This is a genomic window from Flavobacterium palustre (assembly GCF_014639535.1).
Lineage (GTDB): Bacteria > Bacteroidota > Bacteroidia > Flavobacteriales > Flavobacteriaceae > Flavobacterium > Flavobacterium palustre.
Map to the genome: position 1 here is coordinate 115,344 of NZ_BMGA01000003.1, position 57,671 is coordinate 173,014.

Sequence of the window (57,671 nt, forward strand, 5' to 3'; positions counted from 1 at the left end):
CCAGCAAACCGCCATCAACTGTTTCGAGTGCCAGTCCTCGGCAATATTCAAAAACACAATTACTGATTGTTATATTTTTAAAACCTCCATTTGATTCAGTTCCAAATTTAATTCGTCCGGTTGGTCCTTCTTTATCAGGAACTAAATGCCCTTCATTGCGCTGATAAGTTCCATTATAAAAAGTACCGCGATCAAAACCGCTAACGCTGCAATTAGTAATCGTTACATTTTCGGTTGGACGGGCAAAACCCAAAGCAAACGAACTTTTTAAACAAATTCCATCATCCCATGGAGAATTCACACTGCAATTAGAAACGCGAACATTTTTACAACAATCAATATCAATTCCGTCTCTGTTGGTATCAATTTTCAGATTATCAATTGTCAAATTATCAACTCCTGTTGCTAATATTCCAAAGTGTCCACCGTACAAAATAGTAAAATCTTTCAAAATCACATTACGACAAAGTTTTAAAGCAATCGCTTTATTTCCAATAGGTGCACGGTAAGGACCACTTCTCGACAATCCTTTTCCATGAATTATTCCCGGACCAAGGATTGAAATGTCTTCCAGATTTTCGCCCCAAATTAAACTGTTATGCCAATGGCTGTGCCCAAAATCCTGAAAAGTATCGTTAATTGCCGTTTCTGGAGCATCATAACCCACATCACCTGATGGCGTTGCTCCCAAAATAGTTGCACCCTGATCTAAATAAAGTGAAATATGACTTTTAAGTCGGATAGAAAAACTAAGATAAGTTCCCGCAGGAAAATAAACAGTGCCACCTCCTGCCTTGGCAGCCGCTTCGATAGTGTTATTAATCGCTTGGGTGTCTAGTGTAGTACTATCTCCTTTAGCCCCAAAGTTTTTAACATTAAAAGTGGTTTCGGGAGCAGCTTGAACATAAATTAAGTTCAATAATAAAAAGCACAAACACATTTGGCTCTTAAACAAAAACTGTTTGGCAAAGGGTATATTTTTTTTCATACTAGCGACAATATTTTTTAAAATAATTCTATGCAATTTACAAATTGAAGACTAATATTCATCCTGCACCATCCTGTATAAAATATTTCAAATAAAAAAACCAGTAAAGAATCATTTTTACTGGTTTCAATTTTATTAAAAAAACTAAACTTTAATACTTCACGATTTTATTTTCTCCATTTGCTAAAGAAACATTGACTGTATTTTCTTTAGGAGAAAAATCAATCTTTTTAACGGCTAACAATTCTTTATTGTTCCATTTTTCACCTGACTTTTTCCACAACATCAAAGTTGCGTAAACCTTGGATTCGTCTTTTTGAGAAACATCATTTTTCGAAAGATTAATAACCGAACTTTCATTGGCTTCAGGATGCAAACCTTTTGCCTGAACCACTTCAGATTTATCCCAGCCTAAAAGCGGAATCGTTGCCAATTGGTATTTTCCGTTATCAATAATGGTGACTTCATATCCTTTTATTTTTCGAACAGTCGTTTTTATTTCACCATCTAATTTCGGCAACGCATAATGTCCTAATCGCATCGAAATTGGCGTAACACTATTATTTTTATCAACTCTCAAAATTCCGTTTGCCAATGGAATATCTGCTAAATTAAATTTTACATTCGCATCAGTTTCTAAAACTACATCACGATAGTAAATTCCGTCTTCAAACTTTTTGAATTTATATAATCGAAAAGCTTCCCATTTGTCCGATTTATTTTTGATAACATAATTCATCGCTACTTCGCCATTTTCGCCATCAGCCTGCCAAAGAAAAGCACTGTTATAAGAAAGTCGGTTATAATTTTCTGTTGAACGGAATTTTTGCCAATCGTCTTTAACCTTTGCATGACACCAGGCTCTTACTTCCGAAGCACCAATATTTGGATAATCGGTAATCAGAATTTCAGAAACGCCCTGAAATTTATTATACACTTTATCTTTTTTGAATTCGCTTTCCCAGGCTCCGTTATTTTCTTTGGCTGTCCAAAACGGACTATCATCAGGAACTAATAATCCAAAAAAGATTTTTCCCATCCAATACACACTTCCACGACAGCTGTAAACCTGTACGGCAGGTTCGAAAGGTCCATAAACCCCAAGCGTAGGAACATTATCCCGCATAAAATCAGGATGCGTAAAAAACTGTTTGATTACTCCCGAAGCTATTCTTCGCATCCATCCATAATTAATTGAGGAATCTTTTTGAAATCCCATCAATGGAAACGGAATCACAGCCCCCACTCTGTAACTCATGCTTCTGCCCCACACAATCATTTCGCCATTTTGACTAAATAAATACGGATAATTATTGTTTAAATCGGCAAAGTTAGCTTCAAACTTGGCGGCATATTCCGGATAATTTTTCTTTCCAAAATATTCTGACCACATCATACCATACATCTGAAAAGCCCACATACTGTAATAATCATAAGCAGGACTGTCGTTGTACCAGCCATTTCCTCGATAATCTTTCAAGGATTTATCTAAATATTCGACCAATAATTTTTCGTTTACCGCATAACCCTGTTGTTTAAAGAAACTCAATACAAAAATGTTGAAGAATTTCCAGTTTGAATCCACCGTCGGTCCATCGCCATAGCTTAACATACTTTTTGCCAAAGCATCTTTTTGTTCCTGGGTTAAAGGATCCCATAACACTTCCGGATTAGTTAACAACGAAATAGATAAGGCGCCAAATTCCACTAAATTCTGACTTGGACCGCCATTTTTAGATCGCGGAACAATATAGGAAGCACTTTGAGGATTAGTTAATTGAGTTATTTGATGTCGGTAATAATCGGCAACTTTAATGTTATTAATTACCAAATTTGGATTTTCTTTTAAAAGTGGAGCGGCAACAAACAAAGTCCGGCATAAGCCTTCCAATTTTTCTGTTGGCACTTTCCCCTCATCCTGCGGATAACTTTTCCCTTCCTGTTTTGGGAATTTCATAGGATCGTTTAACGAATGAATATATCCAAAAGCACCTTTCAAAAGATACATCGCAGCATCTTTCCAATGTTGCTTTGTCATTCCTGTTTCAGGACTTAATTTAAAATCGGGATTTTTTATTTCGAAAACAGTATTAGCTGATTTTGATTTTTCGGACTGTGCAAATATTGGTAAACCCAATAAAAGTAACAAAACTAAAAGTTGGTGGTTTTTCATAAAATTTAAATAAAATTTTGGTTATAGTTGTTTCAAAGATAAAAAGTCAATTCAACAAACGGTACTACTCCCTACCAGTTTGATAATTATAATAAAAATAAATTACTTTTAAAAAAACAGAATATTTTATGACAAACACTCTCAAATTCAAAACTATTTTTCTCTAATTAAAATATTACATTAGCATAAAAAACATCTTTATGGACTTCTTAAATAATTTAATTTCAGGAATAATTGGTGGAATAGTTGTACTATTAATTCAGCAGTTCATAGAGTATCGTAAAAAGCATAAAGAGGAACAAAAAAACAGAATGATTGGAAAAACTGTTTTTAAATTTTTGGATAAGAATTTTTTGTACAATTATGAACCTGGCAAAATTTCAATTGAAAAAATTTTCACAGATTTTGGAGCACCCTATCAAAAAAATAAAGGAACCGATGATAATGAAAGAACTTTATGTTTTTATAAATATATTTTTGAAAATGCTAAAGTTGAATTTACTACTTACGAAAATGAATCGGAAATATTATCTGTAACATTGTTTGCTTATTATGACAAGAAAAATCCCCTCATCTGTTTATTTTTTCCAAGCGAAGAAGAAGAATATTTAGGTAAAGCAAAAATTAATGATTCTATTATAGAGAATGAAGTTTCATTTGAAAATTTCTCATCACCTCGTGACTCTTTTGCAATAATAAAAAGTAGAAATGTTAGTTACCCAACTATTAAACATTTATTTTTCTGCTACCAAATAGAAGGCAATTTTGAAACAATTCATGATGCTAAAGATCAATTAATACAACAAGTTTGTATCACTCAGTTAAGTTCAATATGTCCGACATTTTCAATTTGGGAAACTTTTCACGGATAAAAATAAAAGCCACTCCCAAAAGAGAGTGACTTTAAAATTAAACTAATAATTAAATCATTTAACAGGATTAATTCCTTTGTGAGTAGGAACAACTTGTTTAATAGTTCCGTCTGCATTGAATTCTAAATTATCAATACATACTTCACGGTGAAAACCAGCTGCGTCACCCATATTGATTCCGGTTGGGTATGAAAAACGATGATAAACAATTTTCCATTCGTCTCTGTTAGGCACTTTTATAACCGAATTGTGTCCGGTTGCATAAATTCCTTCTGCTTTATTTCCCTGAATAACAACATTGTCTTTTGGCATTTCAAGCGGTCCAACTGGCGATTTAGAAATGGCATATCTTACTTTATAATTCGGACTTCTGGTATCGTCTTCACTCCAGAAAAAGTAATACAATCCGTTTCTGTAAATCACATAAGTTCCTTCACGGTAACTATCATTTACATCAATAATTTTGGTAGTTCCCGGTTTTAAAGAAACCATGTCCGAATTCAATTCGGCTACAGCCATGTACATATTCCCCCAATACAGATAACTTTTACCCGTTTTAGGATCAGTAAAAACGTCCGGATCAATTTCCTGTCCGTCTTTTCTGCTTTCTGGTCTGGTCGCGACAATTGGTTTTCCACTGTCTTTAAAAGGACCTGTAGGATTATCCGAAACCGCAACTCCTACTTTTTGCGCTCCTGTGTAATAATATAAATATTGGTACTTCCCTTTTATCTTTTTCTCCACGATACAAGGTGCCCAAGCATTTCTTCCTGCCCATGGAACGTCTTTTTTAAGATCTAAAATTGTTCCTTCTTCTTTCCAATCTACTAAATTATCAGACGAAAAAGCTTTGAAATAATAACCGCCCCAACCATCAAATCCATCAGTTGTAGGATAGATGTAATATTTTCCCGTTTTTTCGGCATATAAAATTTCAGGATCGGCGTGATAACCTTCTAAAACCGGATTTTTATTGATTTGAGGATAAGCTGCCGGTTTTCCCCATTTGGCAATCAATCGTTTTAATTCGGTTCTTGTAATTGGTAAAATTGTTCCGTGACGCGGATGAAAATCCATTGAAATTTCGCTGTCAATTACGGTGAAATTTTCTAAATCTTTGGTTTTAGTAAACTGATATTTTCCTTTTGTATAAACATCATACATTAGAATATATTCATCCGAATTATTCAATTTAAAAACACTAGAACCTTCAACTCCGTCTTTCGTTTTTTGTAAATAATTATCATTTTCTGTCCAATTTCCAGATGTCAAATCAGTAGTTGTTGCCACTTTAATTCCCGGCGTATTGGTTTCTGTTTTATAAAAAAGATGATAAACACCGTCTTTTTCGATAATATCTCCATCAATACAGGCATTTTTAGACTTTGGAACAAATAGCACTTTTGGCTCAGATTCTAAAGCTGTAAAATCTTTATTGGAGTAAGCGTAATAAATTTTATCCGGACTACCTTCATGCATCAAACTAAAGTAAACCAAATATTTCCCCGCTTTGGCATCATAAATGGTTTGCGGTGCCCAAACTCTTTTTAAGTTTTCGTTTCCTGAAAATGTTTTCTGAAAATTGATTTTACTGCTTTGCCAGTTTACCAAATCGGTACTTTTTAGCAATATCATACCACGATTGCTGCTCCATCCTTTTGACGAAGTCATATCAGTCAAAACCATATAAAAGGTTTTACCATCTTCGCCACGTAATATATGCGGATCGCGAACACCGCCCGTTTCACTGATAATTTTACTGTCAATTACAGGTTGGTTATTATTCAAATGGTAATAATGATATCCATCGGCACTGATAGCATAACGCACGGCTTCTTCTTCAACCGAATTTCCTGTGAAATACACAAACAAATAAGCGGTTAAATCTTTTTCGGCAAGTACCGGTGGAACGCCAGCTTTGTTTTGAGCTTTTGAAAAACTAGTTAATACTAAAAATAGAATTAAACTGAATTGTAATTTGCGCATTATTTTTTCGCTTTTAATTTATAAAGAATAGAACTATGAGCCCCTAAAGAAGCTGCTATTTCATTGGAAACTGAACCTACTTTTTTTCCTGTCCACATATTGGTAACCTCAGCGTTTTTAATACCCAAATCAGCTAAACTTACTACTACTTTTTCAGAAGATTTGTCTGAAATATTGAACAACGCTAAGTAAATACTTCCGTCTTTTGGGTTTTTAGAAGTAACAGCCACTTTTCCATCTTTTTGAAAAAGTTGTTTTACATCAGTACTTTCACGATGCATTTTTAAAACTTCCTGATTTGTCAATAATGATAAAGTAAAAGCATCATTACTTGGCATATCCCCACCAAAAAACAATGGTGATTTAAAGATGTTAAAGAAAGTCATTAAAGTGTATTGTTCGTCTTTTGTTAAACGGGACATTCTGTCTTCGCCACGTTCTCCTCTTAACGAAATTCTTCCTAACGGAATCATATCGCAATCAGGCCATGTTCCCGGAGCGATATACGGATACCATTTTTGAGCCACATCCATTAAATGCGTAATGTGTGGCCAGGTATCCCAAACATCATCCACCATACGCCACATATTTGCGTGAGAACTTACGTGAGCAGCTGCCGAAATTGGCGTTTCTCCAGGCGAAGTACTTAAAACTATTTTGCGTCCGCATTTGTCGATTGCTTTTCTAATCAAATTGATTTCTCCTTCGTGATACGGTCTGGATAAATCGTCAATTTTGATAAAATCTACTCCCCATTGAGCATACAATTCGAACAAAGAATCATAATATTCCTGAGCTCCCGGTTTGTCAGCCAAAATAGTATAATTGTCTTTCAACCATTCGCATTGTAATGCCGTAGTGTAAATTTGGTCAGCAGTGATTCCGTTTGCTCCTTTAATTGGTAGCTTTTCTTGCACTGCTTTTTTAGGAATTCCGCGCATGATGTGGATTCCAAATTTCAATCCTTTGCTATGAATATAATCTGCTAATGGTTTGAATCCTTGTCCGTCTTTTGCCGAAGGAAATCTGTTTAATGCAGGTAAATATCTCCCGTATTGATCCATTACATAACGTGGATCTTTTTGATTGTAGCCTCCCGCTTTATCATTTTCCACAAACCATCTGATATCTACCACAATGTACTCCCAACCTGATTTTTTTAAATTTTTAACCATATAATCAGCATTGGCTTTCACCTCATGTTCTTCAACCGTTGAGCCGTAACAATCCCAGCTATTCCATCCCATTGGCGGTGTTTGAGCCCATTGTTTAAATTCATCTTTTTTAAACACTGTGTTTTGAGCATTGGTAGTGACCGCTACCAATACAACTCCCAGTGCCAGAGCAATTTTATTCTTAATTCTCATTTTTTGGTTTTATATGTGTTAATATTACACTTCAAATATAGTAAACATTTTTTTCATAAGAAATAAGCTGTCTGCCAAAAAAACAAACAGCTTAATCTATAGAACTATTTTTATTTTAAAATGCTAAATTATTGTAGAAAAGCCGCTTATTTTACGTTGATAGTAACTTCAACAGCTTTTAACCATGGGCTGGAAAACTGAACTTTAATAGGTTCGTTTGTTCCATTTGCCTGAATGTAAGCTAAAATACGTCCGTGGAAAACACGTTGCGCATTATCTGTATAATCCGTCATATCCGAATTATTTCCTGCTTCTAATCCTAATAAATTGGCTGAACCACCAACGATTTTATAAGTAATTTCGTTATCCGCAATTTGTACCGGAATTCCGTTTTCATCTACAATTTGCAACAAAATTTCAGCTACACCTTTATCTTTATTGATAACTGCATCAGCACTTTTTACAACAATTGTATGTGGTTGTTTTGAAGAAGTAATCGCATAACGACTTACTTCTTTGTTGTTCTTATCCAATCCTACTGCTTCCAGTTTTCCTGATTGAAACGGAACATCCCATGAAATAATTCCCACTTCTGAATCATAGTTTTTGACTTCACCCACCACTTTACCGTCTAATTCCAAACGTGCTTTGGCAGCATTGGTATAACAAACCACTTTTACCGTTTGGTCTTCTTTGTAATTCCAAATTGGCCAGGCATCCATAGAAAGGTCTTTTTTATTAGGATTTCTCGAAAGATAAGTTCCAATATAAATCATTGGTGTATCTGACCAAAGCGATTGACGGAAGTATCCTCTAGGCTTAATATTACCCGCAAAATCAACTAATCCTGAATAAAATCCTCTTGATGGCCATCTTCCTGATTCACCTAAATAATCAATTCCTGTCCACAAGAATTGTCCAAAAATATGCTCGTTGTTTTTAACCGCTAACCAAGCTTCATAATCATGACGGTTTTCGCTACCAAAAATGACTCTTTTAGGATATTTTTTATGATCTGACTGGTATTTACTTTCAGTATAATTGTATCCTGTAATATCCAATGCTCCCGGATATTCCGTTTCATTAGACATCGCAACACCGGCCAAACCAGCAGTTGTAGGACGCGACTTGTCGTATTTTTTAACTGCTGCAACCAATCGTTTTGCAATGGCTCCCAAACGCATTGCATCCGGAGCGTCTTTTTTGTAACCTCCGTAAGCAGCCTGCGAGAATCCTGTATCGCCACCTCCTGCTAATACCGGATGAGAATAAGGATCATTTGGATAATCTACTTCATTACCAATACTCCATGCAAAAACAGAAAGGTGATTTCGATCACGACGTACAAAATCTTCTAAATCTTTTTCAGCCCAATCAGCAAAAATATCAAACGAACCTTCAAATCCAGGTGTTCCCTGATTCCATCCTTCTAACCATTTGCGTTTTGGGAATTCCCATTCGTCATAAGCTTCGTTTAAAACCAATAAACCTAACTCATCACAAAGTTCATAGAAATCAGGAGCTTGTGGATTATGACTCGTACGCACTGCATTTACACCAATTTCTTTTAAAGTTTTCAATCTTGCTTCCCAAACTTCACGAGGAACAGCCGAACCTAATACTCCCGCATCATGATGTAAACAAACTCCTTTTATTTTCATCCATTTGCCATTTAAAGCAAATCCTTTATTAGCATCGAATGTAAAATTGCGAAAACCTGTTTGAGTTGTAGAATGATCGATAACTTTCCCGTCCTGCAATACAGTCGTTTTCAAACTGTACAAATTAGGATTTTCCAAATCCCATATTTTAGGATTATTTACATTAATTTTTGTTGCAATTTTACCCGATTGATTAGCTGCAATCGCTACAGCATTAGTACTCTTAGCAACTGTTTTTCCATCATTTGCAATTAATTCGTTAACAACAGTCAAATTTGCTTTGGCAATAGAACCATTTTCAACAGCTACTTCAACATTTAAAGTTCCTTTGTTTTTACTCACTTCCGGATATGCATAAACGCCCCATTGCTCAATATGAACCGGATTAGCATATACTACCCAAACATCTCTGTAAATTCCTGAACCAGTGTACCAGCGAGAATCGGCACTTTTGCTGTGATCTACACGAACTGAAATCGTATTTTCAGCTCCGTATTTAACGTATGGAGTAGCATCATAAGCAAAAGAGATATAACCATTTGGACGTTTTCCTAAAGAATGTCCGTTGATAAAAACTTCACTTCTATTATAAACTCCTTCAAAATACAAATATACTTTTTGACCTTTTTTTGCCGAAGGTACATCCATCGTTTTTCTGTACCAGGCAATTCCTCCCGGTAAAAATCCTGTAGCACTGGCTAAAGTAGGACTCAATTGTCCTTTAATACTCCAGTCATGAGGAAGCGAAACAGATTGCCATTTGCTATCATCATAATTTGCTTTTTGGAAATCCTGATTATCCTGTAGAATAAACTTCCATTGATTGTTGATTTTTTGGGAATCTCCAAATGCAATCTGACTAAAAACAGATGCGTAAGAAAGCATAAGAAATGCCAGTGCGATTTTTTTTGTTGTTAACATAATTCTATTTTTTTTATAAATAAGCAGCTACTCTACCATTGAAAAGTTCTATATGGACAAGTCGAAAAAGCAAAGAAATGATTAAATAACTATAAGTAAGAGGGGTAAATTCGCAAATAATGAGGATATATTCGTCAAAAGTTCTTTTTTTTATCCATCATTCAATAAAAAACTTATTTATAACTACCTACATAAGTAACTACAGCTTTTGAAGGAATTTCAAAACTACTTGCTTTTACATTAGTTCCTTTTTTTAAACTCATTGTTTCAGAAGTAGTGTAAGGAGTCAATGTTTTTTTCACCAATGTGTTTCCGGAAAGATTTAAATTACACGTTTTTATTGAATTGCTATTATTAATTGCCACAATGACTAATTTTTTATTAGCGACATCTTTATAGGCAGTCAACATTATGTCTTCTTCCTTTTTTTGATTTTCAATTTGCAAACGAATCATTCCGGGACGTACAAAGCGAGAATAATTACCAAACGCCCATAATAATTTTGATTCACGGTAAAAGCCATCATTTTTACAATAGCCGTCAGTCATACTTCCGTTGTTAGTGCCATCGTCCAAATAAATCAAGCCATCTTTAAAATTAGCTCTGCTCAGAGCCGTCCACCATTGCCATGAAGAAGCATTGGCCACAGCAATATCATTATGAATAATAGTTGCTGCAAAAAGTGCTGTTTTCATTCCAAGATCCCTTTGATGACCGGAACTACCTGGAATTACTTCTTTATCTAATTGTTCCAGAATACTATATTCTGTTTGCCAATATTTTAAATTTTCAGTTTGTTTTAAACGTGAACTTAACTTTTCACGATAACTAATTTGATCCTTTAGAGGCCAAACCGAGAAATAACTGTGGCCTGTAATTACCTTTTTCACATTAGGCAATTGTGAAATATTGGTTGAAGAAGGACCAAAAAAAGCATTTATTTGATCGTCTCTATTTTCATCATTTACATTTTCATACAAATAATTAATTATAGCTGCTTCACCCATTACAATCTCGGTTTTTAGCGATTTTGATTGTATTCGTTCTGATAAAAGCTTCGTAAAATCAAACATTTCCTGATTTGTTGCCGGTGTTCCTTCCTGACTGGCCTGCCCGTTTTTTCCCGCCATCCAATCCCATTGTGGCTCGTTTATTGGACTTAAATAATCAAAAGTAATTCCTTCCCTGCGCTGTAAATTATCGATAGTTTCTACCAAAAAGTCTGCATACTCAGGAAGCTTTCCTTTTTTGATGTTCATATTTAATTTCTGTGGAGAAAAAGCTTTTCCGTTTAAGGTCATTTGTACGGGCGGACTAATGGTGAAAGCCAGAAATTTTTCTACACCACGACTTTTAGCTGCCTGTAAAAACCATCTTTGACCCGCTTGCTTTGTCCAATCATAAGTTCCGTCAGGATTTTGAAAACATTCGCTTCGACGCCACTCATCAGAAATTTCACTTTCCAATCCTTGTTCGGCACTTCCTGCACCTAAGTAAAACCTCCAGACAGACAAGCCTATTCCTTTTGGATTTCCATCTTTATCCACTTCTTTAGTAAAAAGTAAATCGGCAATTGCATTTCTTTTTTCTAATGGCCAATTTTTACCAACCATCTGACATCGCCAGGCATCTGATGCTCCAAAACCATCCATAGTTTGTAACTCCTTACTTAAATCAATTTTAATTTCACTACTATTCGAAGATATTAGTGCTGATTTCACATTCATTTTTGATGAACAGGATACCATTAATAACAAAACTGGAAAAAAATATTTTATTGGAATTGCTTTTAATATTCTCATAATTAATACTTGTTCTTTTTTTCAAAATCATCAATAGTAATTGTAAAAAAACCTATTCACACAATCAAATTACAGTGAATAGGTTTTCTCAATAAGTTTAGCATTTAATTTAATAAATACTTGTAGCTCCCTCCTTGCCTTTTTCTTCCTGCTCTTTCAAAATGGATTTTAAGATTTCAGGATTCTTAATCTCTTCCGGATTAAATGATGGACTATTCATATAATTTAATACCGAAATCAACATTTGTTTCGCAACGGGACGTTTATCTAAATCCGTGCTTAAATCAAAAGAAGCAATTACTAGTTTTCCAGATCCTACACTTCCTTCGAAAAGCGAAGCCAGTTTGCGGTTATTAGCAAAATTATCTACCATTTCTACAATAGGATTTCCTCCCACAACACTATCCATAATAAGCGTTGTTGAGTTTACGTTCAAATCCCACCATTGCCAGTCGGTATTCATATCTGTCGGGAAATTAGCCAAAGCCTTATGCGAGGGATTGCACAGTACTCCCATAGTTCCTGCCTGTTTAGGAAAATGAACCGGACTCCAAAATACAGGAACAAATTTTCCTTCGATTCCTTTTATCTTTTTCCAATCCGGATTTAATAATACTTTTTTACCGGCGTTTAGCAATTTGTATGCTTCTTCCAGGTTTCTGGTATAGACTACTTTTCCGTAATCAATAGTTTGTTTTTGAGGATAAACCCAAATATTCCATTGGTTTTTATAATTTGTTCCTTTGAGATTTACTTTGATTGTTAATTGGGATGCCTTTGTAATTTTCTGAAGACTTTCGTTTACGTCCAGAATTTTATGATTGTATCCTACTCCAATTGTTGCTTTAGTACTTCCTGAAGCTATTACAACATCAGCATCGCTGATACTCCATTCAATTTCCTGATTTTTTAAATCGCTTTCAGCATAATTACTCACATCTAAAGAAGCGGTAAAAGATTCATCATTAGTATAAGTTGCTTTAGCAAAACGCATAAGCGGTACAACCGGAGCTGAAAATTCTCTAAACTCTTCTGTCGAAATCAATCCTTTACTATCCCAAAAAGCATCTAGTAAGCCCACTAAAGCCGTTCCCTGTCCCGGAAAATCATGCAGATCAAGTAATTGAAAACCACTGATTCCTGCTGTTTTTAACGCTCTTTCTATTTCTTCTTTATAAAGTATGACAGCTAATTTCCCTGAAGCTTTAGTATAATCAGCAGCTTTATTAATTAGGCCTTTTCGCTCTAAATCTTCTTTAACCGATTTAAAATTAATAGGATCTAAAACCCCTGTATATTTAGAAATTTCATCAATTTTAGGATAAACAGCATACTGTCCTATTTCATGTGTAACTAATGGAACCGTCATTCCTTCAACAGAAGCTACATAATCTTTGTTGAATGTTGGAGATTCACTGTTAAAAACACCTTGTCCTCTAACCCATCCTTGCTTAGTCCATTGTGTAATAAAGAAATCATCATCAGATTCAGGCCATTTTCCATGTCCATTTTCGAAAGTAAAAGAAGTTGTAGTATATAAATGTCGGTCATCTTTTGCTTTCAGACTGTTCATCAATTTGGTCAAAATAGTCATATCACCTTGCAATTCATTCCCCATCGACCACATACAAAAAGAAGGATGATTTCCGTATTCATTAATCATTCGTTGTGCTTCGGCATATAAAAAATCTGTTGTTTTTGGATCTTCTCCTATTTTTAGCGTCCAAACCGGTAATTCAACCTGAAGGTAAAAACCCATTTCGTCTGCCACTTCAAAGGCCGCTTTAGGCGGACACCAAGAGTGAAAACGTAAATGATTTAATCCCCAGTTTTTAGCTGTACCAAATACTTTTTTCCAACCTTCTTTGTCCATTGGCGCATGCCCGGTAAGTGGAAAAATATCACATTCTAATGTTCCTCTTAAAAATACAGGCTGACCGTTAATAGTTAGAACCGATCCTTTTTTAGAAAAACTGCGCATTCCAAAATCTACAGCAACTTGCGATTGACTCTTTCCGGCTTTTAATTCGGCTTTTAATTCGTATAACTCCGGCGAAAATTCATTCCACAGTTTTACGTCTTTCCCCATATCATAATCAATGGCAACAACAGTTTGTCCTGTATTAATTTGGATATCTTTTTGAAGTGCCTCAACAGCAATTTTACTTTTTTTATTTACGGCAGTAATAGTTACAACTCCTTTTACTGTTTTTTTAGTATTGCTGTTAAAAGTGAATTCTAACTTGGCTTTTCTTGTATTGATGTCTGGTTTCACTTGTAAATTAGCAATTCGAACAGCATCAAAAGCTTCGATTTCCATTTTTCCAATAACACCATTCCAAATAATTTGCGTATGATTAGTATAAGCATGCGCCATATTATCTACACTAATATCAAATAATTTACGGTTATCAACACGAATGGTTATCCGATGTGTTTTTCCAGCTGTAAGGTATTTGGTAAGATCATAATAATGCGGTGCAATCAGGCTGTTTTGTTCTGTTCCCAATTCTTTACCATCAATCCAAACATTTGTTTTCCAAATGACACGTTCTAATTTTAAAATCAGTTCTTTTGCTTTCCAATTTTTCGGAACTGTAATTTCACGTGTGTACCAAGCAGCACCCAAATAACTGTTTTTTCGGGTTAAATGGGTCATTTGTAGTTTTTCTAAACTTGGTTTTAATTTGTTAGGCACTCCAAGACCAGCATCATCCGTAGTTCCCGGCAATTTGATTAACTGCTTAAAACTCATATTCTGCCAGCCGTTTTTCAGTCCAATATCAGTACTGTCCAGCGCAACAGTCCAATCGCCGGCAATATTGATTATACTCTTTTCTCCGGAACTCCATGAAGTGAGAAAGAACAACAGAAAAACTGATGTAATTATAGATCTGATTTGTATTCTTCTATTTTTCATTATTAACATTCTTTTTGAGTATTAGATAATTTTGAAATAAACGAACTTTTTTAAAAAAGCATTGCTTATTATTGGTATTTATTCCTTTAGTTATTTAGCACGCATCTCACTATATAAAAAATCTACCTGTCTGTAAACCACAAACAGACAGGTAGATTGAGAAACTAACCTAACTAACACTTATTTTACATTGATAGTAACTTCAACCGGTTTCAACCATTGGCTTGTAAAAGTCACTTTTATAGGTTGTGCCTCTCCGGTAGTCTGAATATAGGCAGCAATCTGACCATGAAATGCTCTGTGTACATTATCAGTATAATCAGTCATATCACTGTTATTTCCAGCTTCAAGTCCTAATAAAACTCCAGGTCCGCTAATAGTACATGTAACTTCATTATCTGAAAGCATTACCGGTAATCCGTTTTGATCTTTTAACTGAACCATAATTTTAGCCACTCCTTTATCTTTAGCAATCGTAATGTTTTTATCAGCAATTGTTAATTCAACGGGTTGTTCAGTAGATTTAATCGCATATCGGCTTACTTCTTTGTTGTCATTACTTAAACCAATTGCTTCTAATTTCCCGGAAGCAAATGGAATATCCCAGTAAATAATTCCCGTTTTTTCATCGTAAGCTTTAGTATCACCTACAACTTTTCCGTTTAATTCTAATCGTGCTTTAGCAGCATTGGTATAACAAACCACACGAATCTTTTCACCAGAAGTGTAATTCCAAATTGCCCAGGCATCTTTAGAAACTTCTTTTTGGTCTTTTAATGGATAAGTTCCAATGTAAGTCATTGGTTTATCAGACCACAATGACTGACGGAAATAACCTCTTGGCTTAATAACTCCTGCAAAATCAACTAATCCTGAATAAAATCCTCTTGAAGGCCAACTTCCAGATTCTCCTAAATAATCAATTCCAGTCCATAAAAACTGTCCAAAAATATGTTTGTTGTTCTTAACAGCTAACCAAGGATCCATATCGTGCACATTTTCGCTACCAAAAATGACTCTTTTTGGATATTTTTGATGATCCGAAAGGTATTTACTTTCGGTATAATTATACCCTGTAATATCTAAAGCTCCCGGATATTCGGTTTCGTTAGACATGGCAACTCCAGCTAATCCAGCTGTTGTTGGGCGAGATTTATCGTATTTCTTAACCACTGCCACCAAACGTTTTGCAATTGCGCCTAAACGCATCGCATCTGGTGCGTCTTTTTTGTAACCACCGTAAGCTGCCTGTCCAAATCCGTCTTTTCCTTTATCCAAAACGGGATGAGAATACGGATCATTAGGATAATCTACTTCGTTACCAATACTCCATCCAAAAACGGATAAATGATTTCTGTCACGACGAACAAAATCTTCTAAATCTTTCTCTGCCCAGTCTGCAAAAATGTCAAAACTTCCCTGAAATTCCGGAGTACCTACATTCCATCCTGTCATCCACTTACGTTTTGGGAATTCCCATTCATCATAAGCTTCGTTTAAAACTAATAATCCTAATTCATCACACAATTCATAAAAATCAGGTGCCTGTGGATTATGACTGGTACGTATTGCATTTACACCTATTTCTTTCAATGTTTTTAATCTGGATTCCCAAACTTCACGAGGAACTGCTGAACCTAAAACACCGGCATCATGATGCAAACAAACGCCTTTCATTTTCATCCATTTATCATTTAATGCAAAACCATTATTAGCATCGAATGTAAATTTTCTAAAACCTGTTTTTGTAACTGTCTGGTCTATTTCCTTACCATCTTGAAAAACAGTTGTTTTCAATTGGTATAAATTTGGATTTTCTAAATCCCATAATTTTGGATTTTTAACTTGTAATTTGGTTGTGATTTTACCGTTTGCATTGGCTACAACCTCAACCTTATTGGAAGTTTTTGCAACAGATTTTCCCTCTTTCGAAATCAATTCATTAACTACTGTAAGAGTAGATTTTGATGCAGCAGCATTTTCAACCTCAACTTCAACATTTAAAGTTCCTGTTCCTTTTTTCACTTCCGGATACGCATAAACGCCCCATTGTGCAATATGCACCGGATTAGCATACACTACCCAAACATCTCTGTAAATCCCAGAACCCGAATACCATCTTGAATCGGCACTTTGACTGTGATCCACACGAACAGCAATTGTATTTTCTGCTCCAAATTTCACAAACGCAGTAGCATCATAAGCAAAAGAGATATAACCATTTGGTCGTTTTCCTAAAGAATGTCCGTTAATAAAAACTTCACTTCTGTTGTAAACACCTTCAAAATACAAATACACTTTTTCGCTGCTTTTACTTTTCGGAATAGTGATTGATTTTCTATACCAGGCAATTCCGCCGGGAAGATAACCTGTACAACTAGCCAATGTAGGGCTTAATTGCCCTTTAACACTCCAGTCATGCGGCACATTTACAGTTTGCCATTTACTATCGTCAAATGCTGCGTTTTTAGCATCTGATACATCCTGAAGATTGAATTTCCAGTTATCATTAATTTTTTTCGAATCCCCAAATGACAGCTGACTGAAAGCAGAACAACACGAGAAGAAAAAAACAGCTGCTAAGATTTTTTTTGTAAACACTATTTCTATTTTTTATTTATTATCAATGAAAATAAGAGTTCGCTGTTTTTACACAGCGAACTCCTATTACTAAAATGAGAAATATTCATTCTCATTTTTAAATTTTATTAAATTCTTTAGTTATAAGTTCCTACATAAGTCACAATAGACTTAGCCGGAATATCAAAACCAGAAGCATCAACAGCTGCTCCTTTTTTCAAACTCATTGTTTCAGAAGTAATATAAGGTGTGAATTTATTATCTACTAAAGTACCACCAGCCAGATTTAATTTGTATGTTTTTGCCGAACCAGAAACATTAACCGCTACAATAATTAGTTTTTTAGCTACTTCATCTTTATATGCTGTTAGCATCACATTAGTAGTGGCAGCAGCATTATCAAAATTAGGTATTTGAACTCTTTTCATACCCGGCTTTATAAAGAAAGAGAAGTTTCCTAAAGCCCAAAGAATTTTAGTTTCTCTAATATTACCATCGTACTTACAATAATTAGCATCACCTGCACCATTTGATAATCCGTCATCAACATGAAGTAAACCATCTTTGTAATCTCCGCGGCTAATAGCCGTCCACCACTGCCATGAAGTAACTCCTCCAACAGCAATATCAGTGCTTATAATACGGGCAACCCAAAGTGCAGTTCTAATTCCTAAATCTCTGCCAGGACCAGCTCCTCCCGGAAGTTCAGATGTTCCCGGATTTTCAAGAATACAATATTCAGATGCCCAAACACTCAGTCCCGGAACTGTAGCTGCTCTGGATGCAACAGCTTGTCTTGATGAAACTAATTCTCTCAATGGCCAGGCTTGCCAATAACTATGTCCGGAAATTGTTTTCTTTACATTACTTAATCCGGCTATATTTTTAGTCGAATTAACCCCAAAGAAATAATCAATCTGATTCGAACGATTTTCTTTTCCGCTCAACGTTTTATACAATGGTTCGAAAGAACCTGCCTCACCTACAACAATTTGCGAATTCAATCCTTTTGCCTGTAATTTTGGAGCCAGTGTATTTACAAAACTGTAAATATTAGCATTAGAAGCCGGAGAACCTTCCTGTCCGGAACCATCCCATTCGTATTGTGGTTCGTTAAACGGACTTAAATAGTCAATTGTTAAGTCATGTTCTGTCTTCAATTTATCAATAGCATTAACCCAAAAATCAGCTAATTCAGGCATTTTGCCATCTTTCAAATTATAAAAAGTATTAATACTAGCGTGTGCTTTTCCGTTTTGAGTCAAATAAACAGGAGCACTATTGGTAAAAGCCAATAACTTATCTACACCACGTTGTTTAGCCGCTTTCATAAACCAAACCTGACCCGCTTGTTTATTCATGTTATAACTTACACCATCAGCAGTAAAACACTCACTGCGTCTCCATTCATCGGTAATACCACTTGCTTCACCTTGTTCAGCACTTCCTGCTCCAAGGTTAAAACGCCATAATGACAAACCAATTCCTTTAGGATTTCCTTCGTTGTCTAATTCTTTACTGAACAACAAATCAGCCATTTTATTTTTTTTATCAATAGGCCAGTTTTTTCCAATATTATTAGACTGCCAGGCATCAGAAGCTCCAAAACTTTCCATTGTTTGAAGGTTCATGTCTAAGTTAACGTTTAAATCAGTAATAGCTGAATCCTCAGAACCTGAGCTATCATTGTTATCCGACTCACAACTCACTAAAGAAGAGTTGATGAAAAGTAAGCCTACAAATAGCAGACCTACTCTATATTTTCTTAATATATTCATTTTAATAATTTGGGTTTTGAGTAATTACACCATCACTTAAGTCTCTTTCTAACTGAGGTATTGGCCAAAGTAAATGCTTAGTAGGATCAAAATTAATTCCTTTGTCCTGAGATTCTCTTGTATTAGTTGTTTCAAAAGGATCACTCGAATTCAAATTGTACTGCACAAAAGTCCCGTTAGGTCCCATCAAAGTTTCAATTACTTTTTTACCTGTTCCCGGATCCTTTTGTCTTCTGATATCAAACAATCTCAATCCTTCAAAGGCTAATTCTAAACGGCGTTCTTTATAGATTTTTCTTAAAAGATTAGGTCCGGCCATTCCTTCTACTATAGGTAAATCTACACGTTCTCTAATTACATTAATATCGTCCATCGCTCCAGAAGCATCATTCAAATGATAATTAGCTTCAGCTCTTGTAAGGTACATTTCGGCCAAACGAATTAATGGAATATTCAATGGTAAGTGACCGTCTTTTTTATCTAATGCTCTACGGGTTGCGATAGGAATGTAATATTTACGACAAATACGTCCTGATTTATTATCATTCAAACTGAATTTATGAGTTGGATTCAAAACTTCGTCTCCATAAGCCGCTTCACCCCATTTAGTAATAGTACTTCTGCGACGAATTACATCACCTTCTGAAATATAAGCGTTTTCTAAATCACTTGTTGGCATACACCATCCCCATCCGTCAATAACATCTCTGGTATCTTTACTTGGAAAGTTTTCTTTGTCTTCTCCTCTTGCTCCGGAGAAAGTAGGAAGAGCAGCTCCTAAATTTCTGTCTTGTACTGATGAAGACTGTGCTTCTAAAATTGACTCAATTCCGTTATGGTTATCTACACTCCAAATATCTAAGAAATTTTCTTCCAATTGGAAAGGTCCTTCTGCAATTACTTTAGTGGCATATAATTTGGCATCTGACCATTTTTCCTGAAACAAAGACACACGTGCTAATAAAGCATAAGCTGCCCATTTATTGATTCGACCATCTCTTGCTGCAGGAATATTTTCTAATTTTTCTGCCGATTCTTTTAAGTCAGCTTCTATTTGTGCATATACCTCAGCTGCTGAACTACGAGCTAAAGTCAAATCACCTGTACCAAGTGATTTAGTGTACAATGGAACACCTCCAAAAAGATTTACCAATTCATAATAACAATAAGCGCGAACAAACAAAGATTCTCCCATATACTGATTTTTTTGAGCATCAGTAATTGGCGCTACAGCCATTCTTTCTAAACCAATATTAGCTGATTGAATAGTATAATAGTGTGCTGTATAGATACTATTCATAGCTCCCATATTTTCAGGAGTTACCACGTATTGTGCACAAGGTCTGAAAGCACCATTATCCTGTCCTGTATTTCCCATCCAGGCATCATCGGTTGCGGTTTCGTTAATTAATCTTGGTGCAAGCAAAGTGTACCAATCTTTAGCCAACAATAATCGCTGGGTTAATTCATTGGTATAATTTTCACATTCCTGTGCTGTTTGAAAATAATTCTCCAAAGTTTGAGTTCCTCTTGCTTCTTTTTCGATAAAATCGCTACAAGAAACTGCAACAGCAGCAAAAGTTAGTATTGATACTAGTATTTTTTTCATATTCGTTTATTATTAAAATGCTACATTAAGCCCCATTAGAATTGTTGGTTGTACCGGATAATTCCAGCCTCCAAAACCTGATCCTAAAACACTTCCGCCTACCTCAGGATCTACACCTGTATATTTTGTCCATGTCCATAAATTTTGACCTGACAATGAGATTCTCAGTTTATCCAATCCAAATTTATTGTAAAGAGAATATCCTAACTGAAGGTTTTTCATACGTACAAAAGAACCATCTTCAACATAGAATGAAGAGAATTTTGTAAAATTCTCATTATTATCATCTCTTGATAAACGAGGGATATAATTAGAAGTTCCCTCTCCATGCCAAGCCTTTTGATCTAATCCACTTACTTTGTTTGTTAAACTGGTACCGTTGTATAAGTCTGAAATATTAGTATTTACTAAATCATTACCAATACTTGAATAGAAATTAGCCACTAAATCGAAATTTTTGTAAGCAAAATTCAAATTCAAACCAACATTATAATCAGCCCAAGGAGAACCAATTTTTGTTCGGTCTTTATCATCCAGTTTTCCATCTCCGTTAACATCTTTGAAACGGATATCCCCAAGTTGAGCATATGGTTGTAATTTAGTTCCGTGATCATCAGTATGTGAATTCAATTGGGTTTGATTTTGAAATAAACCATCTGCTACATAACCGTAAAAATAACCTGGTTCATTACCTTCAACTGTAATGGTTCTGTTACTTGCTCCATATAATTTTTCTCCTTTTGTAGATAATGATAACATCTCTACATCCACAGTAGTAAAAGTTAAATCTACACCATAAGAAAAATCGCCTTTAGTATCTTTATATGACAATAATAAATCGATACCGCTGGATTGCATTGAACCTACATTAGTCCAAATGGTAGAATATCCCGGAAAACCACTGTATGTAGGGAATTGTTTAAGGAACAACATATCGTTAGTTTTCTTTTGATAATATTCCAATGATCCTGAAATTTTATTTTGGAACAATCCAAAATCAAGTCCAAAACTAATATCCTCTACTGTTTCCCAACGAATGTCTCTGTTAGCCATCGTTGAAGGATATGAAGTATCTACAACCTGACCATCGATAACATAGTATCCCTGACCAATATTAGATTGATAAACCGAAGCAGGTAAATTTTGATTTCCTACTTTACCCCAACCTGCTCTGAAAGTTAAATTATTAAATACCGAATTAGCATTCGTCATGAAATCTTCATTCGAAATTCTCCAGGAAACAGAAGCAGCAGGGAAATTAGCCCATTTGTTATTAGCCATAAATTTAGAAGAACCATCACGTCTAAATGAAGCTGTCAAATAATACTTACTGTCAAAATTATATGAGAAACGCGAAATATATGACAATAAAGAATTAGACCATCTGTTTCCGCCACTGTTACGGTTTTTGGTTGCTGCATTCAGCTCTCTCATAGAATCAGAGTTGTTAGGAACTCCTTCTCCATAACCCCATACATCATTTCCGTTGTATTCCTCCATAGTACTACCTACCATTAAAGAGGTATTGTGTTTCTCAGCAAATGCTCTGGAATAAGTTGCAGTTGTCTGCCATGTCCAGTCAGCGTTAGTAGTAGCTTTTCTTTCAATACTGTTAATTTCAGCTTTTTCGTGAGCTGCATCAATAACAAAATCAGGTCTAAAGATACTTTGCACTCTATTACCAACTTCAATAGATCCTTGTGTACGGATTATTAATCCTTTAATAGGTTCGTATTGTAAATAACCGTTTGTATTCAAGTTGTATTGATCTGTATTATCGTCAAATCTTTTTACTGATGCTACAGGATTCCAAACATACGAAGGAGATCGTGCATAGATACTATACTCATTTTCAGTTCCGTTTAATTGATCTGCAGGTTTGTAGATTGGTGTAATTGGATCAATCTTAACAAAATCAGCCCAGTTTCCCGGTGATCCCCAAGTTTCATAACGAGGATTTAAAGTAATTCCTGCCGAAAACTTATCCGTAAATTTAAAATCATTAGCAATTCTGGCAGTAACTCTTTCCCATCCTCCAACATCATAAAATGAATCTGAATTGTAATAGTTCAAACTTATTGCATAAGTATTTTTTTCTGAACCTCCTGTTACTCCAATAGAAGTATTTGTTACTGATGATGCTCTATTAATTCCTGCTTTCCACCAATCGGTAGTTTTTCCTCTGTATTGTTCCGGATTAGGTAAATAATCCGAATAACCCGAATTAGTATAGGCATCATTCATGATAGTAGCATAATTTTCAGCATTAGCCATATCATACGGTTTATTCATAATTTGGTAACCTGTACTCATGTCAACAGTAAACTTAGTTTTACCGGCTTTACCTTTTTTAGTAGTAATCAAAATAACCCCGTTAGATGCACGAGAACCATAAATTGCACTTGCCGAAGCGTCTTTAAGTACATCCATCGATTCGATTTCGTTATTACTCAGGAAATTGATGCTGGTTCCCATAGGAATACCATCTACCACATAAAGCGGATCAGTACTTAAATTTACAGTAGAAATTCCGCGAATCAATACTCTGGGCTGAGCACCCGGACCACCAGCTCCGGTAATTTGTACCCCGGATACTTTTCCTTGTAATGATTCCGTCACGTTTCCTACTGTCATAGTTTGAAGCTCTTTACCTTTTACGGATGAAATCGAACTGGTAACATCTTTCTTTTTTACAGTAGCATACCCTACAACAACCACTTCTTCTAATGACTGATTGTCTTCGAGCAATACAATGTCAAATGATGTTTTTTGATCTACTTTAATTGTTTGTGTAGCAAAACCAATAAAAGAAAACTCAATTTGTGCTTCCTTATTTGGAACTACAATGGCAAATTTCCCATCAAAATCAGTAGCAACTGAAGTTTGAGTTCCTTTTACAAAAACATTCACACCCGGAATAGGAACAGCAGTTTTGTCTTTGACAGTACCTTTTACTGTAATTTGTGCAAAGGCTGCCGAGCTACATAAAATAGCAATAAGTAAGCCTATAAATTTATATTTCATATCAAGATAATTTATTAATTAATGTTATATCAGCTATAACAAACTATTTTTTAGTGATAAATGCTCTTTCTAATTCTGTATCCAAAATCACTTTATAAACACCCGGAGCAGCAGGATATTTAGCATTTCCGTTTGAACCCGGTGACATGGTAGCAATACCATTTTTTATTAATCTCCAGGATGGACTCCACCATTGACCTGTAAAAGTTCCTTCCATTGTACCTGTAAGTGTATATTCACCTACTAACTGATATGGATTATTAGGATTATTAGCTAAGTGTAAACTGGTTTGAACCCAGGCATTCCATGTGTCCCAGTTAGCTCCTTGAATTCCTCCACCGGCAATACTTACAAATGGTCTTCTTTGCGTTTCATCATCATGCCATAAACCGTTTGCTATATCAGCCCAAACTTTAGATGTTGGAGTATATTTAGTTACTGTATAAACTAATGTACTTGGATTAACTTTTATTTTATAGTATCCTTTTGTAGGCAATACAATCGGTGAAGATGTTACGTCATCAACCAAATTTCCTGAACCATTTAAACCAAAGCAATGTGGAGCAAAATCAGATTCCTGTCCTAAGAAATAAATTTCTTTATTATCTGTATCTGCATAATATTTGAATTCAAAATCCTGCCCTACTTTTTCATGGAAATACATAGGTACACCTACCGCATCAGTAGTTAAATTTGTTCCTTTAGGCTGATCACATAAATAGATTGCAGGATATTCATTGGTAGCCACAATATTAATATTTAGTGTTCCCATATTTGGAATCGCAAATTTATCTTTTGCAGTAATGGTTAACACATATTGTGCGGCTGTTACCGGTAAAGTATAAGCTTTATTAAAGGTGTACGACTGAGGAGATCCTGTTAACTGAACCATTTCATCGATTCCTAATGCTGCACATTTAACTTCTACATAATCAATTCCTGAATCGTCATTAACAACAAAATTTACCGGTAATTGATTGCTGGAAGACAACAAAATTACAGCACCTTCTTTAGGCGTAATCATACTAATTGCCGGAGCACTAAACTCCCCATCCAAACGTAAATCAATCTCCTGATCAATTTCATTACCGGAAACATCAGTAATTGTTAATTTAATTTTAAAAGCCTCAGATGTTCCTCTGTCAGCAGGAACTTCAAAAAAATAACTTAGGTCATAGGTTGTTAAAAGAGGCTCTGTTGGAAAATTAATTATTTTGTCTAAGCTCAATTCTTCAATTTGAATTCTTACACTCTTAAGTCCTAAATCATCATTCAAAGTAGCTTTGATTTCAAACTTTCGGTTTGGAGCACCATAAATTTCATTAGTAGATACCACAACCGTTGGATTATCCGAAGAAGGAAAATCGGCTTCATCATTTTGACATCCTGTAAAAAGAATGGTAAAAAATGTAAGCAAAAATAAAAACGAGAGTTTTTTCATATCATTGATTTTAATTTTAGTTGTTGCTTATGTAATTCTCTAAACAACTTTTGATTTTAATAGTAGTTCTAATTTTTATAGCAATTCATCATTTTATTGAGTTCCTATACTTTTCATAAGCTTTAATTTTAGTTAGTTTGGTTAATAAATTGGTGTGTAATCATTTTTGCTTTATTTATGATAATTTAACTTAAAATAAATTTCAAGTCAGAAATAATAAACTAGCATCCTAGCAAAGAAATGGTGAAATAGCATTAAGCATAGGGGGGATTTTCGAAAAAAATGAAGGGTATATTGGAAAACAATAAGGACAAAACATTCAAAAAAGACAATTCAACAAAAAAATCTGACTTTATTTGATTTCTAGATAAATTATACATTATATAATTCACATATCAACAAAAAATCCTAACCTTATTATTAATAAGATTAGGATTATGTTTTTTTATCGCTCTTTTTTAAATTTTAAAAAAGTAAAAACTGAAAATTAATTTTTAGACAAAAGAATAACTATTTAATAACGTTCAAATCTTTATTAAAAGAGTCTTTATATTTTTTAACATACAAAGAAGGAGTCATCCCAAAGAGTTTGACAAATTGCTGTCGGAAATATTTTTGATCATCAAAGCCTACTTCGGCACTAGCCTGAGAAATATTCATATTTTCTGTAAGCAATAACATAGCAGCTCGTCTCAAACGAATAGAACGAATAAAGGCATTCAGGGTTTCTCCTGAGATTATCTTGATTTTGGTGTACAAAGTACGATGACTCATCCCCATTTCGAGAGCAAAATTCTTAATGGTAAAATCACGATTCCCCATATTGACCTCGATAATATCAATACATTTTTTTAAAAATTCCTGATATTCTGCCGGTACTTTTTGAGAGTTCTCTTTTAAAGTAATACTGTCTAAAAAATACCTCCTCAGGTTTCCTCTATTCCTTAATAAAGTATCTACACGTGCCAGAAGCAAATCATCATCAAATGGCTTGGTAATATAATCATCGGCTCCATCTGTTATTCCCTGTAAATGCGTTTCCGGATTGTTAGTAGCCGTCAATAATACAACTGGTATGTGTGACAACTGTTCGCTTTCTTTTATTTTTCTGCACAATTCTAATCCGTCCATCACCTCCATTGCAATATCCGAAATTACAATATCAGGCATGTGTTTTTCGGTCATTTTTAAACCTTCATGACCATTTACAGCACTATATACCAAATGTGTTTCGGAAAACAACTGAATGAGATAATTTCGAATTTCAGCATTATCATCAATAATCAAAACCGACTTTTTATCAGTAAGTATTTCGTTATTGAATTCTTTATCTGGATTATTTTTTTTCTGTTCGTTTTTATTATCCAAATCATCTACCAGAAGTTCCTCAAGTAACTCACTCATTTTTGGTACATTTGAGCTTATTGGTAAATCATCAAAATGCTGCTGTCCTTTCAAAAATGTTAGTGTAAAGCAACTTCCTTTACCCAGTTCACTTTCGCAGGCAACTCTTCCTTTGTGTTTATCTACAAAATATTTTACAATATACAATCCAATACCAAAACCGGTACTAATAGATACATTCGAATCCAATTGTTTGAATTTTTCAAAAATTGCTTCAATATTTTGCTGAGCAATACCTGTTCCGGTATCCGAAATAGCAACCGATACTTCTTTTTCTGTTTGGGTTAGCTTAACAGTAATACTTCCTCCGTCGGCGGTATATTTAAAAGCATTGGAAACTAAATTAAACAGTGAAATTTCAATCTTTTCATAATCTCCAATAATCTGAAGGATTTCATCAGGAATTTCGATGGTATAATTAATCGATTTATCTCGGGCTTGTGTGACAAAACATTGGTACACTTCCTGACACAAATCGTTCATGTTGATTTCCGATAATCGCAATACATCAGCATCATTCTCAGCCTTACGAAAAAGCAACAATTGATCGACCAAACTCAACAATCGTCTTGCATTCCTGTACGCTATTTGCAAATCGCCTTTTGAAGCATCATTTTGAGTATCTTCTTTTTTAATCACTTTTTTCAAAGGATTAATAATCAAAGCCAATGGAGTACGGAACTCATGAGAAATATACGTAAACATCGACGATTGTTTTTCGGCTATTTCTTTCTCTTTTTCCTTTTCTAATTCAGCTATTTGAATCTTATATTTTAAGCCTTCCTTGTATTTACTGTATTTGATATAATTGTAAATAATGCTTCCTCCAATCAATAAACACAAAAGATAAGCCCACCAGGTTCTATACCATGGCGGTAAAACTACTATTCGAATCAAAGTCTCCGCCTTGCTCAATTCGTCCTGAAAATTAGACGTTTTTACTTTAAAAAGATATGTTCCTTCTGAAAGATGCGGATAATTGGCTTTTCTGTTTTGTCCCGCATTACTCCATTGATCGTCCCAGCCTTCCAGAAAATAAGCATAATTAATTTTGTCAGCACCCGAATAATCTAAGGCGACAAATTCTAAAGACAAAGTAGTCTGATCATAAGGCAATCTAATTTCCTTAATCTGATGTTTCGAAGTCCATTCTGAAATTAGCTCAGGTTTCGTTGCTATAGGTTCATTATTTACATTCAAATCCGAAAGAAGAATTCTGCTACCCGAAACTTCATCTTTAATCAATTCAGGATAAAACAAATTAAAACCATTGATGCCGCCAAAGAAAAGCTCACCCGACTTTAATTTCAAACCCGCATTAAAACTAAACTGATTGCTCTGTAAACCATCATTTTTAGAAAAACTTCTAAAGGTTTTAGTTCTGATATTAAACCTGCTCAAACCATTATAAGTACTCATCCACAAATTGCCTTTTTTATCTTCTACTATTCTCAAAATAGTATTCGATGCCAAACCATCAGCAGTAGTAAATCTTTTGTAAGCATTTGTTTTTCGGTCAAATAATAGCAATCCTCCTTCCTGTGTAGCTACCCAAAGTTGCTTGTTGCTATCTTCATGAATAGCCCGAACGGGATAGCCAATATTAATTTTTTGATGTGTTTTATGTACTTTATCAATACAAACAATTGAAGTATAATTACCTCCCCACAATTTACCATCAGCCGTTTGAATTAAGCATTGTAAATTATTAATATCCTTATTATAAAGTAAAAACGAATTTTTACTGCGGTCAAAAAGATACAAACAACCCTCATTAGTAGCACTTGCCCAGATATTCTTTTGAGCATCCTCATAAACCAGCCAAACATTTTTTTCTACCTGCTTCGTAAACGGATTATAGCAGGAATAGCGGCTGATCGAATTGGTCTTAGGATTAATTCGATTAACTCCTCCTGCCCATGTTGACAACCATATTTCTTTATTACTGTCACAAATAACATTAGTTATAAAATTACTTGAAATAGCATTTCCTGAGCCTGCACTAGCATTATAAATGGTATAAGTATTGGTTTTTCGGTTCCAATAACGCAATCCCGCTCCATCGGTTCCAATCCATAAATTTTGCTTTTCATCCTCGCAACCCGATAAAATAAAATTTTGAGCCAAATTAGTATCTTTAGAAACATACTTTATGGTTCTGAAATTTTTAGGAACCGCACTTATCATACTAATTCCGCCTCTTAGTGTTCCAAACCAGAGGTTCCCAAAATAATCCTCATAAATACTCCAAACGGCACTACTCTTAATAATTTGCTGCGAATTATTTTTACTAAAAGGAACTACCTTTTTTTTATTGCTGTCTAATGTATAAATCCCACAACAATCGGTAGCAAACCAAAATTGATTTTTCTTATCTCTAAGAATATTAGTTATGGTATATTTATTTGAAAAATAATTTTCTGAAACCGAAAAAGTAGTTGTATTAAATAAAAAAAGACCCTCATCAGTACCAATCCAAAGATTACCGTCACTATTATTTGCCATGCACTTTACTTCCACCATTAATGGAGTAATCAATTGGATCTTTTTAGAACTAAAATTATAATAGCACACGCCTAAATCCCTAACATATATCCAGCACCCAGAACCTTTTCTATCTTTTTGAATCCCTAATACGTCATACTTAAATGGATTCTTCAATTTTGCTATTGGAATTGTTTTTCCGGTAAAAGAACCCCTTTCAAAAGCAAGCAAACCGGAATTTTGTGTAGCCAACAAAACCAATTCATTTGAAACTGATTTTATTTGATGCACTACATCTTTCAAAACAACCTCAGCTCCGCTTGAATTGTCTTTATATTTTACCGAATAAAATAAGGCTTTGGACGGATCATAAACACTCGCTCCTTTATTTCCTCCTACCCATATTTGTCTGTTCTCATGCCCATCTATGCAATAAATGGTATTATTAGACAATGAGTTTTCATTATTGATTTCGTTTCTAAAAATCTTAAATGTATATCCGTCATATCGATTCAAACCATCGTAAGTACCAAACCACATATAGCCATCCTTGTCCTGATAAATCGTAGTAATAGAATTATTTGACAATCCATCCGAAATATCCAGAAATCGCACGGAATGATCCTGTGAAAAGCTACAGAATGAAGCAAAAAACAGTGCCAGTATTAAAGCTAATTGTTTCAAAATAACAGGTTTTAAATATTGGGCTAATTATTTTTATTTAGCAGCACAAGATATAATAAATTTTATGAATCTGATGAATTACTCAAAAGTAGCATTTCGAAAATGAAACATCAATCCTAAATAAAAAAAAGTGCGAAATAATAAATTAAATCGCACTTTCTATTAAACAATTTTATACTAGATTACCAGAACTTCACATATAAAGCAGCGATAATTAATAAAGTAATAATGATTAATACTGTAGTTTGAGGTTTTACCTTGAACATTTCAGTATCCAATTCGAATGCTTTTGGATTTACTTTTGGTCCTGCAAAACTGATTCCAATCATTAATAACATTGTAAAGAAGAATGACAATCCCATACAAATGTGGAACGGAATTTCGAAACCACCTTTACCATTTGGCCAGGCTGTGTATAATAATGTTTCGTTTCCAAACATAGCCGGTGCATATTCATTAAATAAAACAGATAATAAGAAACCTGCAATTACACCTACAATAGCAGCTGTTCCTGTTGTTCTTTTCCAGAACATCCCCAAGAAGAACATTGCAAAAACTCCCGGGCTGATAAATCCGGTATATTTCTGGATGTAAGTAAACCCTCCTACTCCACCAATACCTAGAACATCATTCCATGTAAACATTACTGCAAGAACCATTGAAGCAAAAACAGCATAACGACCAATATTCACCTGAGCTCTGTCTGAAGCTCCTTTTTGGATGTATTTTTTATGAACGTCTAAGGTATAAATAGTCGAAATACTGTTTACCTTACCTGCCAATGAAGCTACAATCGCAGCAGTCAATGCCGCAACCGATAATCCTTTTAATCCTGTAGGTAAAAATGTTAACATTGCTGAGTAAGCACCGTCTTTTCCTCCTACTAATTGTGGTAAATGACCTCCCTGATACAACACATAAGCTGCAATACCCGGTAACATTACAATTACAGGCATTAATAATTTTAATAATCCTGCAAATAAAATTCCTGTACGAGCCGTTTGTAAATCAGCTCCTAAGGCTCTTTGCGTGATGTATTGGTTACATCCCCAATAGTTTAAGTTAATAATCCAGATACCTGCCAAATAAGACATTAATCCCGGGAAAGTAAGGTATTTGTCAATTTCTAATTGCGTAGAAGTAGCTGTTGGACGTGGAATAATCATTTTGAAATGCTCCGGTGCTTTTTCCATCAAAACATTAAATCCGGCAATAGCATCTTCTCCAACTCCAAAATAACGCCCTACGGTTGTTAATGCGATATAAGAAGTTACTAAACCTCCAATGATTAATACTGCCACCTGAATAACGTCGGTGTAAGCCACAACTTTCATACCTCCCAAAGAGATAATCAAAGCAAAAACAGCCAATCCTAACATGATCACGTGAAGATAATCTCCACCGGCTAATCCGTTAATAGCAACAGCTCCTAAGTATAAAATAGAAGTTAAGTTTACAAAAACATACAAAAACAACCAGAAAACAGCCATAATCAAAGCTGTAGTTTCGTTGTATCTTGTTTTTAAGAATTGCGGCATGGTGTAAATCTTGTTTTTCAAATAAACAGGAATAAACCAAATAGCAATAATGATTAACGCAATTGCAGCAACCCACTCATAAGCAGCAACGGCAATTCCTAAGAAAAACCCTTCTCCACTCATCCCAATAAACTGCTCGGCTGAAATGTTAGAAGCAATAAGTGAAGCTCCAATGGCCCACCAGGTCAAAGTTCCTTCGGCTAAGAAATACGCCTTAGCATCGTGTTCGTTTTTTTCGCGTTTGCGATAAATAATGTATCCGTAGATGGATACTACTAAAAAGTAGATAATAAATACTGCATAATCTGCAAATTCGAGACTTGAGCTCATAAGAAAAAATTGTTTTTAGTTAGTTATAGATTTTAGATTTAAATTATTTCCCATATCCTAAATCTTAAAATGTATTTTGACTATTATATTTTAAGAATAATCAATCATTAAGATTTATCACTTCAGAATTTCGCTATAATTCCAATTATAAAATAGTACATCAATTTTATTTCATGAGTTTTTTTACGAAAAACGAAATCCAAAAGTAAAATAAAAATACTTATCTACATCATTTTTTTAAATGTAAATTAAACATTTATAACCACAAAAACACACAAACAACTAAAAAACAATCAATTAACTCACAAAAAGAGATTGCATTTTTTTAGAAATTAAACAAAAACATTCTAAATAAGACAATAAAAACAGCTAAAAACAACACAGAATTGGACAAAAAAGTATAAGAAAAATTCAATAAAGCATTTGAATCTCTTTAAGACCATACTCAACAAGACGGTCATCTTCCAATAAAACAATCAATTTACCTTTTTGAGAAACTCCCTGAATAATCCCCATAAAAACTTTTTGCGAATCGGTTGTAAAAGCCACAGGAACTCCTTTTTTAAACAAATAATTATCGTACTGAGTCCATAAAAATTCAGAATCAGAACCAACAAGAGCCAAATTAACTTTTAATCGCTCCGCAATTAAAACAACCAATTCGTCCTTATCAAAAGTTGAATTGGCAATAACCGCCATTGAAGAAGCCTTAGGTAAATTTTGAAAATCAGTTTGATTAACATTCAGACCAATCCCGATAACAGACGAAATAGAACCATCACTTTTAAAACTATTTTCTATTAAAACACCTGCTATTTTAAAATTAGCTGACATAATGTCGTTAGGCCATTTAACACTCAAATTGGGAATATTATAAGATTTCAAGACCTCAATTATTGATAAGGCGGTAGCTATATTAAAACTGTAAACATCCCCTGCCCTCACCAACAAATCTCTAACAAAAACACTCATTATTAGATTTTTAGACTTTTCAGAATTCCAAACAGCTCCCATCTGCCCTCTTCCTTTTGTTTGATTCTCGGCTGTGACAACAGTAAAATTTTCAAGCTCTTCAGTTGCCGATAATCCTTTAAGAAAATCGTTTGTAGAATCTATGGCATCGAGTTTGATTAGTTTCATTAGGAATTATTTTTGCAACATTATTTAATATTATGTTAAGGTTCAAAAATAATCACAAAAAATGGTAACTTTACACACTTATTATAAAAATAATTCATGGCAAAAAAGACTGTAAATAATGACGACCTATTGGCAAACATTATCAAAGGAATAGAAGAAGTAAAAGGAAATGATATAGATATTCTCGATCTTAGAGAAATCGACACCGCAGTTTGCGACTATTTTGTTATCTGCAACGGAAATTCAAACACCCAGGTTAACGCCATTGTTAACTCCATTCAAAAAATTGTTTCAAAGGAAATCAAAGACAAACCCTGGCATGTAGAAGGAACTGACAATGCCGAATGGGTACTTATGGATTATGTCAACATTGTGGTTCACGTTTTTCAAAAACAAATCAGAGAATATTACAACATCGAAAGTTTGTGGGGAGATGCAAAAATTACTACAATTGCAAACAAATACTAAAGTAAGACAGAATAATTATGGCAAAAGATAACAACCCAAATCCTAATAAATTCAGAATAAGTCCCTGGCTGGTTTACACAAGCATACTACTTATTTTCTTGTTTATTAGCTTTGTAACTGGCAGTTCCAGTTTACAGGAACCTGCGCAATTAAAATCGTCTAACATAGACAATATGTTGACAAAAGGTCAGATTAAAAACGTCATCATTTTCAATAATAAAGATGCCGAAATATATCTTTCTGACGAAGGTTTAAAAGACCCCGCAAATAAAAAAGTCGCGAAAGACATATTTGACAGACCCAACAAAGGGCCGCATTACACCACAAAATTTGGTGATCTAAAATCGTTTCAGGAAAAACTTGACCGGGCTAAAGCCGAAAAAAAACTGGTTGATTACGATTTTAAAGAAGCCAGCAATTGGTCTGATATCTTAATCAGCTTACTTCCGGTTATCATCATCATTGGAGTATGGATTTTTATCATGCGTAAAATGTCAGGTGGTGGCGCTGGTGGTGGCGGACAAATATTCAACATCGGAAAATCAAAAGCCAGACTTTTTGATGAAAAAAACGATGTAAAAACAACTTTTAAAGATGTTGCCGGATTAGAAGGCGCTAAAGAAGAAATACAGGAAATTGTTGAATTCCTGAAAAACCCTGAAAAATTCACCAACTTAGGAGGTAAAATTCCTAAAGGAGCTTTACTTGTAGGACCTCCGGGAACAGGAAAAACATTATTAGCAAAAGCTGTAGCCGGCGAGGCTCAGGTTCCGTTTTTCTCTTTATCAGGTTCTGATTTTGTCGAAATGTTTGTGGGTGTAGGAGCTTCAAGAGTACGTGATTTATTCAAACAGGCAAAAGAAAAATCTCCTGCAATCATATTCATTGACGAAATTGATGCTGTAGGTAGAGCCAGAGGAAAAAACAGCATGTCAGGCGGAAATGACGAAAGAGAAAACACTTTGAATCAATTACTGACTGAAATGGATGGTTTTGGTTCCAACTCTAATGTAATTGTTTTGGCAGCAACAAACAGAGCCGATGTACTAGACAAAGCTTTAATGCGTGCAGGACGTTTTGACAGACAAATATTTGTTGATTTACCGGACATTCGCGAACGTGCTGAAATTTTCAAAGTACACCTTGCTCCTTTGAAAAAAGTAGAAGGTTTAGATTTAGACTTTTTAGCTAAACAAACGCCCGGTTTCTCTGGAGCTGACATTGCCAACGTATGTAACGAAGCAGCCTTAATTGCTGCCCGAAACAATAAAACTGCTGTTGACAAACAGGATTTCCTTGATGCTGTTGACAGAATAGTAGGTGGTTTAGAAAAGAAAAACAAAATCATCACTCCGGAAGAGAAAAAAGCAATAGCCATTCACGAAGCAGGTCACGCTACCGTTAGCTGGATGCTGGAACACGCTGCTCCGCTTATCAAAGTAACTATCGTTCCTCGTGGACAAAGCTTAGGAGCTGCCTGGTATTTGCCGGAAGAACGTCAAATTGTACGTCCTGATCAGATGCTGGACGAAATGTGTGCTACAATGGGAGGAAGAGCTGCCGAAAAAGTGACTTTTAATCGAATTTCAACGGGCGCACTAAGTGATTTAGAAAAAGTAACAAAACAGGCTCGTGCTATGGTTACCATTTATGGTTTGAATGAAAAAATAGGCAACGTTACTTATTATGATTCTTCAGGACAAAGTGAATACAGTTTCTCAAAACCGTACTCTGACGAAACTGCAAAAGTGATAGATACCGAAATATCAGCACTTATTGAAAGTCAATACCAAAGAGCTATTCAAATCTTAGAAGAAAACAAAGACAAATTAAATCAACTTGCTGATATTCTGATTGAAAAAGAAGTGATTTTTAAAGACGATTTAGAAGCTATTTTCGGAAAAAGAAGTTTTGACAAAAATCTGGAAGAAGTAGTCTCTTAATTAGTCAGTTGCGATAAATTATTTAAAATCTTAATTCAAAACCGCGTTTTGAATTAAGATTTTTTTATCTTTGGACGGTTACAAATAACATATCAAGTACCCTACAAAATATGAGTCTTTTTAGAAAACTTTTTGGATCTAGTATTTCAGCTTCAGATGAGGAAAAAGAAAGCCAGAATAATAATTTCTTTCCGGAAAACAATATCTCTGTTGACGAACGATTTATCTACAATTTCAAAAAAAATGGAGGTAAATTTCTGTACTGTGAAAATGCTCAGGAAGTAAAAGACCAATTTGAAAATATATTAGAAGAAAACGACTGGTTTGAAAGCGAAGTATTATGTTATGATTCTAATTTATTTGGACTTTTAGACGAAAACAAACTAAGTTACAATAAACCCGGTAACCCTAAATTCCTATTATCGAGTTGCGAAAATTTAATTGCAGAGGAAGGTTCAATACTTTTTTCATCAAAACAAATTAAACAACACAAACCAAACGAATTACCTACTAACATTGTAGTTCTTGCCACCACAAGCCAAATTCTGGCTATGAAAAGCGACGGACTTAGTGCTATCAAAAAGAAATACGAAAGAGATTACCCTACCAATATTACGGCTATAAAATATTTTGAAAAAGCAAAAGAAGAAGACTTTACCCAATATGGCAGTTCTGCCAAAAATCTTTATTTATTGCTTTTAGAAGATCTTTAAAATGAATGAAACTCTAAAAAGGTCTATATCGGGTGCTATTTACATCTTATTATTAATAGCTTCTATTTTATACTCAACCGAAAGTTTTTTTATACTTTTTGGGGTATTTTTAATCATTGCCATCTATGAATTTTGCAATTTAACGCAAGTAAAAAAAGTACTTCCGTTAATAATTGGAACATTATTGTATTGCACCATAACACTGATTAGTCATTACAATCAAATTACCACTGAAACAATCAATCATTTTTTTAATACAAATATTGAAATCAACATCAATATTCAACAAATGAATATCATTTTATTAGCAACTACTCTGGTAGTATCAGTAAAATGTATTCTTTTTTTATTTTATGACAAGATTCAAAAAATAAGCACCTCATCCAAGTACTTATACTTATTTGGTTATATCATTCTTCCTTTTGTATTTATCACCAAAATTTCTTTTGGGATAAAAGACTATAATCCTAAAATCATCATTGGATTATTCATCTTAATCTGGACTAACGATTCTTTTGCTTATGTGGTAGGAAAATCGATTGGAAAAAACAAATTATTCGAACGCATTTCTCCTAAAAAAACCATCGAAGGTTTTATAGGCGGGATACTTTTTGCCATTTTAGCGGGTTATTTAATATCAAAATATTATATCAAAGCTAAACCTGAATTCAGCTCACAATCAATACTGATTTGGACTTCTATTGCGACTATTGTTGGCGTATTTGGAACAATAGGTGATTTAATCGAATCCAAATTCAAACGAATTGCCGGAGTAAAAGACAGCGGTAACATCATGCCCGGACACGGAGGTGTACTAGATAGACTAGATAGTGTTATATTTGTAGCACCAATTATATTTTTATTTTATCAAATTTTAAATTATGTTTCATAAAGAAGGAGCTCCATCTATTTTATTAGCTACCGTATTTACAGTAGTTACACTATTACTTGCGGACAAATTTATCGACATCAATTGGTTAAGAATGTTAGTTCAAATCTTTGCTTTCTTAATTTTGATTATTGTATTACAATTCTTTAGAAATCCCAAAAGAACCGTAATTATTGATGAAAATCAAATTCTGGCTCCTGTTGACGGGAAGGTAGTTGTTATAGAAGAAGTGTACGAAGGAGAATATTTCAAAGACAAACGTTTACAGGTTTCTATCTTTATGTCGCCAATAAACGTACACGTTACCCGATATGCGATGAGCGGAATTATAAAATTCAGCAAATACCATCCCGGTAAATTTTTAGTGGCCTGGCATCCAAAAGCCAGCGAAGAAAACGAAAGAACTACTGTTGTTATAGAAAACAATACTTTTGGCGCTGTTTTATACCGTCAAATTGCCGGAGCATTAGCCCGTCGAATTGTCAATTACGCCAAAGAAGGAATGCAGGTTGTTCAGGGTACTGACGCCGGTTTTATTAAATTTGGCTCCAGAGTCGATTTATTTTTACCTTTAGGAACTCCCGTAAATGTGGTTCTTAACCAAAAAGCCATTGGAGGAAAAACTATCATTGCAACAAAAAAATCATAAATGACTAAAAAAGATTTAGATACTCGATTTAATGAAGCGGTTGAAAAGGCCTCTAAAATGACTCAAGCATCTTTACCTCAGGATGTCCAGTTGCGTCTTTATGCCTACTACAAACAGGCTACAATTGGTACCGTAGAAATAAGGCAAACCTCTAATTTCCATCTTAGAGATGCCTTCAAAATCAATGCCTGGATGCAAATAAGCCATATCACAGCCGATGAAGCCAAAGAAAATTATATCGAAATCATCAATTCTCTTTGAAATAAAAAACATCACAATGAAAAAACTTATTTACACAATTACAAACGTATTTTTATTCGTTTTTTTAATTTCCTGTAACAATAAAAAACTAACCGAAGTAGTCGAAGTTCCTCTTCCTACCGCTGAAGAAAAAGTAACCCTCGGATTTCCGGATGATGTAAAAGCAGAACCCGGTTCTTTTTTATTGGATAAATTACCGTATTCTTACGATGCTTTGGCACCAGCAATTTCAGCTTTGAATTTGGAGGCACATTATTCGAAACATTATCTGACTTACACTAATAATCTTAACGCCGCCATAGCCGGAACGCAATACGAAAACATGTCTATCGAAGACATCTTAGCCAAAATGGACATCAACGATACCGAACTAAGAAACAACGCAGGAGGTTTCTATAACCATTCCCTTTATTGGAAATCGATGGGACCTAATGCCGGCGGAACTCCTAAAGATACTATTGCCGGAGCTATCGACAGGGATTTTGGTTCTTTTAACGAGTTCAAAACCGCATTCAAAGAAGAAGCTACTAAACAATTTGGTTCTGCCTGGGTTTGGCTAATTGTGGACAGAGCCGGAAAACTAAAAATTACCAGTACTCAAAACCAGGACAATCCTTTAATGAGAAATGCAGCTGTTCCAGGAACTCCTATCTTAGCCTTAGATCTTTGGGAACACGCTTATTATCTGGGGCATCAATACCGACGTGCCACTTATGTTGACTCATTCTTCAATATCATCAATTGGGAAAAAGTAAGCGAAAATTATCAAAATTCATTTATAAAGAAATACTAATCTTTTTTCGAACAAATAAAAAAGCTGATGCACTACTCTACAGTATTCATCAGCTTTTTCATTTAAATACAGAACACAAATAAACCCAACAAATATCCTTTTCAAAATCATAAATAAATAGTAATATTTATTGGGTTTATTTCCTTTTTCATAAATTTGACAAAAATATACACCCTTGAATAAATCACTATTTTTCATCTGTTTTAGTCTGTTTTTACTTCTTTCGATAAAAGTAAACGCACAAACACCTAAAAAAATAATTGTTGAACATTCTGATTTCGCTGATGTCAATCAGACCGAAATGCCCGACGCTTTTTTACTAACCGGAAACGTGGTGGTCAATCATGACGGAGTGGTACTTACTTGTAATAAAGCTTATTTTTTTCAAAAAGAAAATTATATCAAAGCTTTTGGAAATGTTCAATTGGTACAGGGCGACACCCTTTATCTCAACAGTAAATACGCCGAATACAACGGAAATGTAAAAAAAGCATTCGCCACAGGAGATGCTGTAATGAGTTCGCCTAACGCAACCTTAGCCACAGATACCATCAATTTTGACCGAAATACACAGGAAGTTTTCTATAATACTAAAGGAACCATCACCAACAACGAAAATACGCTGGTTAGTAAATCGGGGAAATATTATGTTGCACAGAAAAAATTCCAATTTCTTACAGAGGTAATTATTACCAATCCTAAATACGTCATCAAGTCCAATCATTTGGATTATTACAGTAATTCGGGACATTCTTATCTTTTTGGGCCATCTACCATTACCAGTAAAAACAACTACATTTATACCGAAAAAGGTTTTTATGACACGAAAAAAAACCTCTCTCATTTTCTTCGAAAATCATATATAAAATATGATGACAGACGCATAGAAGGAGACAGTTTGTATTATGATCGAAATAAAGAATTTGCTTCGGCAACCCGAAATGTAAAAATTACCGATTCCATCAACAGAGGAATTGTAAAAGGCCATTATGCGGAAGTTTTCCAGAAAAAAGATTCGATGTATGTAACCAAAAGAGCTGTTGCCATCAATTTTGTCGAAAACGACTCGGTTTACATTCATGGAAAAAAACTGATGGTTACAGGAAAAGAAGGCGACCGGATTATTCGTGCTTTTAATAATGTTCGTTTCTATAAAACCGACATGAGCGGTAAGTGTGATTCGATACATTCCAGCACCAAAACTTCGCTGACCAAACTCATCGGAAATCCCATATTGTGGAATGGAGAAAGCCAAATAACAGGTGACGTAATGCACCTAATAGGCAATAGTAAAACCCAAAAGCTGGACTCGCTCAAGGTTCTCAACAATACCTTTATTATTTCCAAAGACACTCTGGGAACAGGCTACAATCAAATAAAAGGGCTGAATCTTTTTGGCAAATTTCAGGATGGAAAACTCCATGATGTGGATGTTATAAAAAATGCCGAAGTGATTTATTACATGCGCAATGACGACAATGAACTTATTGGTATCAATAAAAATGTATGCAGTAAAATCAGTATTCTTTTTGATAAAAATGCCATCGAAACCATTACCTTTTTCCAACAAGTGGATGGCGACATTTATCCCGAAGAAGAACTCAATGAATACGACAGGAAATTTCGGGGATTCAAATGGCGTGCAGATGAAAGGATAAAATCCAAAGACGATATCTTTCCTGAAGAAGAAAATCAATACAACGAAAAAATGATTGAGGAAACAAAGAAAGAGGAAGCAAAACCGAATGTTCCAATGGAAATCAGAAAAGAAACAAAGGATTACGATAAGAAGAAGATAAAGTAATCAGATTACAGGCAGCAGAAAGCAGATTTCAGTTTCCAATCTTTAATTTAAAAAACTTTGTAAACTTTGCATATCATCCTGTCCAGAAGCTTCGGGATTGAAGGGCTTTGCGAATTTTTCGGTTAAAAATAAAAAACAAAAACGTGAACAACGACTTCATTAAATACCAGGCACAAACTTCTCCCTATCCACTGGGAATGGAAGTTTCGCATGCAATAGGCTCTTATATCTACGATACCAGCAATAAGAAATATTTAGACTTTGTTGCCGGTGTTTCGGCTTGTACCTTAGGTCATCAGCCTCCTCGAGTAAACCAAGCCATAAAAGATCAATTGGACAAATATTCACACGTTATGGTCTATGGCGAATATTCACAAAGTCCGGCCGTGGAATATTGCAAATTGATGGCCTCACTCCTTCCGGCTCCATTAGACAAAACTTATTTAGTTAATTCAGGAACAGAAGCAATCGAAGGTTCTCTAAAATTAGCCCGAAGAGTTACCGGCAGAAGTCAATGGATATCCTGTCACAATGCTTATCACGGAAACACCATGGGATCCATGAGCGTTATGGGATTTGAAGAACGCAAACAGGCTTTCCGTCCTTTGATTCCGGATGTCGATTTTATCACTTTCAACAATGAAGCCGATTTAGAAAAAATCACCACTAAAACAGCCGGGGTTTTACTGGAAACCATTCAGGGTGGTGCCGGATTTATTGAGCCTCAAAACGATTACTTAAAAAAAGTACGCGCTCGTTGTACCGAAGTGGGTGCGATGTTAATTCTGGATGAAATTCAACCCGGTTTTGGAAGAACAGGAAAATTATTTGGTTTCCAAAATTATGATATTGTCCCTGATATTGTTGCCATGGGAAAAGGCATGGGCGGCGGAATGCCCGTAGGTGCCTTTACCGCTTCCTCAGCTATGATGGATTTATTAACCGAAAACCCAAAATTAGGTCACATTACCACCTTTGGCGGACATCCTGTCATTGCGGCAGCCTGCTTAGCTACTTTGAAAGAATTAACTGAAACCAACCTGATGCAGGAAGCTTTAGAAAAAGAAAAGCTATTCAGATCACTTTTGGTACACCCTTTGATACAGGAAGTTAGAGGAAAAGGATTGATGCTGGCTGCAATGACGGCAAATGCAGAAATCACGAATGAAGTGATATTAAAATGTCAGGACAAAGGTCTGATATTATTCTGGCTTCTGTTTGAAGGATGCGCTATCAGAATTACACCTCCTTTAACCATTTCTAACGAAGAAATACGTGAAGGATGTGCTATAATACTAGAAGTAATGGATGAAATATCGATTTAAGATTTTCGAATAACGATTTTTGATTTCAGATTGATCATTGAAATTGTAAATTGATATTGACATTGAATAGCTGTTAATTAAATTGTTCACAATAATTCATTTTTTTCTTCGAAAACAAACCGAATGATGCCTAACTTTAAACTAGGCCAAATTCTAAAAACAGAAAGTATGCAACTAAGCGACGAAGAAGAAGATTATAACTTATCTCTATCCAAATTTGAGTCTATGTTAAAAACTAACAAAGTACTCTTTTTTGACTCTGAAGAATTTGAAGAAATCATACTTCATTATCTTGATACAGGTAAGGCTGCTTTAGCGAAAAAAGCGCTAAAACTGGCATTAGACCAACACCCTAAGTCAACAGGCTTAAAACTCGTTCAAGTTGAAATGCTGGTGTATGATGACAAATTGGATATAGCCGAGAAATTACTCAATGAGCTATATGCCATAGAACCGCACAATGAAGAAATTTATATTCAAAAGGCAAATATCTGCTCAAAAAGAGATCAGCATGAAAAAGCCGTTGAATTACTAAAAATTGCTTTACAGTACACCGATGATTATGCCGATGTGTATAACTTAATCGGAATGGAGTATTTATTCATGGACAATCTTGAATTAGCCAAAGAAAGTTTTATCAAATGTCTCGAAGAAGATATCGAAGACCAATCGGCTTTGTACAATGTAGTCTATTGTTTTGAGTTTTTAGACCAAAATCAGGAAGCCATAAGCTATCTGGACAATTATATCGAAAAAAATCCCTACAGTGAAATAGCATGGCACCAAAAAGGAAGATTGCATTATGGCTTAAAAGAATATGAAAATGCTATCCGTGCCTTTGATTATGCTACACTTATAGATGATGAATTTCTGGGTGCTTTTATGGAAAAAGCCAAAGCCTTAGAACGTTTGGAACGATATGATGAAGCTATCGAAAGCTACAACAGAACCATCGAATTAGACGATGCTACTTCTTATGCCTTATTGCGAATAGGTAAATGTTATGAAAAATTAGGAAATAAAGTTTTAGCACTTAAATTCTACAACGAAACCGTTCATGAAGATCCTCTTTTAGACAAAGGCTGGATTGCCATTACCGATTTTTATTTGCGTGAAAAAAACTTCCAGAAAGCCTTATTTTTTGTCAACAAAGCCTTAGCCATCGACAATCAAAACCGCATGTACTGGAAAAGATATGCTTCTATCAATAAGCAAATGAACTTTTTCGAAGAAGCCGAATTTGGTTATCGAAAAGCGGTCGAGTTTGGTGATACCGAATTAGAAACTTGGTTATTCTGGGTGGATATTTTACAGTTTCTGGGAGAATTTGAAACCGCAATCCACACCTTATTACAAGCCGGAGATTATTATCCTGAAGAAAACGAAATTGAATACCGTTTGTCAGGGCTTTATTTTATGATTCATGATGACAGAAAAGCTAAAATTCATTTAAGCAATGCGCTCCGATTGAATTTTGACAACTACATTCTGATTGAAGACTTATTTCCAGTAGTCTGGGAAACAAAAATGGTGCAAAATTATATTGAAAAACACAACAAACAATAATGACCCAAAATTCAAGAAAACGCTTTGGCTTACTGGGGCGTAATATTAGTTATTCCTTTTCAAAAGGACATTTTACAACAAAATTCGAAAAAGAAAAATACCAAGGTTACACTTACGAAAATTTTGACATTCAGGAAATCTCCGGATTTCCTGAAATCATTAAAAACACTGCCGATTTAAGCGGCTTAAACGTAACTATTCCTTACAAAGAAGAAGTTATCCCTTTTCTTGACAAACTTTCTAAAAAAGCCACTAAAATTGGCGCGGTAAACACTATCAAAATTACCAAAAAAGGAAAATTAAAAGGATACAATACTGATTATTTCGGATTTCTAAAATCCTTAGAACCTTTGTTACAACCGCATCATAAAAAAGCACTGATTTTAGGAACTGGAGGTGCTTCAAAAGGAGTTGCTTTTGCTTTGAAAGAATTAGGTATAGAATACCTTTTTGTTTCCCGAAAAGCTTCTGAAAAAGCCATTGATTACAGCCAGATTAATGCCGATACTTTCAGTGAATACCAAATCATCATTAACTCAACTCCTATTGGGACAAGTCCTAACATTGAAGCCTGTCCGGATATCCCTTATGAATTATTTACCGACAAGCACATTGCTTACGATTTAATCTACAATCCTGCCGAAACCCAATTTTTAAAGAATGCCAAAGCAAAAGGTGCTCAAATAAAAAACGGCCTAGACATGCTTATCTTTCAGGCCGAAAAAGCCTGGGAAATTTGGAACAAATAAAAAACTTTTAAAAGTTATCAATATCTGCATTTCGGGTACAATTGTAAATTTTACATTAAAATTACAATTGTATCCGATTTGGCATTATTTATGAGTCAAAAGATTGAAAAAAACTTATTTTTTACAATTCACTTATGACCTTAAAAAAATCCCTGTTCCTGTTAAGCGCTTTCTTTTTATTTACTTCCTCCCTTTTTGCCAAAATAACACTCCCTAAAATTTTAGGCCATAACATGGTTTTGCAACAAAAGAAAAAAGTTGCAATATGGGGAACAGCTGCCCCAAACGAAAAAATATCCGTTGCTTTTGCCAATCAAATCAAAACTACAATTGCCGATAATAAAGGAAACTGGCTAATAAAACTAAAACCGATACAGGCTTCGTTTACTGCGCGTGAAATGATTATTAAAGGCAATAATACCATTATACTAAAAAACATTCTGGTAGGCGAAGTCTGGCTCTGTTCTGGACAATCCAATATGGAATATGCCTTGCGAAAGTACAGTGACTACAAAAATCTCCCTGAAGGAAGCCGCCCTCCCGAAGATGACTTAAAAACAGCCAACAATCCCAACATTCGGATTTTTCTGGATCGCAGAAAATACATGGAGCCAAGTCCGGAACATTTAGGTTGGGATACCGCTATCGGGAGACCTTTAGTCGATTTTTCGGCTGTGGCTTATTATTTTGCCAAAGATTTATACACGAAATTGCATGTGCCTATCGGAATGATTTCGGCAGCTGTTCCCGGAAGCCGAATTGAACCTTGGATTCAGTCTTCAAAATTAGAATTGGAACCTCACCTAAAAAACGGAAAAATCCTGAACAAATTAAGTACTGATGATGGTGATAGCGGAAAATTTTATAATACGATGATACAACCTCTCATTCCATACACCCTGAAAGGAATGCTATGGTATCAGGGAGAATCCAATTGCTTTTTAGGTGAAAACATCCGCTATGCTTATAAATTAAAAACACTTATTGAAAGTTGGCGCAACGACTGGCAGGATAAAAAAATGCCATTTTATTTTGTGCAAATTGCACCTTACAATTATTCAGCTTCAAAAGACCGACCGCTTAGTGCTGAAACCCTTCCTGAATTTTGGGAAGCACAGGCTTTACTCCTGAACTTAAAAAACACCGATTTAATCAGCATAACCGATTTAGTAGATAACACTACCGACTTACACCCCAGAAACAAATGGGAAATCGGTCGCCGTTTAAGTTTGCTTGCCGCCAATAAGACTTACGGACAGCAAAATATCGTTTGCTCCGGACCTGTTTACCAAAAAATGAAAATTATAAATAATAGCATCGAAATTAGTTTCTCAAACACAGAAAGCGGTTTAACGACCCGCGACGGGAAACCACTAAGCTGGTTTAGCATAGCAGGAGCTGATGGAAAATTTGTTCCGGCAAAAGCAGTTATACAAGGCAATAAAGTAATCGTTTCCGCTCCCGAAGTACAGCATCCTTATTCTGTCCGTTTTGGGTGGAATGAAGCCGCTCAGTCTAATTTTATCAATAAAGAAGGACTTCCTGCAGTTCCTTTCAGAAGTGACAATCCCTGGGAAAAGCTTTTCAGATAGAATAATTGCAACAAATTAGAAATCTCATTTTGGACTTAATTTCAAAATGGGATTTTTTTTAGATCACCCCATAACACTCTTTTTCCTTAATGCGTAACTTTTAGTGTTGCTCCCTTTTGCTACTGATTCGTTAATCTTCGTTTTAGGAGAAATCCAAAAAAACATACAAGCACAAAAAAAGCCTCTTCTTTCGAAGAGGCTTTTGAATTTTGGGTGGATGACCGGGTTCGAACCGGCGACCCTCGGCACCACAAACCGATGCTCTAACCAGCTGAGCTACAACCACCATTTGCTTTGCGGTTGCAAATATACAACGTTTATTGACTTCTGCAAACTATTTTTTCAAAAAAAATCAAGAAATTTATCGTAAATCACCTAAGCTATTGACAGCCAAACACCTTTCAACTGTAAAACCTTCGGCATAATCTAAGCCAACTAACCTGCCTAAGTCTCTGGAACGATAATTTAAGCTCTCAAAAAAGTTTTTTGAGGTAATTGGCGACTCCGGTTCTGTCGAATTCGGATCATAAAACTGAGAACGATACGCTAAAATCGCTTCAATTTTCTTATCGGTAAACCCGGTAATATCTACAACAAAGTCGGGCTCGATATTTTTCCATTGGATATAATGATACACTAACTTAGGTCGCCAGGCACTTTGCTGCTCACCGTCTAGCTCCGTTTCAATCTTCATTAAACCGGATAAAAAACAGGCATCCGAAACCAACTTACTCCCTTTACCATGATCGATATGACGATCATCAATGGCATTGCACAATACAATTTCAGGTTGGTATTTACGAATCATTTTGATAATCTCGATTTGGTGTTTTTCATCATTGACAAAAAAACCATCTCTCATACCCAAATTCTCCCTCGCCGAAACTCCCAATATTTTTGCAGCAGCAGCAGCTTCTTCATCTCTAATCTCCGCCGAACCACGAGTCCCTAATTCTCCACGGGTTAAATCTACAATTCCTACTTTTTTCCCTAAGGAAACTTCTTTTAAAATGGTTCCCGCACAACCTAATTCTACATCATCAGGATGCGCTCCAAACGCTAATATATCTAGTTTCATTTATTCTGTTTTTCCTATTCTATTTTATGCTTTCCTTTTACCGCAAAGAAAAAAAGCTTTCGCAAAGCTTTCTAAGTTCTAAATTCTGAGCTCTGCTTTTATTTTGCCTTCTAAAATCTGCTAACTGAACACTAACTTCAAAGCACATTTTTCATCGTCATCGATTTATTCACACTCTCCTCCCATTCTTTTTCAGGAACACTTTCTTTAGTAATACCGCATCCCATATACAAATGCGCTTTCTTATCCTTTATTTGCATACAGCGTAAATTAACATACAAATCTGATTTTTGTTTTTTCTCTGCAAAATCTTTTTTGTTTAATTCGCCTAAAAAACCGGTGTAATATTCCCTGTCATAGTTTTCATTTTCTAAAATAAAATCTTTAGCCGCTTGTTTTGGCAAACCACAAACTGCCGGAGTTGGGTGCAAAACCGAAACTACCTGATTTAATTTGGATTCTTTATTAATCACCCCTTCAATATCAGTTTTAATGTGCAACACATTACCCGCCTGAACAGTGTAAGGACTGGAAATTGCCACTTCAGAAGTCAGACCTTTCAAATTTTCTAATATAAAATCGGTAACATATTGTTGCTCTTCAACTTCTTTTTGTTCCCAAATCACATCGGTTTTCCCTTCAAAATTTTGTGTTCCTGCCAATGCCATCGTACAAAACTTTTTCCGACTGGCTTTTAGCAATCGCTCCGGTGTAGCCCCCATCCACAAACCTATTTTTGGATGGTACCAACAATAACAAAAAACGCCTGGAAAACGTTGTATTAACCTTGTAAAAACAACAACCAAATCAAAATCAGGTACGTCTAAGATTTCTTTTCGGGACAAAACAACCTTTTTCAATTCTCCTTTTTGAATGGAATCTATCGCTTTCTGAATTAAATTTTCAAAATGCGTTTTTTCCTGTTGCTTTTCTTCAGTAACTAAACCAACAGTATGGTTTTCTTCGAAAGAATCAATTTCCGACTCCCAAATTACCGATTGATTTTTAGGTATCAATATCATCTGATTGCCATTGAAAGGAGCAAAAACAAAACCGGTTTCGTCCAAAGTTTCAGCAAAATACAGATGATCATTTTTTTGAAAAAAACCTCTCACCTCCGACTTATAAGGCTTACTATAAATAACAAAAGGTAATTTTTGGGCTTCTTGTTGCTTTACTTTTATAAAAAAATCAATCATACGTTAATTTTATTAAGGTTGTCTTTATTCAAAAAAGTCTAGTGTGTTTTCTTTCTTTTTGGCAAAACCATATTCGTGAGTTTACAAAGCGAAATCAGATTATCCCTTTCATCTACAATGCGAATTTCCCATAAATGGATGCTTGCTCCCTGATGAATGATTTTTGCCGTTGCAGTAACTACGCCTTCGCGCTTGGATTTTAAATGATTGGCAGCTATTTCAATACCACGTACTTCGCTAACTTCGGGATTGATAAATATAAAAGAAGCAGCACTCCCCACGCTTTCCGCCAAAGCTACCGTAGCTCCTCCGTGTAACAAGCCCATCGGCTGATGAACGCTTGGATTTACTGGCATTTTAGCAACTAAAAAACCTTCGCCAGCATCAATATATTCAATATTTAAGGTTTCCATTAAAGTATTTTTCGAAATACGATTACAGTATTCCAATATTTTTTCTTTATCGAATGTCATAATTTTATTTTAATCGATTGTAAAAATAAAGAAAGAATATATACCAGCCTCCAAATTAGAAGCATATTCTACAATCGATTTTAAAATAAAGTCCCAACAAATAAGATTTTTTCTATTTTTACCAAAAAACAAAAATCATGCGTCCTTTTTCGCTACTTTTTATCTTCACAATTCTAATAACAATCTGTTCCTGCCGTTCCGATTTTTCCACTGTACCCAGTTCCGGAAAATTAGCTTTTTCAAGAGATACTGTTTTTTTAGATACTGTTTTTTCTACGATCAGTTCGAGCACTTACTTGTTGAAAGTCTACAATCACAGTAAAAATGACATTAATATTCCAACGATTAAATTAGGTAAAGGATTGAATTCTAAATACCGCATGACTGTTGACGGCATGCAGGGCGAAAACAACAAAACTTTTAACAATGTGACTTTGCTGGCTAAAGACAGTCTGTATGTTTTTATTGAAACCACTCCCAATATCGCCGATGCAAATTCCAACGATTTTTTATACACAGACGACATTGAATTTGACAGCGGCTCCAATTTACAAAAAGTAGCCTTACTCACTTTGGTTAAAGATGCTGTTTTCCTTTACCCAAAACGCCTGAACGATGGTAAAACTGAAACAGTCACTTTTGACAACACCGAATTAAGTGGTTTTTATTTGGACGAAAATGACGCAACTAATGGCAACGAACTGCATTTCACCAATCAAAAACCCTATGTTATTTATGGTTATGCCACCGTTCCCGAAGGAAAAACAGTCGTTTTTGATGCCGGAGCCCGGGTTTATTTTCACGCTAAATCGGGTTTAATTGTACCACAAGGAGCCACTTTACAATGCAACGGAAATATTTCAACCACTAGTAAACAGGAAAAGGAAGTCATTTTTGAAGGCGATCGCCTTGAAGCTGATTACGCCAATGTTCCCGGACAATGGGCAGCGATTTGGTTACGCGATGGCAGCACTAAACACAACATCAATCATCTTACCATCAAAAATGCTACAATCGGCTTGCGAATTGACAATCATGACAACACCACTGTTTCGATAAAAAACAGCCAAATTTACAACTCATCCAACTATGGAATTTTGGCTCAAAATGCCCGGATAAAAGGCGAAAACATTGTAATCAATACAGCAGGTCAGGCCGCTTTAGCCTGCACTTACGGAGGAAATTACGAGTTTACACATTGTACTTTTAACAACAATTGGAGTAATGCAAGCCAATTGACCTTAGCTATAAACAATTATAAATCAGGAGCAAATCCAGAAGCAAAAGATTTGACCAAGGCCACTTTTAACAATTGCATTATTTATGGCGCTTACTCAAACGAATTCAGTTTAAACAAAAACAACGCAGCTCTTTTTGAATACCAATTCAATAATTGCCTGTTAAAAACAGATGCAAACAGCACAAATCCTTTGTATAATTTCACTGCCGATGCAACGCATTACAACAAAATTATTTTAAACCAAAATCCGCATTTTTTTGACGTTGCAAAAAACAAACTCAATATCGATAATACTTCAGCCGCTTTCGCAAAAGGTAATCCAGCTTATTTAATCCCACTGGACATTAACGGAAAGAGCAGAACTTCTCCTCCTGATTTGGGAGCTTATCAGAGTATTGCTTTTCCGAAATAAAATTAATTTCAAAATTAAACAGACCGCAAATTCGCAAATTATTTTCGTTTTAGAATCAATGAAAATTTGCGAATTTGCGGTAATTTTTTAATTCCTTGATTTTGTAAAATAGTTTGCATTTGACATTTGCTCGTACTATATATTTAAACTAAATTTGCATCGCAATTCATCAAATACAAAACAATGATTCATTTCTTTGAAAACCAAAGCAACGCAATTTTTGCCGTACAAACACAAGGCGAAATTTCGGCTCAAGATATTTCTAAACTGAACTGGCTTTTTGCCGATGCAAATAAAATAGAGAAATCCGTATTATCGGATTTTTTTGTTGGTCCCCGCGCCACTATGATTACGCCTTGGAGTACTAATGCCGTAGAAATTACCCAAAACATGGGAATTTCCGGAATCATTCGTATCGAAGAATTTTACAAAGCATCAGAAGACTTCACTGATTTCGACCCAATGCTTTCTCAAAAATATACCGAATTAAACCAGGATATTTTCACTATCAATATTCAACCGGAACCAATTCTGGAAATTGACAATATTGATGCTTATAACAAACAGGAAGGTTTGGCTTTAAGCTTAGAAGAAGTAGAATACTTAGATAATTTGGCTACCAAATTAGGAAGAAAACTAACAGATTCTGAAATTTTTGCTTTTTCCCAAGCCAATTCAGAGCACTGTCGTCACAAGATTTTCAACGGAACATTTGTAATTGACGGTGAAGAAAAAGAAACTTCTCTTTTCAAATTAATCAAGAAAACATCACAGGAAAATCCTAACGATATCGTTTCGGCTTACAAAGACAATGTAGCTTTTGTAAAAGGACCAAAAGTGCAACAATTTGCTCCTAAAACTGCCGATAAACCTGATTTTTACGAAATAAAAGAATTTGATTCAGTTATTTCCTTAAAAGCAGAAACACACAACTTCCCAACTACGGTAGAGCCTTTCAATGGTGCCGCTACCGGTTCAGGTGGAGAAATCCGTGACCGTTTAGCAGGAGGACAAGGTTCATTGCCATTGGCAGGAACCGCAGTTTATATGACTTCTTACTCCCGTTTGGCTAATGACCGAAACTGGGAAAATGGAGTTGCCGAAAGAAAATGGTTGTATCAAACACCAATGGATATTTTGATTAAAGCTTCTAATGGAGCTTCTGATTTCGGAAATAAATTTGGACAACCTTTAATTACAGGTTCCCTTTTAACTTTCGAACATCAGGAAAATGAGCGCAAGTTAGGATACGATAAAGTAATCATGCAGGCAGGTGGAATTGGTTACGGAAAATTAGATCAGGCTATCAAGCACAAACCGAAAGAAGGGGATAAAATCGTTATTCTTGGTGGAGAAAATTATAGAATCGGAATGGGTGGAGCTGCAGTTTCTTCAGCAGATACCGGAGCTTTCGGTTCAGGAATCGAGTTAAATGCTATTCAGCGTTCGAATCCGGAAATGCAAAAACGTGCTGCTAATGCCATTCGTGGATTAGTAGAAAGCGATAACAATCCAATTGTTTCTATTCATGATCACGGTGCAGGTGGACACTTGAACTGTCTTTCTGAACTAGTGGAAGAAACCGGAGGTTTGATTGATTTAGATAAATTACCTGTTGGAGATCCAACTCTTTCGGCTAAAGAAATTATTGGTAACGAATCTCAGGAAAGAATGGGATTGGTTATTGGTCAAAAAGACATCGATACTTTACAAAGAATCGCCGACAGAGAGCGCTCTCCAATGTACGAAGTAGGTGATGTAACAGGAGACCACCGTTTTACTTTTGAATCAAAAACCAATGGTGCCAAACCAATGGATTATGCTTTGGAAGATTTCTTCGGAAGTTCTCCAAAAACGATTATGACCGATAAAACTGTTGACTATAACTACGCTGAATTAGATTATACTAAAGATAAAATTACTACTTATTTAGAAGCGGTTCTACAATTGGAAGCCGTAGCTTCTAAAGACTGGTTAACCAATAAAGTGGATCGTTGTGTAGGCGGAAAAGTAGCCAAACAACAATGTGCCGGACCATTACAATTGCCATTAAACAACTGTGGTGTAGTTGCTTTGGATTATTTAGGAAAAGAAGGAATTGCAACCTCTATAGGTCACGCTCCTATCTCGGCTTTGATTGATCCTGTTGCAGGAAGCCGCAACGCCATTGCCGAATCTTTATCCAACATTGTTTGGGCACCAATTAAAGACGGATTAAAAGGAATTTCATTATCAGCTAACTGGATGTGGGCTTGTAAAAACGAAGGTGAAGACGCTCGTTTATATGCTGCCGTAGAAGGTTGTTCTGATTTTGCTATCGAATTAGGAATCAATATTCCAACCGGAAAAGATTCGCTTTCGATGAAACAAAAATATCCAAATGACGAAGTAATCGCTCCGGGAACGGTAATTATTTCGGCTGCCGGTAACTGTACTGATATTAGAAAAGTAGTAGAACCTGTTTTACAAAAAGACGGAGGTTCTATTTATTATATCAATTTATCTCAGGATGAGTACAAATTAGGAGGTTCATCTTTTGCACAAATTCTGAACACTATTGGAAATGAAACGCCTACAATTAAAGACGCTGCTTTCTTTAAAAACGCTTTCAATACTATCCAGGAATTAATTTTAGAAGGAAACATTGTAGCGGGTCACGATATTGGAAGTGGTGGTTTAATCACTACTTTATTAGAAATGTGTTTTGCTGATGTGAACTTGGGAGCTAAAATTGACTTCTCTGTTTTCGAAGAAAAAGACATCATCAAATATCTTTTTGCAGAAAATATCGGAATTGTGTTCCAGGCTAAAGACGACGCAACTTTAGAAAGCAAATTAAACGCTAACGGAGTTAGTTTCTACAAATTAGGAACAGCAACAAATGAAGCTACTTTAGATTTCGGTCCATGTAAATTAGACATTGCTAAATACAGAGATGTTTGGTTTAAAACTTCATTCTTATTAGACCAAAAACAATCGAAGAACGGAACAGCACAAGAACGTTACGACAACTATAAAAACCAACCGTTAAACTTTAGTTTCCCTGCTCATTTTACAGGTAAAAAACCTGAAGTTGACGCTTCAAAACCAAGACCAAAAGCAGCGATTATCCGTGAAAAAGGATCTAACTCTGAGCGCGAAATGGCCAATGCGATGTTCTTAGCCGGTTTTGATGTAAAAGACGTTCACATGACCGATTTGATTTCCGGTCGTGAAACTCTGGAAGATATTCAGTTTATTGGAGCTGTGGGTGGATTCTCTAACTCTGACGTTTTAGGTTCTGCTAAAGGTTGGGCTGGTGCTTTCAAGTACAACGAAAAAGCCAATACCGCTTTGAAAAACTTCTTTAAAAGAGAAGACACTTTATCAGTAGGTATTTGTAACGGTTGCCAGTTGTTCATGGAGTTAGAAGTAATTAATCCGGAACATGAAGTACACGGAAAAATGTTGCACAACAACAGTCACAAACACGAGAGTATCTTTACTTCTGTAACGGTACAGGAAAACAATTCGGTGATGTTATCTACTTTAGCCGGAACAACTTTGGGAGTTTGGGTTTCTCATGGTGAAGGTAAATTTAACTTGCCAATGGGTGAAGAAAACTACAACATTGTAGGTAAATATGGTTACGAAGGATATCCTGCAAACCCTAATGGTTCTGACTTCAACACAGCAATGTTGTGTGATGCTACAGGACGTCACCTGGTAACGATGCCACACATTGAGCGTTCAGTTTTCCAATGGAACTGGGCAAATTACCCAAGCCACAGAAACGATGAAGTTACTCCTTGGCAGGAAGCCTTTGTCAATGCCAGAAAATGGCTAGAAAACAAATAATTTTTAGTTTATCAATATAAGGAAAGCGTTCTCGAGAGGGAACGCTTTTTTTGTGAGATAAATCTTTTTCTATAAAGGGATTAATCTTATATTTAGAAAATTAAAAATCAAACACAATCAAATGAAAAAATCACTATTAATCTTAAGTTTTTGTGTATTATCACTCTCTGCAAATGCTCAAAATTCAACCAAAACAGACAAAATAAAGCAATTACTGGAGTTAACCGGTTCCGGTAAAATGGCAATACAAATGATGAACCAAATGATAGCTAGCCTTAAAACTACTCATTCTAAAGCTGGTGACGAATTTTGGGAAAACTTCAAAAAAGAAATAAAGGCTGAGGATATCGAAAACATGATTATTCCTATTTATGACAAACATTATACTGAAAGTGACATCGATCAATTAATTGCTTTTTACAATTCATCTATCGGAAAAAAAATGATTGCCACCATGCCTCAGGTTATGCAGGAGTCCGTGATTGTGGGACAAAATTGGGCAAAACAAATTATCGAAAAATCACAGGCTAAACTTAAAGAAAATAACAATTTGGAAAAGTAAAATAGTATGGATAGATTTGCTTTGATTTATCAAAATACTATTAATCAATTTATAATATAAACGCCATGCCTAGTCCCGTTTCCGAATGTTCGTATTGCCAAAAAAACGAAGCATTATACAATTTAATGATTAAAATTACCGATTTAAAAGTATCCGAATTATTTATTTTCAAAGAACAATCTTATACAGGTCGTTTAAATGTGGTTTATAAAGATCACGGAATTGAATTTCATGAGTTATCTGATGAGCAACGTAATGCTTTCATGGACGATGTTGCTACCACTGCCAAAGCGATAGCTAAAGTATTTAATCCGGATAAAATTAATTATGGTGCTTTTTCAGATAAATTATCGCATTTACATTTTCATATTGTTCCTAAATATGCTGATGGTTATGGATTTGGAAATGTATTTGAAATGTTTCCTAACAGAGTAACGCTCTCAGATGCTGAATATGATACTATAATTGAAAAAGTAAAAGCTGCTTTATAAAATCCTGCGACATATTTACAAAACAGAATCCTCTTTTTTATTCAATAAAAAGAGGATTTTTTTATTAGAAAAGGAACACGGATTAAACTGATTTCAGCAGATTATCACTGATTATACTAATAAAAATCCGTTTTTATCTGTGTCATCTGTGTGCCATCTTTTCAGTCTGCTTAGCGGACATCTGTAACCGTAAACAAACTCATTTCTGTATCTGTAATTGATTTTTAACAATTAATAGCTTTACATTCTAAATATGTAGAGCATGGAATCAAATTCAACACAACAGCAGCTTCTAAACTTCAGAGCAGTTACTATCTCTGATCTCAACACAATAATTGGTCTTTACCAACAGCAAAACACTTCTTTTACGGAGTCCAATTCGCTATTCAACCATCACTTTGGGCTGCCGCTTTATGTAGCCGAATTAAACAATAAAATTGTAGGCTATTCGTATGCAACAATACAATCGGAAGATTATTGCCTGAAAACCCATATTGATACTACTTTTTCCAATTATTCTATTAACGAAAGTTTAATACTGGAATCGGAAGCATTTTTTAAAAATGAATGGCAAAATGCTTCCAATAGAAACCTGACGATTGCTATTGACCAATTGGTAAATTGGTTAAACAATTCCAATTCCCAAAACTAACACGGTTACAGTTTAAATATTCACTACTTTTATAGGACACAAATTTTGTAATACAATGCAGAGAGAAATTTTATACTTGAAAATTGCAAAAATAATCGAAGAACAAATCACTTCGGGAACTTTAAAAATAGGCGATAAACTGCCTTCGATTCGCACCGTGCAAACAATTTACAACGTAAGCATCAATACGGTAAAACAGGCTTTTTTAGAACTGGAAAGTAAATCTTTAATAGAATCCCGTCCTAAATCAGGTTACTATGTTAGTCAAACATTTCACTCTAATTTGGCACTTCCTTCGATAAACCAACTTAAATTATCCGAACAGGAAAAAGCCCCGGAAGATTTAATCAGTAAGGTTTTCAACACCTTTACCGATAAAAACATTACGCAATTCTCATTGGGAGTAACTGACAAAAGCATGTTGCCCATTGCCAAACTCAACAAAGGAGTTCTAAAAGTTCTTCGGAATTTAGAAGACAGTGGAACAGGCTACGAACCGGCACAGGGAAATATCAATTTAAGACGAAATGTTGCTAAATGGGCTTTTACCTGGAACGGTCATTTAACGGAGGATGATATTGTAACTACTTCGGGAGCGCTAAATGCCTTATTACATTCTTTAATGACGGTAACTAATCCCGGAGACACCATCGCCATTGAGAGTCCGGTGTATTTTGGTATTTTGCAAATGATAAAATCATTGGGATTAAACATCATCGAACTTCCTACCCATCCTGTTACAGGTGTTGCTATCGAAGATTTGAAAAAGGTTCTACCTAAAATTAAAGCCTGTTGTTTTGTGACCAATTTCAACAATCCAATAGGAAGTTGTATGCCCGAGGAAAACAAAAAGGAATTAGTTCGATTGCTCACACTGCACAATATCCCTTTGATTGAAGATGATTTGTATGGTGATATTTTCTTTGGTACCAACCGACCAAAACCATGTAAGGCATTTGATGAAGCAGGAATCGTCATGTGGTGTGGCTCGGTTTCTAAAACTCTGGCTCCAGGCTACAGAGTGGGCTGGGTTGCTCCCGGGAAATTCAAAGAAAAATTAATCCGTCAAAAACTAATACAAACCTTATCGAGTCCGCCACTGTATCAGGAAGTAATTGCTGATTTTATGGAGCATGGCCGATACGATCATCATTTAAGAACTTTACGAAACACATTATACACCAACTATTTACACTTTCAACGTACTATAGAAAATCATTTTCCGGAAAACACTAAGATTTCAAAACCACAGGGAGGCTTTGTACTTTGGCTGGAACTAGATCCAAAAATTGACACTGCTGCCTTATATGATATTGCCATACAGCATAAAATAAGTTTTGCACCAGGCAGAATGTTCACCCAACACGATCAATACAACAATTGCATGCGATTAAATTTTGCCGTAAAATGGGATGAAAAAGTAGAAAAAAGTCTAAAAAGATTAGGCACATTAATCAAACAACAATTATAATGAAACTCTATCAAATTGATGCTTTTAGCAAAAGCGTTTTCTCAGGAAATCCGGCTGCTGTTTGTCCGCTGGAAGAATGGTTAAGTGATACCGTTATGCAAAAAATAGCCGCCGAAAACAATCTGGCCGAAACCGCCTTTTATGTCAAAAACAGTGATAACTACGAAATTAGATGGTTTACGCCCAAGATTGAAGTAGATCTTTGCGGACATGCTACTTTAGCAGCCGCTTATGTATTATTTCATTTCGAAAATCATAACAATAACCTGATTGAATTTTACTCTCCCAGAAGCGGCAATTTAACCGTAACGAAAACAGGTGATTTACTCTCTTTGAATTTTCCTGCCGATACATTGGAACCCATTCCATTAACCTCTCAAATAACAGATGGATTGAATATAAAACCAATTCAGGCTTTTAAAGGAAAAAGTGATTATATGTTCCTTTTTAACAACGAAGAAGAAATTCTGAATTTAGATCCCAACTTTGAAAAAATTTCGAAACTCGCTGTACGCGGAATTATTGTTACCGCCAAAGGAAATAACTCCGATTTTGTTTCCCGATTTTTTGCACCACAATCCGGTATTAATGAAGATCCTGTAACAGGTTCAGCTCATACTACGCTCATCCCGTATTGGGCAAACGAATTGAATAAAACCCAATTATCAGCTATTCAGCTTTCGGAAAGAAGAGGTTATTTAGAATGTGAATTGTTAGAAAACAGAGTTCGCATTAGCGGATATGCTAAATGTTATTTAATTGGAGAATACTTTTTATAAAAAGAAAAGCCGCTTTAAAACTA

38 protein-coding genes and 1 tRNA gene (1 of these 39 only partly in view) are annotated in these 57,671 nt (G+C 35.1%); 20 read left to right on the forward strand and 19 right to left on the reverse strand.

Annotated elements, in window-relative coordinates; genetic code table 11:
- Positions 1 to 988: the 5' portion of a rhamnogalacturonidase gene (locus IEV84_RS07520; protein ID WP_229732632.1), read on the reverse strand. 581 nt of this gene lie to the left of the window's left edge; the window shows 988 of its 1,569 coding nt (coding positions 1–988); it begins with the start codon at positions 986 to 988; the stop codon falls past the left edge of the window.
- Positions 989 to 1,139: 151 nt separating this feature from the next.
- A complete protein-coding gene (locus IEV84_RS07525) occupies positions 1,140 to 3,161 on the reverse strand; it encodes a DUF2264 domain-containing protein (RefSeq protein WP_188493682.1) in 2,022 nt (673 codons plus the stop codon).
- 200 nt (positions 3,162 to 3,361) lie between these two features.
- Here IEV84_RS07525 and IEV84_RS07530 point away from each other — a divergent pair, with 200 nt between their 5' ends.
- Positions 3,362 to 4,033, forward strand: coding sequence for a hypothetical protein (locus tag IEV84_RS07530; protein ID WP_188493683.1), 672 nt, complete (start codon positions 3,362 to 3,364; stop codon positions 4,031 to 4,033).
- Between the two features lie 54 nt (positions 4,034 to 4,087).
- Here the strand turns inward: IEV84_RS07530 and IEV84_RS07535 are convergent, their stop codons facing one another.
- The 13 genes from IEV84_RS07535 to IEV84_RS07595 all read right to left on the reverse strand — a co-directional run bounded on the left by IEV84_RS07535 (position 4,088) and on the right by IEV84_RS07595 (position 32,702).
- Positions 4,088 to 6,019, reverse strand: a complete 1,932-nt coding sequence (locus tag IEV84_RS07535; protein WP_188493684.1) for a glycoside hydrolase family 43 protein — start codon at positions 6,017 to 6,019, stop codon at positions 4,088 to 4,090.
- Entirely contained in the window at positions 6,019 to 7,386 is a 1,368-nt protein-coding gene (locus IEV84_RS07540) for a glycoside hydrolase family 27 protein (protein ID WP_188493685.1), read from the reverse strand. The genes IEV84_RS07535 and IEV84_RS07540 overlap by 1 nt, the downstream gene beginning before the upstream one ends.
- 146 nt (positions 7,387 to 7,532) lie before the next feature.
- Positions 7,533 to 9,968: a glycoside hydrolase family 2 TIM barrel-domain containing protein gene (locus tag IEV84_RS07545; protein WP_188493686.1), complete on the reverse strand. Its 2,436-nt coding sequence runs from the start codon at positions 9,966 to 9,968 to the stop codon at positions 7,533 to 7,535.
- 173 nt (positions 9,969 to 10,141) lie between these two features.
- Entirely contained in the window at positions 10,142 to 11,695 is a 1,554-nt protein-coding gene (locus IEV84_RS07550; RefSeq protein WP_229732633.1) for a glycoside hydrolase, read from the reverse strand.
- 184 nt (positions 11,696 to 11,879) lie between these two features.
- Positions 11,880 to 14,690, reverse strand: a complete 2,811-nt coding sequence (locus tag IEV84_RS07555; protein WP_229732634.1) for a glycoside hydrolase family 2 protein — start codon at positions 14,688 to 14,690, stop codon at positions 11,880 to 11,882.
- A gap of 180 nt (positions 14,691 to 14,870) precedes the next feature.
- Complete coding sequence (locus IEV84_RS07560) at positions 14,871 to 17,291, reverse strand: glycoside hydrolase family 2 TIM barrel-domain containing protein (RefSeq protein WP_188493688.1); 2,421 nt, start codon at positions 17,289 to 17,291, stop codon at positions 14,871 to 14,873.
- Positions 17,292 to 17,407: 116 nt separating this feature from the next.
- On the reverse strand, positions 17,408 to 19,048 hold the full coding sequence (locus IEV84_RS07565) for a glycoside hydrolase (protein WP_188493689.1): 1,641 nt from the start codon (positions 19,046 to 19,048) through the stop codon (positions 17,408 to 17,410).
- A gap of 1 nt (position 19,049) precedes the next feature.
- A complete protein-coding gene (locus IEV84_RS07570; protein WP_188493690.1) occupies positions 19,050 to 20,657 on the reverse strand; it encodes a RagB/SusD family nutrient uptake outer membrane protein in 1,608 nt (535 codons plus the stop codon).
- A 12-nt stretch (positions 20,658 to 20,669) separates the two neighbouring features.
- Positions 20,670 to 23,681 (reverse strand): SusC/RagA family TonB-linked outer membrane protein, encoded by a 3,012-nt coding sequence (locus tag IEV84_RS07575; RefSeq protein ID WP_188493691.1) that lies wholly within the window; start codon positions 23,679 to 23,681, stop codon positions 20,670 to 20,672.
- A gap of 43 nt (positions 23,682 to 23,724) precedes the next feature.
- The gene (locus IEV84_RS07580; RefSeq protein WP_188493692.1) at positions 23,725 to 25,122 is read right to left on the reverse strand and encodes a cadherin repeat domain-containing protein; all 1,398 of its coding nucleotides are present in this window, start codon (positions 25,120 to 25,122) and stop codon (positions 23,725 to 23,727) included.
- Between the two features lie 510 nt (positions 25,123 to 25,632).
- Positions 25,633 to 29,694 (reverse strand): hybrid sensor histidine kinase/response regulator transcription factor, encoded by a 4,062-nt coding sequence (locus tag IEV84_RS07585; protein ID WP_229732635.1) that lies wholly within the window; start codon positions 29,692 to 29,694, stop codon positions 25,633 to 25,635.
- Positions 29,695 to 29,876: 182 nt separating this feature from the next.
- The gene (locus IEV84_RS07590; protein WP_188493693.1) at positions 29,877 to 31,562 is read right to left on the reverse strand and encodes a sodium/sugar symporter; all 1,686 of its coding nucleotides are present in this window, start codon (positions 31,560 to 31,562) and stop codon (positions 29,877 to 29,879) included.
- 411 nt (positions 31,563 to 31,973) lie between these two features.
- Positions 31,974 to 32,702, reverse strand: a complete 729-nt coding sequence (locus IEV84_RS07595) for a biotin--[acetyl-CoA-carboxylase] ligase (RefSeq protein WP_188493694.1) — start codon at positions 32,700 to 32,702, stop codon at positions 31,974 to 31,976.
- A 96-nt stretch (positions 32,703 to 32,798) separates the two neighbouring features.
- On the opposite strand from IEV84_RS07595, the gene rsfS reads away from it, so the two are divergent.
- The 12 genes from rsfS to IEV84_RS07655 all read left to right on the forward strand — a co-directional run bounded on the left by rsfS (position 32,799) and on the right by IEV84_RS07655 (position 45,454).
- Positions 32,799 to 33,170 (forward strand): ribosome silencing factor, encoded by a 372-nt coding sequence (gene rsfS / locus IEV84_RS07600; protein WP_071185350.1) that lies wholly within the window; start codon positions 32,799 to 32,801, stop codon positions 33,168 to 33,170.
- A gap of 17 nt (positions 33,171 to 33,187) precedes the next feature.
- Complete coding sequence (ftsH, locus tag IEV84_RS07605) at positions 33,188 to 35,113, forward strand: ATP-dependent zinc metalloprotease FtsH (RefSeq protein ID WP_188493695.1); 1,926 nt, start codon at positions 33,188 to 33,190, stop codon at positions 35,111 to 35,113.
- A 110-nt stretch (positions 35,114 to 35,223) separates the two neighbouring features.
- Positions 35,224 to 35,826, forward strand: a complete 603-nt coding sequence (locus IEV84_RS07610; RefSeq protein WP_188493696.1) for a lactate utilization protein B/C — start codon at positions 35,224 to 35,226, stop codon at positions 35,824 to 35,826.
- 1 nt (position 35,827) lies between these two features.
- Positions 35,828 to 36,718 (forward strand): phosphatidate cytidylyltransferase, encoded by an 891-nt coding sequence (locus tag IEV84_RS07615; protein ID WP_188493697.1) that lies wholly within the window; start codon positions 35,828 to 35,830, stop codon positions 36,716 to 36,718.
- On the forward strand, positions 36,708 to 37,364 hold the full coding sequence (locus IEV84_RS07620) for a phosphatidylserine decarboxylase family protein (RefSeq protein WP_188493698.1): 657 nt from the start codon (positions 36,708 to 36,710) through the stop codon (positions 37,362 to 37,364). Before IEV84_RS07615 ends, IEV84_RS07620 begins: the two co-directional genes overlap by 11 nt.
- Positions 37,365 to 37,625 carry an acyl-CoA-binding protein gene (locus IEV84_RS07625; RefSeq protein WP_071185345.1) on the forward strand — a complete coding sequence of 87 codons (261 nt, stop codon included), beginning with the start codon at positions 37,365 to 37,367 and terminating at the stop codon, positions 37,623 to 37,625.
- A 16-nt stretch (positions 37,626 to 37,641) separates the two neighbouring features.
- Positions 37,642 to 38,418, forward strand: a complete 777-nt coding sequence (locus IEV84_RS07630; RefSeq protein WP_188493699.1) for a superoxide dismutase — start codon at positions 37,642 to 37,644, stop codon at positions 38,416 to 38,418.
- A 175-nt stretch (positions 38,419 to 38,593) separates the two neighbouring features.
- Positions 38,594 to 40,222, forward strand: coding sequence for an OstA-like protein (locus IEV84_RS07635; protein ID WP_188493700.1), 1,629 nt, complete (start codon positions 38,594 to 38,596; stop codon positions 40,220 to 40,222).
- 143 nt (positions 40,223 to 40,365) lie between these two features.
- Positions 40,366 to 41,547 (forward strand): aspartate aminotransferase family protein, encoded by a 1,182-nt coding sequence (locus IEV84_RS07640; RefSeq protein ID WP_188493701.1) that lies wholly within the window; start codon positions 40,366 to 40,368, stop codon positions 41,545 to 41,547.
- Positions 41,548 to 41,715: 168 nt separating this feature from the next.
- On the forward strand, positions 41,716 to 43,113 hold the full coding sequence (locus IEV84_RS07645; RefSeq protein ID WP_188493702.1) for a tetratricopeptide repeat protein: 1,398 nt from the start codon (positions 41,716 to 41,718) through the stop codon (positions 43,111 to 43,113).
- Positions 43,113 to 43,862, forward strand: coding sequence for a shikimate dehydrogenase family protein (locus IEV84_RS07650; protein WP_188493703.1), 750 nt, complete (start codon positions 43,113 to 43,115; stop codon positions 43,860 to 43,862). The genes IEV84_RS07645 and IEV84_RS07650 overlap by 1 nt, the downstream gene beginning before the upstream one ends.
- A gap of 233 nt (positions 43,863 to 44,095) precedes the next feature.
- Entirely contained in the window at positions 44,096 to 45,454 is a 1,359-nt protein-coding gene (locus IEV84_RS07655) for a sialate O-acetylesterase (RefSeq protein ID WP_229732636.1), read from the forward strand.
- Positions 45,455 to 45,666: 212 nt separating this feature from the next.
- On the opposite strand, the gene IEV84_RS07660 is transcribed toward IEV84_RS07655, so the two are convergent.
- From IEV84_RS07660 to IEV84_RS07675, 4 genes are all read right to left on the reverse strand, one after another.
- Positions 45,667 to 45,740: transfer RNA gene (locus tag IEV84_RS07660), tRNA-His, on the reverse strand.
- A gap of 75 nt (positions 45,741 to 45,815) precedes the next feature.
- Positions 45,816 to 46,532, reverse strand: coding sequence for a bacillithiol biosynthesis deacetylase BshB1 (bshB1, locus tag IEV84_RS07665; protein WP_188493705.1), 717 nt, complete (start codon positions 46,530 to 46,532; stop codon positions 45,816 to 45,818).
- 137 nt (positions 46,533 to 46,669) lie between these two features.
- Positions 46,670 to 47,731 (reverse strand): isochorismate synthase, encoded by a 1,062-nt coding sequence (locus tag IEV84_RS07670; protein ID WP_188493706.1) that lies wholly within the window; start codon positions 47,729 to 47,731, stop codon positions 46,670 to 46,672.
- A 38-nt stretch (positions 47,732 to 47,769) separates the two neighbouring features.
- Positions 47,770 to 48,204 (reverse strand): PaaI family thioesterase, encoded by a 435-nt coding sequence (locus IEV84_RS07675; protein ID WP_188493707.1) that lies wholly within the window; start codon positions 48,202 to 48,204, stop codon positions 47,770 to 47,772.
- A 137-nt stretch (positions 48,205 to 48,341) separates the two neighbouring features.
- Here IEV84_RS07675 and IEV84_RS07680 point away from each other — a divergent pair, with 137 nt between their 5' ends.
- The 7 genes from IEV84_RS07680 to IEV84_RS07710 all read left to right on the forward strand — a co-directional run bounded on the left by IEV84_RS07680 (position 48,342) and on the right by IEV84_RS07710 (position 57,648).
- Positions 48,342 to 49,856 carry a hypothetical protein gene (locus tag IEV84_RS07680; protein ID WP_188493708.1) on the forward strand — a complete coding sequence of 505 codons (1,515 nt, stop codon included), beginning with the start codon at positions 48,342 to 48,344 and terminating at the stop codon, positions 49,854 to 49,856.
- 183 nt (positions 49,857 to 50,039) lie between these two features.
- Positions 50,040 to 53,693, forward strand: coding sequence for a phosphoribosylformylglycinamidine synthase (gene purL / locus IEV84_RS07685; RefSeq protein WP_188493709.1), 3,654 nt, complete (start codon positions 50,040 to 50,042; stop codon positions 53,691 to 53,693).
- Positions 53,694 to 53,814: 121 nt separating this feature from the next.
- Positions 53,815 to 54,255 (forward strand): DUF2059 domain-containing protein, encoded by a 441-nt coding sequence (locus tag IEV84_RS07690; protein WP_188493710.1) that lies wholly within the window; start codon positions 53,815 to 53,817, stop codon positions 54,253 to 54,255.
- A gap of 65 nt (positions 54,256 to 54,320) precedes the next feature.
- The gene (locus IEV84_RS07695) at positions 54,321 to 54,746 is read left to right on the forward strand and encodes an HIT family protein (RefSeq protein WP_188493711.1); all 426 of its coding nucleotides are present in this window, start codon (positions 54,321 to 54,323) and stop codon (positions 54,744 to 54,746) included.
- A gap of 262 nt (positions 54,747 to 55,008) precedes the next feature.
- Positions 55,009 to 55,398, forward strand: coding sequence for a GNAT family N-acetyltransferase (locus IEV84_RS07700; protein WP_188493712.1), 390 nt, complete (start codon positions 55,009 to 55,011; stop codon positions 55,396 to 55,398).
- 55 nt (positions 55,399 to 55,453) lie between these two features.
- The gene (locus IEV84_RS07705; protein WP_188493713.1) at positions 55,454 to 56,869 is read left to right on the forward strand and encodes an aminotransferase-like domain-containing protein; all 1,416 of its coding nucleotides are present in this window, start codon (positions 55,454 to 55,456) and stop codon (positions 56,867 to 56,869) included.
- Entirely contained in the window at positions 56,869 to 57,648 is a 780-nt protein-coding gene (locus tag IEV84_RS07710) for a PhzF family phenazine biosynthesis protein (protein ID WP_306451751.1), read from the forward strand. The genes IEV84_RS07705 and IEV84_RS07710 overlap by 1 nt, the downstream gene beginning before the upstream one ends.
- Positions 57,649 to 57,671 lie beyond the last annotated feature (23 nt).

Coding starts and splice junctions, on each gene's coding strand:
- IEV84_RS07525 (WP_188493682.1), bottom strand. CDS start 3,161: ATGAAAAACCACCAACTTTTAGTTTTGTTACTTTTATTGGGTTTACCA.
- IEV84_RS07530 (WP_188493683.1), top strand. CDS start 3,362: ATGGACTTCTTAAATAATTTAATTTCAGGAATAATTGGTGGAATAGTT.
- IEV84_RS07535 (WP_188493684.1), bottom strand. CDS start 6,019: ATGCGCAAATTACAATTCAGTTTAATTCTATTTTTAGTATTAACTAGT.
- IEV84_RS07540 (WP_188493685.1), bottom strand. CDS start 7,386: ATGAGAATTAAGAATAAAATTGCTCTGGCACTGGGAGTTGTATTGGTA.
- IEV84_RS07545 (WP_188493686.1), bottom strand. CDS start 9,968: ATGTTAACAACAAAAAAAATCGCACTGGCATTTCTTATGCTTTCTTAC.
- IEV84_RS07550 (WP_229732633.1), bottom strand. CDS start 11,695: ATGAATGTGAAATCAGCACTAATATCTTCGAATAGTAGTGAAATTAAA.
- IEV84_RS07555 (WP_229732634.1), bottom strand. CDS start 14,690: ATGAAAAATAGAAGAATACAAATCAGATCTATAATTACATCAGTTTTT.
- IEV84_RS07565 (WP_188493689.1), bottom strand. CDS start 19,048: ATGAATATATTAAGAAAATATAGAGTAGGTCTGCTATTTGTAGGCTTA.
- IEV84_RS07570 (WP_188493690.1), bottom strand. CDS start 20,657: ATGAAAAAAATACTAGTATCAATACTAACTTTTGCTGCTGTTGCAGTT.
- IEV84_RS07575 (WP_188493691.1), bottom strand. CDS start 23,681: ATGAAATATAAATTTATAGGCTTACTTATTGCTATTTTATGTAGCTCG.
- IEV84_RS07580 (WP_188493692.1), bottom strand. CDS start 25,122: ATGAAAAAACTCTCGTTTTTATTTTTGCTTACATTTTTTACCATTCTT.
- IEV84_RS07590 (WP_188493693.1), bottom strand. CDS start 31,562: ATGAGCTCAAGTCTCGAATTTGCAGATTATGCAGTATTTATTATCTAC.
- IEV84_RS07595 (WP_188493694.1), bottom strand. CDS start 32,702: ATGAAACTAATCAAACTCGATGCCATAGATTCTACAAACGATTTTCTT.
- rsfS (WP_071185350.1), top strand. CDS start 32,799: ATGGCAAAAAAGACTGTAAATAATGACGACCTATTGGCAAACATTATC.
- ftsH (WP_188493695.1), top strand. CDS start 33,188: ATGGCAAAAGATAACAACCCAAATCCTAATAAATTCAGAATAAGTCCC.
- IEV84_RS07610 (WP_188493696.1), top strand. CDS start 35,224: ATGAGTCTTTTTAGAAAACTTTTTGGATCTAGTATTTCAGCTTCAGAT.
- IEV84_RS07615 (WP_188493697.1), top strand. CDS start 35,828: ATGAATGAAACTCTAAAAAGGTCTATATCGGGTGCTATTTACATCTTA.
- IEV84_RS07620 (WP_188493698.1), top strand. CDS start 36,708: ATGTTTCATAAAGAAGGAGCTCCATCTATTTTATTAGCTACCGTATTT.
- IEV84_RS07625 (WP_071185345.1), top strand. CDS start 37,365: ATGACTAAAAAAGATTTAGATACTCGATTTAATGAAGCGGTTGAAAAG.
- IEV84_RS07630 (WP_188493699.1), top strand. CDS start 37,642: ATGAAAAAACTTATTTACACAATTACAAACGTATTTTTATTCGTTTTT.
- IEV84_RS07645 (WP_188493702.1), top strand. CDS start 41,716: ATGCAACTAAGCGACGAAGAAGAAGATTATAACTTATCTCTATCCAAA.
- IEV84_RS07650 (WP_188493703.1), top strand. CDS start 43,113: ATGACCCAAAATTCAAGAAAACGCTTTGGCTTACTGGGGCGTAATATT.
- IEV84_RS07655 (WP_229732636.1), top strand. CDS start 44,096: ATGGTTTTGCAACAAAAGAAAAAAGTTGCAATATGGGGAACAGCTGCC.
- bshB1 (WP_188493705.1), bottom strand. CDS start 46,532: ATGAAACTAGATATATTAGCGTTTGGAGCGCATCCTGATGATGTAGAA.
- IEV84_RS07670 (WP_188493706.1), bottom strand. CDS start 47,731: ATGATTGATTTTTTTATAAAAGTAAAGCAACAAGAAGCCCAAAAATTA.
- IEV84_RS07675 (WP_188493707.1), bottom strand. CDS start 48,204: ATGACATTCGATAAAGAAAAAATATTGGAATACTGTAATCGTATTTCG.
- IEV84_RS07680 (WP_188493708.1), top strand. CDS start 48,342: ATGCGTCCTTTTTCGCTACTTTTTATCTTCACAATTCTAATAACAATC.
- purL (WP_188493709.1), top strand. CDS start 50,040: ATGATTCATTTCTTTGAAAACCAAAGCAACGCAATTTTTGCCGTACAA.
- IEV84_RS07690 (WP_188493710.1), top strand. CDS start 53,815: ATGAAAAAATCACTATTAATCTTAAGTTTTTGTGTATTATCACTCTCT.
- IEV84_RS07695 (WP_188493711.1), top strand. CDS start 54,321: ATGCCTAGTCCCGTTTCCGAATGTTCGTATTGCCAAAAAAACGAAGCA.
- IEV84_RS07700 (WP_188493712.1), top strand. CDS start 55,009: ATGGAATCAAATTCAACACAACAGCAGCTTCTAAACTTCAGAGCAGTT.
- IEV84_RS07705 (WP_188493713.1), top strand. CDS start 55,454: ATGCAGAGAGAAATTTTATACTTGAAAATTGCAAAAATAATCGAAGAA.
- IEV84_RS07710 (WP_306451751.1), top strand. CDS start 56,869: ATGAAACTCTATCAAATTGATGCTTTTAGCAAAAGCGTTTTCTCAGGA.